The 57,671-nt window shown below is 41.5% G+C and carries 63 protein-coding genes (1 of these 63 cut by a window edge); 7 read left to right on the top strand and 56 right to left on the bottom strand.

Features of this window, described 5'->3' with window-relative positions:
• From C9J38_RS01200 to ccmA, 6 genes are all read right to left on the bottom strand, one after another.
• Positions 1-643: the 5' portion of a heme lyase CcmF/NrfE family subunit gene (locus C9J38_RS01200; RefSeq protein WP_107205518.1), read on the bottom strand. The gene continues 1,340 nt to the left of window position 1, outside the view; only the first 643 of its 1,983 coding nucleotides appear in the window; it begins with the start codon at positions 641-643; its stop codon lies off the left edge, out of view.
• A complete protein-coding gene (gene ccmE, locus C9J38_RS01195) occupies positions 640-1,125 on the bottom strand; it encodes a cytochrome c maturation protein CcmE (protein WP_107205517.1) in 486 nt (161 codons plus the stop codon). Before ccmE ends, C9J38_RS01200 begins: the two co-directional genes overlap by 4 nt.
• Positions 1,122-1,328 (bottom strand): heme exporter protein CcmD, encoded by a 207-nt coding sequence (gene ccmD / locus C9J38_RS01190; protein WP_045082746.1) that lies wholly within the window; start codon positions 1,326-1,328, stop codon positions 1,122-1,124. Before ccmD ends, ccmE begins: the two co-directional genes overlap by 4 nt.
• 7 nt (positions 1,329-1,335) lie before the next feature.
• Positions 1,336-2,067, bottom strand: coding sequence for a heme ABC transporter permease (locus tag C9J38_RS01185; RefSeq protein ID WP_107205516.1), 732 nt, complete (start codon positions 2,065-2,067; stop codon positions 1,336-1,338).
• A gap of 153 nt (positions 2,068-2,220) precedes the next feature.
• The gene (gene ccmB, locus C9J38_RS01180) at positions 2,221-2,889 is read right to left on the bottom strand and encodes a heme exporter protein CcmB (protein ID WP_107205921.1); all 669 of its coding nucleotides are present in this window, start codon (positions 2,887-2,889) and stop codon (positions 2,221-2,223) included.
• An 8-nt stretch (positions 2,890-2,897) separates the two neighbouring features.
• Positions 2,898-3,545 carry a cytochrome c biogenesis heme-transporting ATPase CcmA gene (gene ccmA, locus C9J38_RS01175; RefSeq protein ID WP_107205515.1) on the bottom strand — a complete coding sequence of 216 codons (648 nt, stop codon included), beginning with the start codon at positions 3,543-3,545 and terminating at the stop codon, positions 2,898-2,900.
• 115 nt (positions 3,546-3,660) lie between these two features.
• Here ccmA and C9J38_RS01170 point away from each other — a divergent pair, with 115 nt between their 5' ends.
• Positions 3,661-4,521: a hypothetical protein gene (locus tag C9J38_RS01170; RefSeq protein WP_107205514.1), complete on the top strand. Its 861-nt coding sequence runs from the start codon at positions 3,661-3,663 to the stop codon at positions 4,519-4,521.
• A gap of 3 nt (positions 4,522-4,524) precedes the next feature.
• Entirely contained in the window at positions 4,525-4,833 is a 309-nt protein-coding gene (locus C9J38_RS01165) for an EscU/YscU/HrcU family type III secretion system export apparatus switch protein (protein ID WP_107205513.1), read from the top strand.
• 3 nt (positions 4,834-4,836) lie between these two features.
• Here C9J38_RS01165 and C9J38_RS01160 read toward each other — a convergent pair whose 3' ends face one another.
• The 37 genes from C9J38_RS01160 to flgK all read right to left on the bottom strand — a co-directional run bounded on the left by C9J38_RS01160 (position 4,837) and on the right by flgK (position 43,333).
• Complete coding sequence (locus C9J38_RS01160) at positions 4,837-5,271, bottom strand: DUF2802 domain-containing protein (protein WP_107205512.1); 435 nt, start codon at positions 5,269-5,271, stop codon at positions 4,837-4,839.
• The gene (locus tag C9J38_RS01155) at positions 5,271-5,765 is read right to left on the bottom strand and encodes a chemotaxis protein CheW (protein WP_005370336.1); all 495 of its coding nucleotides are present in this window, start codon (positions 5,763-5,765) and stop codon (positions 5,271-5,273) included. The genes C9J38_RS01160 and C9J38_RS01155 overlap by 1 nt, the downstream gene beginning before the upstream one ends.
• A gap of 24 nt (positions 5,766-5,789) precedes the next feature.
• Complete coding sequence (locus C9J38_RS01150; protein ID WP_107205511.1) at positions 5,790-6,740, bottom strand: chemotaxis protein CheW; 951 nt, start codon at positions 6,738-6,740, stop codon at positions 5,790-5,792.
• On the bottom strand, positions 6,730-7,509 hold the full coding sequence (locus C9J38_RS01145; RefSeq protein WP_107205510.1) for a ParA family protein: 780 nt from the start codon (positions 7,507-7,509) through the stop codon (positions 6,730-6,732). Before C9J38_RS01145 ends, C9J38_RS01150 begins: the two co-directional genes overlap by 11 nt.
• 10 nt (positions 7,510-7,519) lie before the next feature.
• Positions 7,520-8,686, bottom strand: a complete 1,167-nt coding sequence (locus tag C9J38_RS01140; RefSeq protein ID WP_107205509.1) for a chemotaxis response regulator protein-glutamate methylesterase — start codon at positions 8,684-8,686, stop codon at positions 7,520-7,522.
• 76 nt (positions 8,687-8,762) lie between these two features.
• Entirely contained in the window at positions 8,763-10,991 is a 2,229-nt protein-coding gene (locus C9J38_RS01135) for a chemotaxis protein CheA (RefSeq protein WP_107205508.1), read from the bottom strand.
• Positions 10,992-11,000: 9 nt separating this feature from the next.
• On the bottom strand, positions 11,001-11,720 hold the full coding sequence (locus C9J38_RS01130) for a protein phosphatase CheZ (RefSeq protein ID WP_107205507.1): 720 nt from the start codon (positions 11,718-11,720) through the stop codon (positions 11,001-11,003).
• A 48-nt stretch (positions 11,721-11,768) separates the two neighbouring features.
• Entirely contained in the window at positions 11,769-12,140 is a 372-nt protein-coding gene (gene cheY, locus C9J38_RS01125; protein WP_199187030.1) for a chemotaxis response regulator CheY, read from the bottom strand.
• A 64-nt stretch (positions 12,141-12,204) separates the two neighbouring features.
• A complete protein-coding gene (locus C9J38_RS01120) occupies positions 12,205-12,927 on the bottom strand; it encodes an RNA polymerase sigma factor FliA (protein WP_045082753.1) in 723 nt (240 codons plus the stop codon).
• Complete coding sequence (locus tag C9J38_RS01115; protein ID WP_005370324.1) at positions 12,920-13,810, bottom strand: MinD/ParA family protein; 891 nt, start codon at positions 13,808-13,810, stop codon at positions 12,920-12,922. The genes C9J38_RS01120 and C9J38_RS01115 overlap by 8 nt, the downstream gene beginning before the upstream one ends.
• The gene (gene flhF / locus C9J38_RS01110) at positions 13,803-15,515 is read right to left on the bottom strand and encodes a flagellar biosynthesis protein FlhF (protein ID WP_107205505.1); all 1,713 of its coding nucleotides are present in this window, start codon (positions 15,513-15,515) and stop codon (positions 13,803-13,805) included. The genes C9J38_RS01115 and flhF overlap by 8 nt, the downstream gene beginning before the upstream one ends.
• Positions 15,516-15,565: 50 nt before the next feature.
• On the bottom strand, positions 15,566-17,662 hold the full coding sequence (gene flhA, locus C9J38_RS01105) for a flagellar biosynthesis protein FlhA (RefSeq protein ID WP_107205504.1): 2,097 nt from the start codon (positions 17,660-17,662) through the stop codon (positions 15,566-15,568).
• A gap of 362 nt (positions 17,663-18,024) precedes the next feature.
• Positions 18,025-19,155 carry a flagellar biosynthesis protein FlhB gene (gene flhB / locus C9J38_RS01100; protein ID WP_045148070.1) on the bottom strand — a complete coding sequence of 377 codons (1,131 nt, stop codon included), beginning with the start codon at positions 19,153-19,155 and terminating at the stop codon, positions 18,025-18,027.
• 23 nt (positions 19,156-19,178) lie between these two features.
• Positions 19,179-19,961, bottom strand: coding sequence for a flagellar biosynthetic protein FliR (gene fliR / locus C9J38_RS01095; protein ID WP_107205503.1), 783 nt, complete (start codon positions 19,959-19,961; stop codon positions 19,179-19,181).
• 20 nt (positions 19,962-19,981) lie between these two features.
• Entirely contained in the window at positions 19,982-20,251 is a 270-nt protein-coding gene (gene fliQ / locus C9J38_RS01090; RefSeq protein WP_005370314.1) for a flagellar biosynthesis protein FliQ, read from the bottom strand.
• Positions 20,252-20,284: 33 nt separating this feature from the next.
• Positions 20,285-21,133 carry a flagellar type III secretion system pore protein FliP gene (gene fliP / locus C9J38_RS01085; RefSeq protein WP_107205502.1) on the bottom strand — a complete coding sequence of 283 codons (849 nt, stop codon included), beginning with the start codon at positions 21,131-21,133 and terminating at the stop codon, positions 20,285-20,287.
• Positions 21,120-21,569: a flagellar biosynthetic protein FliO gene (gene fliO, locus C9J38_RS01080; protein ID WP_107205501.1), complete on the bottom strand. Its 450-nt coding sequence runs from the start codon at positions 21,567-21,569 to the stop codon at positions 21,120-21,122. The genes fliP and fliO overlap by 14 nt, the downstream gene beginning before the upstream one ends.
• Positions 21,570-21,577: 8 nt before the next feature.
• Positions 21,578-21,967: a flagellar motor switch protein FliN gene (gene fliN, locus C9J38_RS01075; RefSeq protein ID WP_107205500.1), complete on the bottom strand. Its 390-nt coding sequence runs from the start codon at positions 21,965-21,967 to the stop codon at positions 21,578-21,580.
• Positions 21,968-21,983: 16 nt separating this feature from the next.
• On the bottom strand, positions 21,984-23,033 hold the full coding sequence (gene fliM, locus C9J38_RS01070) for a flagellar motor switch protein FliM (RefSeq protein WP_107205499.1): 1,050 nt from the start codon (positions 23,031-23,033) through the stop codon (positions 21,984-21,986).
• A 7-nt stretch (positions 23,034-23,040) separates the two neighbouring features.
• The gene (gene fliL, locus C9J38_RS01065; protein ID WP_107205498.1) at positions 23,041-23,523 is read right to left on the bottom strand and encodes a flagellar basal body-associated protein FliL; all 483 of its coding nucleotides are present in this window, start codon (positions 23,521-23,523) and stop codon (positions 23,041-23,043) included.
• A gap of 53 nt (positions 23,524-23,576) precedes the next feature.
• Positions 23,577-25,004: a flagellar hook-length control protein FliK gene (locus C9J38_RS01060; protein ID WP_107205497.1), complete on the bottom strand. Its 1,428-nt coding sequence runs from the start codon at positions 25,002-25,004 to the stop codon at positions 23,577-23,579.
• A 120-nt stretch (positions 25,005-25,124) separates the two neighbouring features.
• Positions 25,125-25,565 (bottom strand): flagellar export protein FliJ, encoded by a 441-nt coding sequence (gene fliJ, locus C9J38_RS01055; RefSeq protein ID WP_045148062.1) that lies wholly within the window; start codon positions 25,563-25,565, stop codon positions 25,125-25,127.
• A 31-nt stretch (positions 25,566-25,596) separates the two neighbouring features.
• Positions 25,597-26,919: a flagellar protein export ATPase FliI gene (gene fliI, locus C9J38_RS01050; protein ID WP_005370306.1), complete on the bottom strand. Its 1,323-nt coding sequence runs from the start codon at positions 26,917-26,919 to the stop codon at positions 25,597-25,599.
• On the bottom strand, positions 26,916-27,719 hold the full coding sequence (gene fliH, locus C9J38_RS01045) for a flagellar assembly protein FliH (protein WP_107205496.1): 804 nt from the start codon (positions 27,717-27,719) through the stop codon (positions 26,916-26,918). Before fliH ends, fliI begins: the two co-directional genes overlap by 4 nt.
• Before the next feature lie 35 nt (positions 27,720-27,754).
• Positions 27,755-28,798, bottom strand: coding sequence for a flagellar motor switch protein FliG (gene fliG, locus C9J38_RS01040; RefSeq protein WP_107205920.1), 1,044 nt, complete (start codon positions 28,796-28,798; stop codon positions 27,755-27,757).
• Entirely contained in the window at positions 28,791-30,539 is a 1,749-nt protein-coding gene (gene fliF / locus C9J38_RS01035; protein WP_107205495.1) for a flagellar basal-body MS-ring/collar protein FliF, read from the bottom strand. The genes fliG and fliF overlap by 8 nt, the downstream gene beginning before the upstream one ends.
• Positions 30,540-30,600: 61 nt before the next feature.
• Complete coding sequence (gene fliE, locus C9J38_RS01030) at positions 30,601-30,912, bottom strand: flagellar hook-basal body complex protein FliE (RefSeq protein ID WP_107205494.1); 312 nt, start codon at positions 30,910-30,912, stop codon at positions 30,601-30,603.
• Positions 30,913-30,953: 41 nt separating this feature from the next.
• Positions 30,954-32,333, bottom strand: coding sequence for a sigma-54 dependent transcriptional regulator (locus C9J38_RS01025; protein WP_107205493.1), 1,380 nt, complete (start codon positions 32,331-32,333; stop codon positions 30,954-30,956).
• A gap of 37 nt (positions 32,334-32,370) precedes the next feature.
• On the bottom strand, positions 32,371-33,411 hold the full coding sequence (locus C9J38_RS01020) for a PAS domain-containing sensor histidine kinase (RefSeq protein WP_107205492.1): 1,041 nt from the start codon (positions 33,409-33,411) through the stop codon (positions 32,371-32,373).
• Between the two features lie 338 nt (positions 33,412-33,749).
• The gene (locus C9J38_RS01015; RefSeq protein WP_107205491.1) at positions 33,750-35,198 is read right to left on the bottom strand and encodes a sigma-54 dependent transcriptional regulator; all 1,449 of its coding nucleotides are present in this window, start codon (positions 35,196-35,198) and stop codon (positions 33,750-33,752) included.
• A gap of 274 nt (positions 35,199-35,472) precedes the next feature.
• On the bottom strand, positions 35,473-35,874 hold the full coding sequence (gene fliS, locus C9J38_RS01010; RefSeq protein ID WP_107205490.1) for a flagellar export chaperone FliS: 402 nt from the start codon (positions 35,872-35,874) through the stop codon (positions 35,473-35,475).
• Between the two features lie 52 nt (positions 35,875-35,926).
• Entirely contained in the window at positions 35,927-36,226 is a 300-nt protein-coding gene (locus C9J38_RS01005; protein ID WP_107205489.1) for a flagellar biosynthesis protein FliS, read from the bottom strand.
• A 12-nt stretch (positions 36,227-36,238) separates the two neighbouring features.
• Positions 36,239-37,624, bottom strand: coding sequence for a flagellar filament capping protein FliD (fliD, locus tag C9J38_RS01000; protein WP_107205488.1), 1,386 nt, complete (start codon positions 37,622-37,624; stop codon positions 36,239-36,241).
• A gap of 11 nt (positions 37,625-37,635) precedes the next feature.
• On the bottom strand, positions 37,636-38,061 hold the full coding sequence (locus C9J38_RS00995; protein ID WP_107205487.1) for a flagellar protein FlaG: 426 nt from the start codon (positions 38,059-38,061) through the stop codon (positions 37,636-37,638).
• 70 nt (positions 38,062-38,131) lie between these two features.
• Complete coding sequence (locus C9J38_RS00990) at positions 38,132-39,550, bottom strand: flagellin (RefSeq protein ID WP_107205486.1); 1,419 nt, start codon at positions 39,548-39,550, stop codon at positions 38,132-38,134.
• A 201-nt stretch (positions 39,551-39,751) separates the two neighbouring features.
• Positions 39,752-40,987: a flagellar hook-associated protein FlgL gene (gene flgL, locus C9J38_RS00985; RefSeq protein WP_107205485.1), complete on the bottom strand. Its 1,236-nt coding sequence runs from the start codon at positions 40,985-40,987 to the stop codon at positions 39,752-39,754.
• Positions 40,988-40,999: 12 nt separating this feature from the next.
• Entirely contained in the window at positions 41,000-43,333 is a 2,334-nt protein-coding gene (gene flgK / locus C9J38_RS00980) for a flagellar hook-associated protein FlgK (protein WP_107205484.1), read from the bottom strand.
• A gap of 234 nt (positions 43,334-43,567) precedes the next feature.
• Here flgK and C9J38_RS00975 point away from each other — a divergent pair, with 234 nt between their 5' ends.
• Complete coding sequence (locus C9J38_RS00975) at positions 43,568-43,756, top strand: flagellar hook protein (protein ID WP_107205483.1); 189 nt, start codon at positions 43,568-43,570, stop codon at positions 43,754-43,756.
• A 95-nt stretch (positions 43,757-43,851) separates the two neighbouring features.
• Here C9J38_RS00975 and flgJ read toward each other — a convergent pair whose 3' ends face one another.
• The 11 genes from flgJ to C9J38_RS00920 all read right to left on the bottom strand — a co-directional run bounded on the left by flgJ (position 43,852) and on the right by C9J38_RS00920 (position 53,515).
• Positions 43,852-44,838, bottom strand: a complete 987-nt coding sequence (gene flgJ, locus C9J38_RS00970; RefSeq protein WP_107205482.1) for a flagellar assembly peptidoglycan hydrolase FlgJ — start codon at positions 44,836-44,838, stop codon at positions 43,852-43,854.
• Positions 44,839-44,880: 42 nt separating this feature from the next.
• The gene (locus C9J38_RS00965) at positions 44,881-45,972 is read right to left on the bottom strand and encodes a flagellar basal body P-ring protein FlgI (RefSeq protein WP_006646763.1); all 1,092 of its coding nucleotides are present in this window, start codon (positions 45,970-45,972) and stop codon (positions 44,881-44,883) included.
• 46 nt (positions 45,973-46,018) lie between these two features.
• On the bottom strand, positions 46,019-46,789 hold the full coding sequence (gene flgH / locus C9J38_RS00960; protein WP_199187034.1) for a flagellar basal body L-ring protein FlgH: 771 nt from the start codon (positions 46,787-46,789) through the stop codon (positions 46,019-46,021).
• A gap of 55 nt (positions 46,790-46,844) precedes the next feature.
• Positions 46,845-47,633, bottom strand: coding sequence for a flagellar basal-body rod protein FlgG (flgG, locus tag C9J38_RS00955; RefSeq protein WP_107205480.1), 789 nt, complete (start codon positions 47,631-47,633; stop codon positions 46,845-46,847).
• A gap of 16 nt (positions 47,634-47,649) precedes the next feature.
• On the bottom strand, positions 47,650-48,399 hold the full coding sequence (flgF, locus tag C9J38_RS00950; RefSeq protein ID WP_107205479.1) for a flagellar basal-body rod protein FlgF: 750 nt from the start codon (positions 48,397-48,399) through the stop codon (positions 47,650-47,652).
• Positions 48,400-48,574: 175 nt separating this feature from the next.
• A complete protein-coding gene (flgE, locus tag C9J38_RS00945) occupies positions 48,575-49,969 on the bottom strand; it encodes a flagellar hook protein FlgE (protein WP_107205478.1) in 1,395 nt (464 codons plus the stop codon).
• A 6-nt stretch (positions 49,970-49,975) separates the two neighbouring features.
• Positions 49,976-50,701 (bottom strand): flagellar hook assembly protein FlgD, encoded by a 726-nt coding sequence (gene flgD / locus C9J38_RS00940; protein ID WP_107205477.1) that lies wholly within the window; start codon positions 50,699-50,701, stop codon positions 49,976-49,978.
• 17 nt (positions 50,702-50,718) lie between these two features.
• A complete protein-coding gene (gene flgC / locus C9J38_RS00935; protein ID WP_045082774.1) occupies positions 50,719-51,135 on the bottom strand; it encodes a flagellar basal body rod protein FlgC in 417 nt (138 codons plus the stop codon).
• A 2-nt stretch (positions 51,136-51,137) separates the two neighbouring features.
• Positions 51,138-51,533: a flagellar basal body rod protein FlgB gene (gene flgB / locus C9J38_RS00930; protein WP_005370239.1), complete on the bottom strand. Its 396-nt coding sequence runs from the start codon at positions 51,531-51,533 to the stop codon at positions 51,138-51,140.
• 152 nt (positions 51,534-51,685) lie between these two features.
• A complete protein-coding gene (locus tag C9J38_RS00925) occupies positions 51,686-52,513 on the bottom strand; it encodes a protein-glutamate O-methyltransferase CheR (protein ID WP_045148043.1) in 828 nt (275 codons plus the stop codon).
• 66 nt (positions 52,514-52,579) lie between these two features.
• A complete protein-coding gene (locus C9J38_RS00920; protein WP_107205476.1) occupies positions 52,580-53,515 on the bottom strand; it encodes a chemotaxis protein CheV in 936 nt (311 codons plus the stop codon).
• Positions 53,516-53,665: 150 nt separating this feature from the next.
• On the opposite strand from C9J38_RS00920, the gene flgA reads away from it, so the two are divergent.
• The 3 genes from flgA (at position 53,666) to C9J38_RS00905 (ending at position 55,269) form a co-directional block, all read left to right on the top strand.
• Positions 53,666-54,373, top strand: coding sequence for a flagellar basal body P-ring formation chaperone FlgA (gene flgA / locus C9J38_RS00915; protein ID WP_107205475.1), 708 nt, complete (start codon positions 53,666-53,668; stop codon positions 54,371-54,373).
• 120 nt (positions 54,374-54,493) lie between these two features.
• Positions 54,494-54,805, top strand: coding sequence for a flagellar biosynthesis anti-sigma factor FlgM (gene flgM, locus C9J38_RS00910; protein ID WP_105060722.1), 312 nt, complete (start codon positions 54,494-54,496; stop codon positions 54,803-54,805).
• Between the two features lie 35 nt (positions 54,806-54,840).
• Positions 54,841-55,269, top strand: a complete 429-nt coding sequence (locus C9J38_RS00905) for a flagella synthesis protein FlgN (RefSeq protein ID WP_107205474.1) — start codon at positions 54,841-54,843, stop codon at positions 55,267-55,269.
• A gap of 2 nt (positions 55,270-55,271) precedes the next feature.
• On the opposite strand, the gene C9J38_RS00900 is transcribed toward C9J38_RS00905, so the two are convergent.
• The gene (locus C9J38_RS00900) at positions 55,272-55,733 is read right to left on the bottom strand and encodes an LPP20 family lipoprotein (RefSeq protein ID WP_107205473.1); all 462 of its coding nucleotides are present in this window, start codon (positions 55,731-55,733) and stop codon (positions 55,272-55,274) included.
• Positions 55,734-55,743: 10 nt separating this feature from the next.
• Entirely contained in the window at positions 55,744-56,379 is a 636-nt protein-coding gene (locus C9J38_RS00895) for a FlgO family outer membrane protein (protein ID WP_005370226.1), read from the bottom strand.
• A gap of 144 nt (positions 56,380-56,523) precedes the next feature.
• On the opposite strand from C9J38_RS00895, the gene C9J38_RS00890 reads away from it, so the two are divergent.
• A complete protein-coding gene (locus C9J38_RS00890; protein ID WP_107205472.1) occupies positions 56,524-57,660 on the top strand; it encodes a flagella assembly protein FlgT in 1,137 nt (378 codons plus the stop codon).
• The last annotated feature ends 11 nt before the right edge of the window (positions 57,661-57,671 follow it).

Raw genomic sequence — 57,671 nt, 5'->3', positions numbered from 1 at the left:
CTGCGATTGTCCATGGACGAGACCAACGTGCCCAAGCGGTATCTAAACGTCCAGTCATCAAAGATGCAATAGCAAAAGAGAATGCAACAGAGAAGCCAACGTAGCCCATGTAAAGCATTGGCGGGTGAATAATTAGACCCGGATCTTGCAATAATGGGTTTAGATCACGACCTTCGACAGGGAATACCGGTAGCGTACGTAAAAATGGGTTAGAAGTAATGATAATAAACAGTAAGAAACCCACTGCAATCATCCCCATTACCGATAAAACACGAGAAACAGATTCAAGTGGCATATCACGGCTAAAACGCGCAACAGCAGCAGCCCAACCGGCTTGGATAAGCACCCAAAGCAGCAATGAACCTTCGTGCGCGCCCCATACCGCTGTAATACGGTAATACCACGGTAATAAACTTGTCGAATTACTGGCCACATACGCAACAGTAAAATCATTGTTATAGAATGACCAACATAAAATAACAAAAGATAACGATATAAAAGCAAAAATACCGTATGCCAATGGTCGTGCCATACGCATCATTGCTTGGTTACCGACTGCAGCACCATATAGCGGATAAATACTGGCCAGTACCGATAAGGCGAGGGCAGTAATAAGGGCAAAATGGCCTATTTCAGGGATCATTGAGCACTACCTTGTAGTTGTTCTTCAGTATATTGAAGTTTTGAGTGATTTTTCTTCATCGCATCAGCGACTTCAGGCGGCATGTAATTTTCATCATGCTTAGCCAGTACTTCGTGTGCTTTTATTGTTGTTGGGCCAACGAGTACACCTTGCGCGACAATACCCTGCCCTTCACGGAAGAGATCAGGCAAAATACCATCATACGTGACAGTCACTGAAGGGCCGACATCAGCAACTTTAAAACTCACTTCTAAAGATTGAGGATCACGCTTCACAGAGCCTTTCACCACCATGCCACCAATACGTAAACGTTGACCAACTTCTGGTTTGGTGCCATCAGGCTTACCATTAACCAGCTCTGTTGGTGTGTAGAATAAATCCATATTTTGGTTTAACGCATAGAGCACTAAACCAATGGTAGCACCCAGACCTAAAACGAGCGCTAAAACTAAGGCGAGACGCTTCTTACGTCTTGGGGTCATAGCGTATTCTCCATCTTTTTCGCATCTTTAATACGTTGTTCACGTGCGATTTTATTTTTAATGTCACCTAACACGCGACGATGGGTAGCCATGCTAGAAAAGAGGATCCATAGCATCGCTACAAATGAGATACCAAACGCACTCCAGACATAAGCAGCATAACCACCCATGGCAAAAAAGTCGCTCATAGAATCAAAATGCATACCAACCTCACTTCACTAGCTCACGCACCCAAGGGCGGTGACTTTCGCGGATAAGAATTTCATTACGTAGACGGATCATAGTCACCGTACCGAAGAAAAAAGCAAAACCAACAATACCAATCAGCAACGGCCATAACATATCTGTTGACATAGAAGGCTTGGCAAATTTAGTAATGGTTGCCCCTTGGTGAAGGGTATTCCACCACTCGACAGAGAAGTGAATAATAGGAATATTGATCACACCAACAATCGCTAAAATACCCGCCGCTTTGGCTGCTGTTTTTTGATCATCAAAAGCATTATACAATGCAATAACACCAAGATATAAAAATAGAAGAATGAGTTCAGATGTTAAACGTGCATCCCACACCCACCATGTGCCCCACATTGGTTTGCCCCAAATCGCACCAGTGATCAATGCCATAAAGGTAAACACTGCACCAACTGGCGCCATTGCAGCTGCGGCCATATCCGATAATCGAATCTGCCACACTAAACCAATGAATGCGGCAATAGCCATTGATACATAAGCACCCATCGACCAGATTGCAGCGGGAACATGCAAGTAAATAATTCTAAAGCTGTCACCCTGTTGATAATCCGCTGGCGCAAACATTAAGCCCCAAATAGAACTGACAACAATGGCAATTAAGCTAATCATGGCAAACCAAGGGAGTAACTGACCGCACAAGCGATAGGTATTCTCGGCTTTAGCGTAGGGATGTAACCACTTCCACATAATGCTCTCTACTCGTTATATAGTTATAAATACGTGATGAAAACCAAGTTCAGTCACAAAATAATAGGATTTTGTGTCATCCCTTAACCTTATAAATCTCTACTGGTTGGATAAATAAACAAAATGGAAGACATCATCGCTCCCACTCTTTATTTAATTCACACTGATCCTTAGCGATGCCGCAACCGCAAACGGTGCTAACGTTAAAGAGGCCACCAACATTGCCGCCATTAATGCTAATTGCCCGTTATATGCCATCCCTAGGCCTGCAGCTTCTATTGCTGAGGTTGCGAATATAAGCACAGGTATATATAACGGTAATATGAGCAAGCTCAATAAAACGCCACCTTTTCGTAATCCAACCGTTAAAGCGACACCAATTGCCCCTAAAAAGCTTAATGTTGGCGTACCTATTAGCAATGTGAGTACAACGGCTACCCATGTATCCCAATTTAGGGATAATAAAATCGCTAATAAAGGACTAATTAATATCAGCGGTAAACCTGTCAACAACCAATGCGCAAGCATTTTAGCAAAGGCAGATACCGCTAATGGTGTCGGCATTAATAACATTTGCTCCAGCGAGCCATCGGCGTAATCATCACGAAAGAGGCGTTCCATTGATAATAACGCTGCTAACAATGCCGCCACCCAAATGATCCCAGGAGCAATACGTGCAAGCAATTTAGGCTCAGGACCGATACTTAATGGAAATAAGGTGATCACAATAATAAAGAACCACAATGGGTTCATCACATCGGCACGTCGACGAAAAGCAATTAACAATTCACGACGAATAATTTGAATAATAGAATTAAACACCGTGAGCACTACCCTAACTTAATTTTTCGTAAATGATTACTATCGGTAAACATATCTTGGTGGGTGGTTAATAACACCATGCCACCACGTTCAACATGAGATAAAAACAAGTTTTCAAGCACCTTGACACCTTGCTTATCAATCGCCGTTAATGGCTCATCAAGCACCCATAATTTATGATTACTTAACCATAGACGCGCTAATGCAACACGGCGTTGCTGACCTGCTGAGAGTTGCCCGGCTGGTACATCTTCACGCCCCGCTAACCCAACATGTGCCAATGCTTGCCATAATGCGTCCTCACCCATAACTTGTGGTGAACCCTTGAGATCTGAGCCTTGATTGCATTTATGCATGGCTTGAAAAAAAGCCAAGTTCTCAAAGGCGGTAAGTTCGCGCTTTACGCCAGTTTGATGACCAAGAAACAACAGCTCTTGATGGTAATCTTCTCGTGCAACCTGAATATCTTCTTGATTCCAATAAACTTGCCCACTATCAGCCCGGCCTAACCCAGCAATAATACGTAACAGTGTAGTTTTACCAGCGCCATTATGGCCTTCAATTTGAACTAACTCGCCACTTGATATAGTGAAACTGAGTTCGTCAAACAATAAACGTTCATCACGAACGCAGCTTAAGTCTGCTACTGACAACATATAAATGATGTATCCTAGGTGTCACAAATCAGTCCGCATGATACCACAATGGCAAATAATTTAGCTAAACTACGGACATCTTCATCGTTAACTAACGTAAGTAAATGTGAAATATATGCGTATCAATTTAACGCCCTCTCACCCCCATAGCGCAGCAAAAACTGCTCAAATTGAAAAACCTTTATCGGATAATCGAAAGAGCCAAGCGGCATTATTTACTCGCTCAGGAGGAAAAGAGCAAAACCTCATTTCTCAATTACCGCAATTATTGTTATCCATAAACAGCTTGCAACGTTTAGTTACACTTTTATCTAACCCGTTAAACTCTGGTACAGCTAAATTAGCCACATCGCCCTCTAACAACCTAAATACTATTTTCCAGCAGCTCTTTGCACCACAAAATCAAACCAGCTTAATCACTTGGTTACAACAAGGTGGAGAACGAAAACCTTTAGCTCAGTTATTACAGCAACTATCTCAACCACAAAGCCAGTTAAACCAATGGTTAAAAACGTTAAGCCCTGAGCAACAGCAAGATATTCCCGCTCTATTAAGGCTTGCCGCTGAGCAACGAGGACCAGAAACACAACGTACACAAGATACCAGTAGCATTTATCTGCAATGGCCGATGAATAACAACCAATCTATTGATATTAAAATAAAAAATGAAAATGAGGATTCAGACTCAAATGCCGACAAGAGTATCAATTCCTGTTGGACGGTCAAATTGGCATTACCTATTGGTGCAATCGATATACTTAATGTTACAGCCCAATGGAAAAACAGCACATTAACAACGGTATTTGAAACCGTTAATCCATTGTTACTACATAAAATAGAGCAGGTCTCGCCGCTACTTTTTTCTCGTATGGCACAGTTAGGTATTAACTGTGAATCTCCTAAATTTCTGCAAGCTCAAGATAAAGAGTCTAATGACCCTCTAGCCTCTTCTAATGGCTTATTGATTAAGGTCTAAGTGATGACTACAGATAATAAAACAACCTCGCATGCAGTTGCACTTAAATATGATGGTGACAAGTCTCCTTATATTACAGCAAAAGGCCACCAGCAATTAGCTGAACATATTATTGAACAAGTGAAACTGCAAGGTGGCTTAATACATCAAGATCCCGTTCTGGCACAATATCTAAATAGCTTTGATGTCGGTGATGAAATCCCACAAGAGTTATACTTGATTATTGCCGAACTGATTGCCTTTTCATGGTACTTAAACGGAAAAACCCCGCCGGGATGGGAGGGGCTTGAAGATATTAATATATCAGTATAACGATTAACGTCGACGGTGTTTTTGCATCGTCTGCTGTAAGCGAAGCAGAAGTTCAGCTTCAGCTTTAGGTAAATCACACTCATTCATCAATTCATGTACATCTGCGCCCAACTCTACCATTTTACTGGCACGGCTATATAAACGTCCTTCGGGATCGTTCATCATGATCTCTGTTTGACGATCTTCAACCACTTCTAACTGATGTGACATATCCGCCAGTTTGTGACTCATACCCATTGTTCCTGCACGCAATTCATTGAACTCTTTATTCAAGCGTTCATTTTGTAAACGGGCATTTTTCAATACAGTTTCAATAGCGGCAAATTTTGTTTCTAAACTCCGTCGCGCTTTACGCTCGCGAAGCAATAACACAGTAAAGATTAAAACCGCCAATACACTAATAACAGTAGGTATCCACTGGAGCAGAATAGTATTCATTACAAGTACGCCATCTCATCCCACTCTTCATCAGATAGCAGCTTATTAAGATCAACTAAGATAAGTAATTGTCCTTCGCGGTTACTTACACCTTGAATAAACTTCGCACTCTCTTCGGTACCCACACTTGGCGTGCTATCAATTTCAGAACTACGGAGATAAACCACTTCAGCAACACTATCGACAAGAATACCAATCACTTGTTTTTCTGCTTCAATGATAACAATACGTGTATTGTCAGAAATCTCACCCGGAGCTAAGCCAAAACGAGAGCGAGTATCGATAACAGTAACGACATTACCGCGAAGATTAATAATACCGAGCACATAATCAGGCGCACCTGGCACTGGTGCAATTTCTGAATAGCGCAAAACCTCACGGACTTGCATAACATTTATACCGTAAGTCTCATCTTCTAGCTGAAATGTCACCCATTGCAGAACCTGATCATTCGCTCCGTCTTTTTGGATCTCAGCGATATTTACCTGTGACATGCTATTCCCTCTTAAGGTCCTGTATTACTCAATACTATTTACATCCAATCCATTGTTTAGCATTGCGATCAACGCATCGACATGGATAAGTGCACACATTTTATCTTTTACCATACCCGCAAGCCAAGGGCGTTTTCCAGCCTTCTCTCGCCAGCGAATATCATTGCCATTCAGCATTTTGGTGCCATGCAGTTTATCGCTAGCTAGCCCCCATTGGCTATCGCCAAGCATCACAATATAACGATAATTATCACGATACTCATCACCAACTAGCTTCTCTGGCATTACCCAACGTGCAGTATCAACTACATCTAACTTTTGCTCGCGTGTTGACTGTAGACCCAAATACCAATTAGGACGCCCAAGTAAACGGTTAAGCTCGCCAAGTTGATGAATACCACCCAATTGCGTGAGCGCAACAGCAAATGTCACACCATTAACTTCAAAAAATAGCGCTTGAAACGCTTGTTCCATCCCATGATGTGTCCACTGCTCTGGCGGAATTAACCCTGCATCTTCAGCAATTTCAGCGGTTTTGATAACCTCCGTTTCAACGGTATCTTCCGCTATATTTTCAGTACTCGTACACCTAGGTTCAGCTTCTTTAATAGAAGTTAGTTGCTCTGGTATGACGTATTCTGTTTCTGAAAAAATTTGTTGTGGATTTGCAGTTTGTATAACATTTTCTTGAATATCATCAACATAATTTTCATCAACTTGACTCAATAGTCGTGCTATATCTTGTCGATTTGACGGCTCTGCATAATCAACAGCAACATAAGGCTGTGGCTTTAATACATTTAACTTAGGTTGAAGTAACGTAGACGCGACTTCAACATTTTCAATACTTGGTTTATCGACATCTAAAATGGGATCTTTAATCTCCGCAGGTACAGCAACTTCATTTGATTCTTCTAATAAATCAAAAAAATAATCATCTAGGGCTTGATCACTTGAAAGTGGCTTACTTTGCATGATTGTCTAACCGTTCTACATATTTTAATAACGTTTTGTAAGCAAACACACCACGACAGTTTCGGGCATATAATGATGGTGGCATATGTTTAATACTGGCATCACGGAACTTTGTATCAATAGGTACCGCAGACGCCCAAACTTGTTCAGGGAAACGAGCCTTGAGTTCTTGCAACGTTTGGAGTGATGCGCGTGTTCGTTTATCGTACATAGTTGGAACAATCGTGACATTAAAACCAGACGGCTTAGAACGCTGCATAATTTGTAACGTCCTCATCATTCTTTCCAAGCCTTTCATGGCTAAAAACTCGGTTTGTACTGGTATAAGAATGCGATCGCTCGCCGCCAATGCATTGACCATCATCACCCCCAAAATCGGTGGGCAATCTATCAGTACGTAATCATAGTCATCAACTAAACTATGCAGCGCTTTTTTTAACACTAACCCCATACCACTGCGATTTCCCATTACACGATCAAGTGTTGCCAGTGACATATGGGCAGGAATAATATCAATATTATTAAATGCTGTTTTAAGAATAAGTGGTTTTACACTGACTTTATTCACTACGGGTAATTGAAACAAATCAAATAAACTCGCGGGTACTTGCTCTGAATCAAAGTTTAAATACGTTGTTAACGATGCGTGTGGGTCGGTATCAACTAATAAAACACGTTTATTTTGCTCACTCAGCAATCCGGCTAATGTAATTGTGGTTGTGGTTTTCCCCACCCCACCTTTTTGATTAGCAATACTCCAAACAATCACCCCTTGATCCTCACTGTAAACCTAGTTCTATTAACATACATTCAGCAATACGATCTAAAGGTAAGTCGTGGCTTGATATACCCGCTTTAGCAACGGCTTGAGGCATACCGTATACCACACAACTGTCTTCATCCTGCGCCCAAATAGTTGAACCACTATTTTTTAGCATTCTTGCGCCATCTCGACCATCAGCGCCCATACCGGTTAATACCATTGATAGGACTTTGTCTTGATAAACTTTAGCCGCAGAACCAAATGTTACATCAACACATGGTTTATAATTCATGCGCTCACCGCTATCAATAATACGTAATCTTGATGCGCCAGGTCGACCATCAAGCATCATTTGTTTACCGCCTGGAGCAAGATACGCCATACCCGCTTTCAACATATCCCCATTTTCCGCTTCTTTCACTCCAATTTTGCACAGCTGATCTAATCGTGCAGCAAAAGCGGCGGTAAATGTCGCAGGCATGTGCTGAATAAGCACTATCGGATAGGGAAAATTAGCAGGTAGCTGAGTCAATATTTTTTGTAATGCGACAGGGCCACCCGTGGATGTGCCAATTGCAACAATCTGGTATTTTTTTCCTGACGCTTTAAAACGTAATGCGGGTTTGACAACAGATGCACGCGCAGCTCTTGAAGATGAAACAGATGAAGGTTCAGCCTGCAAGCGTGACGTTAGCGTTGGTTTCGTCGTCGATGTATGAGTGCTTGTTAATGGCGAAGAAGGAAGAGATGTTGAACGCGTCGTCGCACTTCGGCGCATAAAAATACGTTTACGTGCAAGCTCTGCAACACGTTTTTGAAGCAGTTCAACGGCTTCATCACGATTACGCGCAATATCTTCAAATTTCTTTGGCAAGAAATCTAATGCACCAGCATCAAGGGCATCAAGCGTCGCCTTGGCACCATCATGAGTTAACGAAGAAAACATTAAGATCGGAGTTGGTGACACTTTCATGATCTCGCGAACGGCTGTAATACCATCCATTACGGGCATTTCGATGTCCATTGTGATCACGTCAGGTTGCAGTTTTTGGGTTAACTCTACCGCTTCTTTGCCATTAACGGCATTGCCAACAACTTCCAACCGACTATCAGCATTAATTATTTCACTTACTCTTCGACGGAAAAAACTTGAGTCATCAACTACTAATACTTTAACTGCCATGTTACTTTCATCCCGTTGAAACGCTTAAACAAAGGGGGTCATCGCCCCCCTCTTTTATTATTATTTGTCGTGCTAATTAATGACCAGCGTAGTGTTTTAATAAGCTTGGCACATCAAGAATTAATGCAATATGACCATCACTGGTAATAGTTGCACCTGCCATACCTGGCGTACCTTGAAGTAAGCTATCTAGTGGTTTTATCACGACTTCTTCTTGACCAATTAAGGTATCAACCACAAAACCAATTCGCTGATGGCCAATTTGAACAATAACGACATGACCATGGCCACGATCTTTATTCGTACCGCCAGTCATATTTGACAACCAATCTTGTAGATAAAACAGGGGTATCGCTTTATCACGAACAATAATTGTTAACTGACCATCAACAGTATTGGTTTTATTCAAATCAAGGTGGAATATTTCATTCACACTCGCTAATGGCAATGCAAATGGTTGTTCACCAACACCTACCATTAATGTCGGTAAAATAGCCAACGTTAACGGTACTTTAATGTCAATTCGAGTGCCTTTACCTAGCACTGAATCAATATGAATTGAACCATTAAGCTGATTAATCCCTGTTTTTACAACATCCATTCCTACACCACGACCAGAAATATCAGAGATTTCTTTTTTGGTCGAGAAGCCAGGGGCAAAAATGAGATTATACGCTTCATTGTCAGTGATACGAGAAGCGGCATCTGCATCCATCACACCGCGTTCAACAGCAATGCTGCGGAGCTTTTCTGCATCCATACCGCCACCATCATCTTCGATGGTAAGTAGAATATGATCGCCTTCTTGTGATGCTGATAATAAGACAGTTCCCGTACGAGGCTTACCTACCTGCTCACGAACATCCGGCATTTCAATACCATGATCTACAGAATTTCGTACTAAGTGAACCAGAGGATCAGCAAGAGCTTCCACTAAGTTTTTATCTAAATCTGTTTCCTCACCGCGCATTTCCAGTACGATTTCTTTCTTTAAGCTACGCGCTAAATCACGTACAACACGAGGAAAACGACCAAATACTTTCTTGATTGGTTGCATGCGAGTTTTCATCACAGCGCCTTGAAGATCTGCCGTTACAACATCAAGATTTGAGACCGCTTTCGACATTTCTTCATCATTGGTGTTTAAACCAAGACTAACTAAACGATTTCGTACTAAAACCAACTCTCCGACCATATTCATAATGGTATCAAGGGTTGAAGTATCAACACGCACTGTCGCATCCGCTTGTGGTTTTGACTTCTCTTTGACCGCAACAGGTTTCGCTGAGCGCTCTACTGGCGGTTGATGTGCCGCAGAAGCAGGTGGAGTGACCATTGCTGTTGATTGAGTCGAACTAACAGCAGCTTCAACTTCGGTTAAATCATTCGCTGTAGATTGTGCAGCAGACGCTTGTTCTTCTAAAGATGGGCTTTTACCTGCACCATGTAATTCATCAAGCAGACGTTCAAATTCATCATCTGTCATCAAGTCATCACTATCACCGGCACCAGTATCTTCTGGCACGGTAGATGATAGGGTTACTGACGATGATGGTGTTGTAACACTTGCCGCAGGCGTATCACTATTTCCCGGCCCTTTGCCAGAACCGTGTAGTTCGTCTAACAAACGTTCGAATTCATCATCAGTAATATCACCGCTATCAAAATTTAATTGTGCTTCTACATTATTTTGCGCAGTTGGCTCTGGTGCCGTTGGCTTGGATGGGCTTTGTCCAGTACCATGAAGTTCATCAAGTAAACGATCAAACTCATCTTGAGTCATGTCATCAACACTGTCACCAGTGGTAACATTCTCACTACTTGACGTACTCGCGGGTTCTGGTGTCACCTCTGCAATAACATCAACCGATGGCGCTTCAACGGGCTTAGAAATAGGAGCGAGTTCATCTGCTGTTGCAGGCTGGCTGTAATAATGTAAGGCATCTAATAAACGTTGATCAGCACGATCAAGAGGCTGATGTTCTTTCACTTGTTCAAACATCACATTAATACAGTCAAGCGCTTCTAAAATCACATCCATCAACTCAGATGTTACGCTACGCTTGCCTGTTCGCAGCAAGTCAAAAACGTTTTCTGCACCGTGACAAGCATCAACCAGTTCGGTTAAAGAAAGAAATCCTGCGCCACCTTTTACCGTATGAAAACCACGGAAAATAGCATTCAATAACTCAGAATCATCGGGGCTTCGTTCAAGCTCTACCAATTGTTCAGAAAGCAATTCAAGAATTTCGCCTGCTTCTATTAAAAAGTCCTGCAGGATATCTTCGTCTAAATCAAAGCTCATAAATTTCCCCTAAAATCCAAGACTCGAAAGTAAATCATCAACATCATCTTGTGATTCAACAACATCATTACGTTGCTCTGGATTGATGATTGGCCCTTCAGGCTTTAAGGCGTCTTTTTTATCATCAATCACAGTATTCGCGTCTTGTTCCATGCCAAAAGCTTTAAGAATTTCAACTAACCTATCTTCAACTTCATGAACTAACTCAATGACACGTCGAATGATTTGTCCAGTGAGATCTTGGTAGTCCTGAGCCATAAGGATATCGGTAAGGTGGGTACGCAGTGTGCTGCTATCACCTTCAATTTGAACAAGCAATAAATCAATATCGTGACACAATGTTTTAAATTCAGTAAGACCAATCTTACCTGCCATTAAACGCTGCCACTGAGGATGCACTTGCAATAACGTGTTATGCAGTTTATCCGCAATAGGTAGCGTGCTTTCAACTGCGTCCATCGTTTTATTTGCGGCTTGCTCCGTTTTATCGATAACATAAAGCAATCGTTCACGAGCATCAGGAATATCAGTTTTCGCTAAATCATTAACCCGAGGGTCAAGGCGAAAATTAATTAAAGAATCATGCAACTGGCGAGTAATTTTCCCCACCTCTGCAAACATTGGTTCATGGCTATCGGCAACTAATGTTTGTACAAGCGAATTGGCTTCAGCTTGTTGTCCATTTTCTAGCAAGCTGACAAGCTGTTTTGCCTGTTCAAGTGAAATCATGCTTCTTTATCGTCCTTATGCACTACTGATGGTTATTGTTAGTAATCGTTACTGCAAACGTTCGAAAATTTTATCCAATTTTTCTTTCAACGTTGCTGCGGTAAATGGTTTAACGATATAACCATTAACACCTGCTTGTGCCGCTTCAATGATCTGCTCACGCTTTGCTTCAGCAGTGATCATCAATACAGGCAAGTGCTTCAATTGTTCATCAGAACGAATATGACGAAGTAAATCAATACCTTGCATTCCTGGCATATTCCAATCCGTTACAACGAAGTCGAAATCACCCTTTTTAAGCATTGGTAAAGCGGTTAATCCATCATCTGCTTCTAAGGTGTTGTTAAAACCCAAATCACGAAGCAGGTTTTTAACAATACGGCGCATTGTTGAGAAGTCATCAACAATGAGAATTTTCATGTTTTTATTCAAGTTTGCCTCCACTGAGAGCCAGTGTTCTTCTAGTTCTAAAAATAAATAATTATTAAGCAGTCCATGCTGTTAATTTTGCACGTAATCGCTGCATTGCTTGGCTGTGTATCTGACAAATTCGTGATTCACTAACACCGATTACCGCACCAATTTCTTTTAAATTAAGCTCTTCGTCGTAATAAAGTGATAACACTAACGCCTCTCGTTCTGGGAGGGTTTTTATCGCTTCAGCCAATGACGCACGAAAGTTATCATCAACAACACCTTGAAAGGGTGTGTTTTCACCGATACTTTCTTCATTAGCGACGGTATCTTCTGCCACTCCAAGATCACTAATACCGACTAAGCGTCCACAATTAACATCATTTAGTGCTTGATGGTACTGTTCTAACGGCATATCGAGATATTGCGCAATTTCTTGGTCATTAGGATCGCGTCCTAATTCATTTTCAAGGTGAGATATTGCTTCACTTATCTTTCGGCTATTTTTATATACTGAACGGGGGACCCAATCACCACGACGAATATCATCAAGCATTGCCCCACGAATACGAATTCCAGCAAACGTTTCAAAGCTTGCCCCTTTCGTAGGATCATAATTTTGTTGCGCTTCAAGTAAACCTATCATGCCTGCTTGAATTAAATCTTCCACTAAGACACTCGGCGGTAAACGAACCATTAAGTGATGAGCAATGCGTTTAACTAACGATGAGTATCGTTCGATAAATGCTTGTGGACTCTGCTGATATTGACCATAAGCCATCGCTTTATTCACTGTATGGCACCTCCATGGCCTGAGAACGTTTGATCAATAAACGCTCAACAAAAAACTCAAGATGTCCACCTGGGTTATGCGGAATAGGCCAAGTCATTGCTTTGGTTGATAATGAATTCAACGCCAATGCAGCAGGGCTACGAGGGAAAGCTTCGACCACTATCTTCTGACGTTTAACGGCTTGGCGAACATTATCATCAAGCGGAATACATGCCACGAGCTCTAAATTAGCATCTAAGAATCGTTCCGTAACACGCGTCAATTTGGTAAACAGATCGCGTCCTTCACGGTAACTACGCACCATATTGGCAACAATTTTAAAGCGTTGAACATCATATTCACGACTTAAGATTTTAATCAATGCATAAGCATCTGTAATTGATGTTGGTTCATCACAGACAACAACCAGCACATCTTGCGCAGCGCGAGCAAAACTAAGCACCATGTCTGAAATACCTGCAGCGGTATCTACCAGTAGAAAATCAAGATCGTCTTGTAAATTACCAAAAGCGCGAATTAACCCAGCATGCTGCGCTGGTGTTAACTCTGCCATATTTTGAGTACCCGAGGCAGCAGGAATAATTTTTAACCCGTATGGACCTTCAATAATGATATCTTCCAGCTCACAGATACCCGCTAAAACGTGAGATAAGTTACGCCCCGCACGAAGTCCTAGCATCACATCAACGTTCGCAAGGCCTAGATCAGCATCCAATACCATGACCCGCTTACCTTGACGTGCCATCGACATCGCCATATTTAGCGTAACATTGGTTTTACCGACACCACCTTTACCACCGGTTACAGTAATCACTTTGGTTGAGGTTAACTGAGTCATTCGACGTAAACCGCTTGCTTGATCGTACATTCTGCTCTCAATCATAATAATCTGCCGCCTTATTATCTGAACTATCACTAGACCAGAAATGTGATTGCTGGCTTATCTCTATCTCCAATAATTCATTAGCACGTGACACTAGGTAGTTCCCCGATGCTATTTTGATATCTTCTGGTACACGCTGGCCATCCGCTAAATAAGCGATAGGTAATGCATTTTGAATCGCCACGCAGATGATCTCTCCTAAACTTAATGACTCATCAAGCTTTGTTAATACGCAACCAGAAAGTGGAATACGACGAAAATGTTCAATCGTTTCCTGCAGCACTCGACGCTGTGATGTCGCTGGCATCACTAAGTAGCTTCGAATATGCGCTCCGCTGTTTTTCATTAAAGTGTCTAGCTGTTCAGATAACCGAATATCACGCTGCCCCATCCCTGCGGTATCAAGCAATACCAATCGGCGATGTCGCAACTGATGTAAGATATCGGCAAGTTCTTCAGCATCTTTAGCAACTCTTACCGGACAGCCCATAATTCGACCATAAGTCGCTAATTGCTCATGAGCACCAATACGATATGTATCTGTCGTCACTAGAGCAATTTGATCTGGACCAAACTCCATTGCCGCGCGAGCAGCTAACTTGGCAATTGTCGTGGTTTTACCTACACCTGTTGGGCCTAATAAAGCCACCACACCGCCCGTATCTAAAATACAATCGTCGGTAGTAATAATTTGATCCGATAACAAATCAAGTAAAGCCGGCCATGCTTCATTGGGTTGAATATCTTCAGGGATATAACACGCTAATTGATCGGCTAATTGCTCTGATAATCCCATTTTTTCAAGACGTTTGATCATCATGGCGCGCATTGGTTCGCGGCGTTCAACTTCTTGCCACATTAAGCCAGATAGCTGATGTTCTAATAAGCGACGTATCGAGATCATTTCAGATCGCACTTGATCCAGTTCATCTTTACTCGGTTGGGCTTTAGATTCGTAACGAGAAGGATCTAATCGTGGCTTTTGCGGTGACTGTTCACGTCCATTCATACCATGATCATGCTGAGGGCTATCAAATAACCCGCGACCAACAGATAGATCGCGTTCATATTGCTTTGATGATGGACGACGGTAATCGCCGATATCTAAATCATGCTTATTGGTTTCAGGCTGACGACGCTGAAATAGTGGTGATGTTGATGATGAACGGTTATCACGTGATGAAGGAGTATCTGCATAATGTTGGTCAGAATAACGAGAGTAACCACTAGCCTTTTGTTGCGATGCGCGTTCATTTTGCGGACTGTATGCTGGCTTGTGGTCATGTCGAAATGCATTCGCTTCTGAATATAAGCTGTGACTATCCCCTTGCTCGCGCAATTTAGATTGGCGATCAAGTAATGCACTAAGTGAATCAACCTCGTTAGGTTGCTCATTTTGCTCTTGGGTTGAGGCATAGTTTTGTAATACGCTAGCAAATTTCTGCGCCGTGGATTGGTTCAACTGCACCTTGTCATCAGCAAGTTTACGTCTTGCTTGATTTAACCCTTGAGTAACTTCGTCACGAGAGCGAGGCTGAGTATTTGGAGCTGCTGGAGGCGTTGTATCGACATCCACCGCTGCCACAATCTCAACACCACCAGAAACTTTCTTATTCGACATAATGACGGCATCAGGCCCAAGCTCTTCTTTGACTTCGCTAAGTGCCGTTCTCATATCCTTGGCAAAAAATCGTTTAATTTTCAAAATATCGTCCTATATCAGAAAGGGCTTAGGCGCATCTACAACCACTAACATTAATTACCTACCGCATTCACAATTCGAATTTGTTTTTCATCAGGCACTTCCTGATATGACAATACCCGTAAACTTGGGATCGTATTTTTAACAAATTTAGCTAATGTTGAACGCAACACTCCTGAGGTCAATAATACCGCAGGCTCACCTTTCAATTCTTGCTGCTGAGTCGCTTCTGTTAATGAACGTTGTAAACGTTCCGCTAATCCAGGCTCAATACCTGAAGATTCACCACCAGCAGATTGCATAGTTTGATGCAATATTTGTTCCAATTCAGGGACTAGGGTAATCACTGGCAACTCAACTTCTATTCCATTGATTTCTTGACAAATTAATCGTTTCAGACCGATACGAACAGCGGCGGTTAATATGTCAGGATCTTGACTCTTACTGGAATACTCCGACAAAGTTTGGACAATGGTTCGAATATCACGCAGTGGAATAGCTTCATTTAATAAGTTCTGCATTACTTTCACCACAACCCCTAGAGGTAATTGATCAGGAACAAAACCATCAACCAATTTAGGTGTCGTTTGACCTAACATTTCTAATAGGTTTTGTACCTCTTCATGACCCAGTAACTGCGATGCATGATTTGTCAGTAATTGGCTTAAATGAGTCGCCAGTACTGTTGCTGAATCAACCACGGTATAACCTAATGCTTGCGCATGTTCACGTTGTGAGTCTTGTACCCAGACCGCTTCAAGACCAAACGCAGGATCGGTTGTCATTTCACCATCAATAGAACCGAAAACTTGGCCAGGGTTAATCGCCAGATCCATTTTGGGGTGAATATTTGCTTCGCCACAGGCGACGCCCATCAAACTAATGCGGTAACTATTCGGTGGCAGCTCTAAGTTATCGCGAATATGAACCGGTGGGATAAGAAAACCAAAGTCTTGTGATAACTTTTTACGAACACCTTTCACGCGCTCTAGCAACTCACCACCTTGATCTTTATCGACCATTGAAATTAAACGGTAACCCACTTCTAAACCAATGGTATCAACAGGCTGTACATCATCCCACGATAGTTCTTTTAGCGGTTGGGTCGGTGCTAACTCTGTCGGCGGCGCTTGCTTTTCAACAAGTGCTTCTGCTTTCTCTTTCTTTATTCGCCAATAAGCGACACCACCAATAATGGCGGCAAGCAATAAGAAAGGAATATGAGGCATACCAGGAACAATACCCATAACAAATAGAATCATACCGGTGATGATCAGCGCTTGAGGATTGTTAAACATCTGAAAATACATTTGCTGCCCCATGTCCTCGTCAGTATTTTGACGAGTTACCATCATTGCCGCACCGATGGATAACAGTAGCGATGGGATTTGAGCAACAAGACCATCACCAATGGTCAATAAACTGTAAATTTCGAGGGCTTCACCAAATGTCAGACCATGCTGACCCATACCAATGATTAAACCACCAATGATATTGATAAAGAGGATCAAGATACCGGCAATGGCATCACCTTTAACAAACTTAGACGCACCATCCATAGAACCATAGAAGTCGGCTTCTTTTGTTACTTCAAAACGACGAGTACGCGCTTGCTCTTGATCAATAAGCCCTGCGTTTAAATCAGCATCAATAGCCATTTGCTTACCCGGTAAGGCATCAAGGGTGAAGCGAGCACTAACTTCTGAAATACGACCTGCACCTTTGGTTACTACCATAAAGTTAATGATCATCAAAATAAGGAAGACCACTAAACCCACCGCATAGTTGCCACCAATAACAACCGAGCCAAATGCATCAATAACTTGTCCTGCCGCATCAGGCCCTTCATGACCGTGCAATAAAACAACACGAGTCGATGCAACGTTTAGTGCTAAACGTAATAGCGTGGCAATAAGTAGTACGGTAGGAAAAGCAGCAAAATCAAGCGGACGACGGGTATATACCGTCACCAATAACACCACCAGTGAAAGCGCGATATTAAAGGTAAACGTCATATCCAATAGCAACGGCGGCATTGGTAAAATGATCATTGCTAACATTGCCAATACCATTATAGGCGCACCTATTGATGGCATAGACTTGATACTGGCTAACGGCAATCTATCTGCAAAGGGAATTGAAAGCTTCATTCTGTCTAGTGATCTATTCTTTTATTATTGGTATCAATGTTCGTTTTATAAACAAAAGAAGATAATTAAATAGTCCGTTATTTAATAAAGACGATGAACCATGAATGCATAAAATAAGGTAAAGCAATTATCATGCCTTACACATTAGTCATTTTTTTGACAGTGCAAAAAGACTATCAAATTAATAACAGAAAGCTAAAGATAAACGCTATATTTGTGACTTCCTGTCTAATATAAACATTTAATTAAATAACGCCCCTAATAGACTTTATTCCAAAAAAGAATTAATGATTAATATATAAACAATAAATTTTTAGCCACAATATACTTAATTATCATTTCAATAATCATGTACCTAAACATTAATGGCGTAATTCTTCAGGTATATCCATTGCAGCTTTAGATAGTGTTGGTTTTTTGCCTTTACCTTTGCGGTATTCTTTTAACTGAAACACATAAGCTAATATTTGAGCAACGGCAACAAATAAACCATCTGGAATTTGCTGTTCTAATTCAGTCGTATAATAAATAGCACGAGCTAATGGCGCGGCAGGTACAATATCAATATTATGTTTATTGGCTATCTCCCTGATCTTAAGCGCTAAATGATCGCCTCCTTTCGCAATAACAACGGGCGCAGAGTCCAACTTAGGATCGTAGCGAAGTGCGACAGAGAAGTGCTCAGGGTTAGTAATTACCACGTCAGCTTGCGGCACATCTGCCATCATACGTCGCTGAGCCATTTCACGTTGCAGCATTCTAATACGCCCTTTTACTTCAGGCTTACCTTCCGAATCTTTATATTCATCTTTAATTTCTTGTTTGGTCATTTTTAATTGCTGATTAAAATTCCAAATTTGAAATGGCACATCAATGGCAACAACAATAAGCAGTGAGCAACAAATTAAAAGAACAAAGTTTAGTAATATATCGATAGCATGAAAGTAATTGGCAGGAAAAACCTCATTACTGAGTTGGAAAAAGTCTTCTAAACTCGAAAATATCAAGTAGCAAGCAATACTCCCCACCAGCCCAACTTTTAAAATAGACTTAATTAACTCAACCCAACTTTGCATACCAAACATCCGCTTTATTCCACTGAGCGGATTCATTTTTGATAACTTAGGCATTGCAGCTTGAGTGGAAAAGCGAACACCACCGACACCAGCAGCTCCAATAAAAGCGGCAACAAACAAAAAAATGAGTACTAAAAATAAAGGCGCGAGAATATAAACAATCGCATCTAAAATAATAACGAATAAACGATCAAGATCGAATATATCGTCGCGCGTTAAGCTAAACATTGCAGTCATGATATGACTCAGTGCTTTACTTAACCCTTCTCCAAACCACATTAACCCAACAGCACCAGACACTAATACCGCAACAGACGCTAATTCTCTTGAGCGCGGAACTTGACCTTTCTCTCGCGCCTGCTCAAGCCGTCTGGGCGTGGCGTCTTCGGTACGTTCTTGACCATCTGAATCAGACATACTGATTTACTCCCAGTCTTAACTTAACAATCAATTCGGATCAAACTACACACTTGATCTAAGCCAACTTGCCATATCGCTTCATATTGCGGCACGATACCGAGTACAATAAACCAGCTAATTGCCAGACCGAGTAATAACGCAAATGAGAAACCTAACGAGAAAATATTTAGCTGTGGTGCTGCTCGAGTCATTACGCCAAACGACAAATTCACCGTTAGCAAAGCAATCACCCCTGCTAACGCCATATTCACGCCCGCTTTAAACATATGCCCAAACCAACCTGCAAGCTGATAGTAATCTTTTTGCTGTAGCATAGCCTCACCTATCGGCAAGGTTTTAAAGCTCACAACAACAGCATTTAACATCTCTAAATGCCCATCTGTTGCTAAGAACAATAAAATGGCCAAAAACATATAAAACTGTCCCAATACGGGCGTATTCTGACCATTCGCAGGATCAACCATTGAAGCAAAACCTAAACTCGATTGCATACCTAATATTTGCCCAAGTAAGACAAATATTTGAGTAATAAACTGTGTCACTAATCCCATTGCTACACCAATGATTAGTTGCTGAGTAGTAACAATAAATCCAGCTAAAGAAAGTAACTCAATATCTTGTGGGACTTTAGGTAAAACAGGCAAGACCGCAAATGTGATCGCTAAGGCTAAATATAAGCGAATTTTAGGTGAAACAAAGCGCGCCCCAAAAAACGTCATCGCCATCATCATTGATGAGATACGTGTAAAAGGCCAAAAATAATTCGCTATCCAATCAAGTAAAAGATTTGCGGTGTAATGCATAATCGACGGCTGCTCGTTTGCTAATAAAGCAACTGTGGGATTTGATCAATAATGCGATAGAAATAATCCATCAGCATTTGCGTCATCATATGACCAAAAAACATCAACGCGAGTAACGTCACCACTAAACGGGGTAAGAAACTCAATGTTTGCTCATTGATTGAGGTGGCCGCTTGAAATACCGCAACAACTAAACCAATTAACAGCCCTGGAATGACAATCGCGCACACCATGATAAGTACCATGTATAGCGCTTCTTGAAATATCTCAACAAAAGCTTCTGGCGTCATAAAAGCATCCTTTTTATCCGATGTTTATTCACATTAGGTGCCAAAACTACCTGCCAGTGTGGATAAGATCAGGTTCCAACCATCAACTAAAACAAACAACATTAATTTAAACGGTAACGATACAATCATAGGTGAAAGCATCATCATACCCATCGCCATTAAGATCGATGCAACGACCAAATCAATAATCAAAAATGGTAAAAACAGCATAAAGCCGATTTGAAACGCCGTTTTTAGCTCTGAAGTAATAAACGCAGGGATCAATACCGTTAACGGCACCGTCTGCGGATCATCAGCCGTTGAGCCAGACATATTCACAAACGTTTCTAAATCTTTTACCCGGGTTTGTTTAAGCATAAATTGGCGCATCGGATCTTCCGCTTTTGCCAACGCTTCTTTCGCCGTGATTTGCTCATTAATATAAGGCTGAACGGCATCTGCATTGATCTTATCAATCACCGGAGACATCACAAAAAACGTTAAGAACAGCGCTATGCCGATAATCACTTGGTTAGAAGGTGTTTGCTGTAAACCCATCGCTTGACGCAGGATCGACATTACTACCACGATACGGGTGAAAGAGGTCATTAAAATAACCATCGCAGGCAAAAAGCCCAACGCGGTCATTAACGCTAAAATTTGCAGGGTGACAGAATAATCTTCACTACCATCAGGGTTTACTGTCACCGATAATGCCGGTATTCCCCCACCATTACGGGCTGCTTGCATGTGACCTGAGGTTGTTTCTGCACTCATTGCTGTCGCCGTCGTACTATTAGCCACGTTCGCTTCAACCGCATGCGCTATATTGATTGACGATAACAACACAGAGATAGCAAGAAAAGCCATCCAAGTGATAAGGGTGAATTTATTTTTTAACATTATTTTTCATTAGCTTGCTAAGCTGAGAAGCGAAATCTCTGCTTGGCGATTCGTCCATGTTTAAAGGCTTATCCAATTTACTCAGCAAAGAAATATTATGTTGAGTAATACCCACCAACATTTGCTCTTCACCGACTTGCAATAGCACGACTCTTTCTCGTTGCCCGACTGCCAGCTGTGTAATTACTTTTAAACCCGAATCATTACCACTGATCCCAGCCACCCGCATACGTTTTAATAACCAAGCTAAGAAAACAATAATCGCAATCACAAGCAGTAAAGAAGCCAGAGTAGTTGCGATATTTAAGTCAGGTGCTTGTCTTAATGGTGGCGGCGCTTTTTCAATCGTTTTCTCAACCGCTGTTTGTGCGAAACAGGACAGTGTGAAAAATAATAGCGATAATACTGTAACTATCTGGCCTATAATCCTTTTCATGGCCAGCCTTAACGTAACTTTTTAATACGCTCAGTTTGGCTGATCACATCAGTCAAACGAATACCAAATTTGTCATTGACCACAACCACTTCACCATGTGCAATAAGGGTCCCATTGACCATCACATCTAATGATTCACCCGCAATACGATCAAGCTCAACCACTGAACCTTGGTTTAATTGCAGTAGGTTACGAATACTGATTTGCGTACGTCCGACTTCCATCGAAATGGTAACCGGAATATCCATAATAGTATCAAGCTTACGACGTTCATCATCGGTGATCGGTACCGTTTCATCAGTCAGCTCTTCTAGTGGTGCTGGTTGCACATCATCAATTTGCTCTGCTAATGCTGCAGCCCAATCATCTGCCATTTGTTGGTCATTATTATTTGACATTGTCATCGTCCTTTTCTTATTCGTTACTATCGCGATTAATATTAAGTAATGCCGTGCCTAGCTCATCACGGTCGAGAAACGCCAAATCCGTTTTAACCATATCGGGACGTTGTAGTTTCTCACTAATTTTCAATGCTACATTGTCACCAGAGCGACCCATTTTGGCGTGATAAGTCGGTAAATCTTCCACAAAAATGGTCGCTTGCTCAGGCATATCAATAGGGATCACATCGCCAACTTGTAGCTCCATCAAATCACGTAACGATAAATCCACATCAAGTAATTTGGCGCGAAGATTAACGGGTACATCCATGATCTCATCACGCAATGCTTTACTCCAACGCACGTCGGTGTCCATCTTGTCACTTTGTACACCCGCATCGAGTAATTCACGGATTGGCTCAACCATCGAATATGGCATGACGACATGAAAATCACCGCCGCCACCATCAACTTCAATATGAAATGAGCTCACCACTATCACTTCTGTTGGGCTCACAATATTTGCCATGGTCGGGTTCACTTCTGAGTCTAAATATTCAAACTCAACCCCCATCACCGGAGACCATGCTTCGCGGTAATCTTCAAACACAAGTTTGAGTAGCATTTGAACAATACGGCGTTCGGTAGGAGTAAATTCACGACCTTCAATTTTGGCGTGAAAGCGACCATCGCCACCAAAAAAGTTTTCAACCAGAATAAAGACGAGACGCGCTTCCATCGTAATAAGCGCGGTACCTTTTAATGGACGAAAGCGCACCATATTTAAGCTTGTTGGTACATACAGTGTATTTTGGTACTCACCAAATTTAATCATCTGTACGCCATTAATAGACACTTCCGCCGTTTTACGCAGCATATTAAACAGGCTGATACGCATATGGCGCGCAAAACGCTCATTGATAAGCTCAAGTGTCGGCATTCGACCACGAACAATGCGGTCTTGTGATGAAAAATCAAAGGTAGCAACATCACTCGCGACCTCGTGATCATGAAGTTCATCTTCTGGCTCATCGACACCATGAAGTAGCGCATCAATTTCATCTTGGGTTAATAAATCACTCACTGTAAACCTACTGCATTACAAAACCAGTAAAAAGAACCCGCTCAACTGCAGGTGTTCCAGCCACTTTAACCATTGCCGCTTTCACAGCTTCAAGCGCTTGTTGGCGTAACTGATCACGGCCATTAGGGCTACGTAATTGCTCAACGGTTGCGACCCCGAATGCTTGAAGAAGAGTACTTTCAATTAACGGTATGTGCTGTTTCGCCAAGGCTTCATTTTTATCGCCACGTACCATTAATTGCACTTTAATTTGAACCACTCTATCTCGTGTATCACCCGTAACATTGAAAGTAAAAGGCTGAGGTAATACAACATAGTAAGCAGACATTACAGATGCTGGTGACGTTGTACTTTCTTGAACCGTTGCAGCCACTTGTGGCGACTCTTTAGCGTCATCGCCATTTAGCAACCAAAAGCCAATGCCTGCCGCCAATATTACAATGACGGCTACTGCACTTATTAACATCAGCTTTTTCTTGCCCATCGCCATTTTTATTCCTTTTTGTCTTTATTTTCATTAATTAAATTATTAGCAATTGTTAATTACGCATAGTAATCAACCCGATCTTTATTGTTTGTTACAAACATCTCAATCGCATCAAGATGTTTATCTGAATTAGTCTCATTAGTGCCTGCAAAAGATTCATCATGGGCAGTACCTGATGATTGCTCCCCTGAATGCTGCTGTGAGAACTGCTGCGCAAATTGATTTGAACTGTCTTGCTGCACAGAGCCTTGCGCTAACTGCAAGCCTTGTTGCTGCATCATCTCACGTAGCCTTGGCATTGCTTGTTCAACCATATCCCGTGTTTGGCTATTATTAACGGTAAATTGCACTGAAGCTTGATCTTGATTCAAGGCTAATTTGATTTGAATTTTGCCAAGCTCTGGCGGATCTAATCGGATATCAATTTGCTTTAAATTCTTAGCCATCATCATATTAATCCGCTCAGAAACTTGCTCTCCCGCCTGCTCTTTTGTCAGCAGTAATGGCGACTGAACCTGTGTATTTGCATGTTGTAAGTCCATTTTCATCGCATTGGTTTGCTGGTTACTCATTAGTGCCGATAATGGTTGTGAAGAGATAGTGTCTTGCTCTTGTTCCTGACCATCAACCAATGTTTTTCTAACCGCTTCCATCATTCCATTGGTTGCGATCAGTTCAGAATTTTTTTCACCAGAAAGAAACGCATTCACGATACCATGTTCAGCTTTTACACCAGATAGTGTTGATTTTAATTCAGAATCGATTGTGGGTTGAGAAAGCAGTGTCGCTTCATCACTTTTTTCCGCTTTCACTGCAGCAGTTGCAGCGTGCCAGCCCAGTTTTAACTCACTCGGTTTGACATCCGCTTGTAGTACTTTCTCTTTTTCAGTTAGCTCATTTTGCTTGATTGAAGTGATTTCAGAGCTATCTAATACAAATTTGTCACTAGAGAGCTCTGGTTTCACATCTAAAGACGCATCTGATGATGGCATTTGCTCTGACTGTGGCGGCAAAGCTTTGCCCCCACCTGAAGATTGTTGACTAAGCTGCTGATTTGATTGGTTCAAACGTTGAAGGAAATCCGCACCTTCAAACATCATTTTTTCGACATCAGCAATACTTTCGCCATCATCAACATTATCAACACTGGTGATATCCTCACTATCAACAACAGATACCATCTCATCTGAAACAACCTCATCAGAGACTACCTCAGCGTTAGATTCAGTATCGATAACTAAATCATCAGAGACAATAACAGCATTATTGTTCGCTTCTTCACCAGCTTCAACATCTGTCGATTTTTGTGTTTTTTGTTCTATTTTTAAATCGCTTACCGATGTTTTCTCTGTTGATGCTGCTTGTAACTGAGAATCAAACGAAGCATCTTTGTCACCTTCATTTGTTTCTACCGTTTTAGTATTTGAAGATCCCGCAGGTGTGGCTTTTACGTGCGGTGTTGATAAGGGATTTAATAGATTCATAGCCAATTCAAACCTAGTACTGGGCGTGGAGAAAACAAAACGTAACCATTTGATCTTCCGACGACAAAAAGAGATAAGCTGGAGTAATGCAAAAACTAAACCAGTTACTCATCAATAAGGTTATTGTTGTAACCTTCGCGCAAATTGCAATGTAACAAATTCATCCATCATTTTTTGCTCTTGCTTATCAAGCCACTGTTTATGCTCACGTTCGCGTTTTTCCACCAGCCATTCAACCGAACGTCTTTTTTGTTGCATTTCTTGCCAGTGCTGGGAGCACTTTTGAATTTGTTCTTCAAAGTACCCTCCCGCTTGCTTTTGCTTTTCTAATGTTTGATCCAGTTGCGTTAAGAATTTCTGTAAATGACTATATTGACTTGCGGTTAAACCTTGTTGGCCCCTAACAGATAACTGATTGAGATAATCCAATCGATATTTTTCAATCTGCGCTAATTGCTGTAAGTAATTTTGTTGCTCAATACGGGCTTGGTTTAACGCTAAACTGGCTTGATGCTCTTGCTCTTTCGCTTGCTCGATGATTAATCCTAGCGCGTTAGACATACTTAATTTCCTTATCCATGATCACCTGCAATTAACCACCTAATGTTGAGCGCAACATATTGACGCACATCTCATAGGGCACTGACTCTTTCATTTCTTGTTGCAGATAAGCGTCTAATTTCGGTTTAAAACTAAAAGCTTGATCAATCGTATTATCCGTTCCGGGTTTATAAGCACCAATGGAGACTAAATCTTGATTTTTACGGCATATAGAAAGAATTTGACGTACCGCTTTTGACATCAACATATGCTCTTCGCTCACAATCGCAGGCATAACACGACTCACCGAACGTTCGACATCGATCGCAGGATAATGTCCAGCGTCTGCCATCTCACGAGATAACACAATGTGACCATCTAAAATCGCACGAGAGGCATCTGCAATAGGATCTTGCAAGTCATCACCTTCACTAAGAACGGTAAAGAAAGCCGTTATAGAACCTTGATTTTCATTACCATTACCCGCACGTTCCACCAACGCAGGTAACTTTGCAAATACCGAAGGTGGATAACCTTTGGTTGCTGGCGGCTCACCAACAGACAATGCGATTTCACGTTGTGCTTGTGCAAAACGGGTCAGAGAATCCATCAGCAGTAATACATCAAAGCCCTGATCGCGGAAATACTCAGCAATCGTCAATGAGGTTTGACAACCTTTTAAGCGCATTAATGGTGATGCATCAGCAGGTGCCGCCACCACCACAGATCGCGCACGGCCTTCAGGCCCTAAGCTTTCTTCAATAAACTCTTTAACTTCACGACCACGCTCACCAATAAGGCCAACCACAACAATCTGGGCACTGGTGCCACGAGTCATCATGCCTAAAGTCACAGACTTACCAACACCCGAGCCTGCAAACAGACCAATACGCTGGCCTTTGCCTACCGTCAAACAGCCATTGATCGCTTTAATGCCCACATCAAGCGGCTCTTTGATTGGTTTACGGGCGAGAGGATTGATAGGAGTGGCATTAAATGAAGCTCGATGCTCGGTAAAAATAGGCCCTAAGCCATCGAGCGGATTACCCACCCCATCAATAACCCGACCTAATAATTCAGGACCAACGGGTAGACCACTATTGTGCAGAATTGGCGTGACTTTAGCGCCTGGCATCACCCCAAGCAGCTGTTCACTCGGCATGAGAAACAAGGTTTCACCTGAAAAGCCAACCACTTCAGCTTCAAGTTCACCATTTAATGTTTCTACTTTACATAAGCTACCAACAGGAGCACGGCAACCTATTGCTTCAAGTGTTAAACCAACAACTCGCACTAAACGTCCAGAAGCAACAGGCTTACATCCCGTCCCTTCCGTTTTATACTGACTTAACCGTTCGGCTAGTGAGGCTGTCATTTAGATTGATCTCGAATACTACTATTAACCGCTTCAAAGCTACTTAAAGAGTGACGAATACGATCTTCGATAAAATAATCAACCGAAGTATCATGGCTATTTAATTGCAAATCACCTCGATTTAAACTTGGCTCAGCAATAAGTTTCCATTTACGCTCTAACAAGTCATCGTCACTAAAATTTTGTTTTATTAGGGCTACATCTTCAGGATGAAGATTCATCGTAATATCACGATTGGCAACCGGTAACGTCGCCACCACTTCACGAATCGTGTTTAAAATCACTTGTGGATTCGTTTTCACTTCCACTCGGATCAACTCTTTCGCTAAACCTAAAGCAAGTTGCATCACCTGCTCTTCAACGTCACGATCAACTTGTGCAATTGGCGCTAATAACTTTTCAGCCACTGACGCCAAATGATTCACTTGTTCTGTTATTTGTTGTTGGGCTTGCTCTAACCCCTGTTGTAACCCTTGCTCTTTGCCTTCAACAAGGCCAGATTCAAGCCCTTCAGCGTGACCGGTTTTAAACCCTTCACTGTGTCCAGCTTGTCGTCCTTGCTCTATTCCTTCGTCATACGCCGATTGCTGCATCGCTTCTAAATCAGCAGCCGTTAATGGCGGAGGCCCCGCTTCTTCTTCAGGCTCGAATTCTTCAATAACAGGGCGCGGCTGATAATTAAAAGCGTTGTCACTTTGTTCTTGACGCTGTTCTGAATAATCAGGGTATGCCCAACGTTCTAATTCTTGTGCTTGGTGGTCTGAAACTCGAAAAAAGCCGCGACGACGTTCATCACTCATGACGACCACCTGCTAATTCAACAATAGGGATAATTTTATAGGTACTCATCTGCACCGCCACCGCCGCCGCCCAGCATAATTTCACCTGCATCAGAAAGACGACGAGCAATGGTTAGAATTTCTTTTTGCGCCGCTTCTACATCAGCAACACGAATCGGCCCCATCGCTTCTAATTCTTCACGTAGCATCTCAGAAGCACGCTTGGACATATTGGCGAAGAATTTATCACGCAGCATATCATCCGCACCTTTTAGTGCTTTTTGTAAGAGATCTTGTGGTATATCACGGAGCAAGGTCTGAATACCGCGATCATCGACTTCTGTTAGGTTATCAAATACAAACATTAAGTCTTGGATCTGGGTCGCCGTATCTTCATCCGTTTCACGGATCTGATCCATCAACAAGCCTTCAACATTATTATCGAGGTAGTTCATGATCTCAGCCGCAGCTTTCAAGCCGCCAATTTTAGCCGCTTGCGCACCAGCTTGACCTGCAAACTGTTTCTCCATGATATCGTTCAATTCATGCAGTGCCGCTGGTTGTACTTCTTCTAAGTTCGCAATACGCATCATCAGATCTAAACGTACACGCTCAGGAAATTGCGCTAAGATTTCCGCAGATTGTTCCGGCTCTAAGTATGATAAAACAATGGTTTGGATCTGCGGGTGCTCATTGAGAATAATGCTCGCTACTTGACGAGGATCCATCCATTTCAGCGAATCCAAGCCACGAGAGCCACTGCCCATCAGGATTTGATCAACAAGGTTATTCGCTTTATCTTCACCTAACGCAGCAACTAATGTGTTACGTACGAAATCTTCGCTACCCATGCCAATGCTAGTGTATTTTTGAATATCTTCGAGAAACAATCGGTGTACACCGGAGACTTTCTCTTGGCTAAGATCTGTCATACTCGCCATCGCACCACCCACACGTTGCACCTGCTTAGGTTCAAGGTGACGAATAATACTGGCAGCATCTTGCTCACTAAGGCTAAGCAGTAAAATGGCGGCTTTTTCTGTCCCACTTAGCGTATTTGGATCAAATTTATTTTCACTTATAGCAACATCATTAGCCATCTTCATTCACCCAACTTTTAACCACTTGTGCTGCGAGATCAGGTTCATTATCCACCAATGCTCGAACGGCTTTCAGTAAATCTTCATCTTTATGTAAATTTGGTAAATCTAAGCTACTAGAGCTCAATTCAAACCCTTCACCGCCATCCAATTCTGCGCCAATAAGCCCAACAGCATCCGCTGAGTTTGCCATAACTGGCATACCATTTTCGTCTAATGGCGTACCATCTGGTGCTTGGTTTGGATACAACAGCTTACGCATTGCTGGACGTACTAATACCATAATCACCACAATAATAACGAGCGCCGCTGCAATCCAACGTACCCAGCTACTAAAGTTCGGATTTTCCCAGATAGGGAGATCGGCAGCTAATTGAGATTCTGGTAACGCAAAAGGAACGGAAAGCACTTCAAGTAAATCCCCTCGCGCTTCTGAAAAACCAATCCCCCCCATTAGCAGGCGGCGAATTTTAGCAATTTCTGCTTCTGAAACAGGTACGCGAGTCACATCCCCCGTTTTAGGATCTGTGATGGTCTTATAATCCACCGCAACAGATACCGTTTGACGGTCAATAACCCCCGTTTGTGCACGCTTATGGCTAATCGTGGTATCTAATTCATAGTTACGGGTAGATTCTCTATGTACCGAGCCATCACTGCCGTTTGTACCCGACTGCATGTCTTTCACATTTTGAGGGATTGCCGATTCAACCGGCGGCTGATTACTTAATGCACCAGGAATACCTGCAACTTGGTTACCACCATTAATATCTTCCAGCGTAAATTCACTGCGCGTTGCCGCTGTTGATGGATCATAGCGCTTACGCGTTTCTTCTAATGCCGAGAAATCCATAGCAACGTCAACTTGCGAAGTATAATTACCCAGACCTAAAACAGGCATTAAGATAGCATCAATTTTTTCGCGTAATGCTTGTTCCTGTTTTCGCTCTAATTCGTATTCTTTACGTTTCGCTGTTGTACTAGGATCTTCAGTACCAGAGCTCAATAAACGACCATGTTGATCGGTTACCGTGACTCGTGTTGGACGAAGCCCAGGTACCGCTGTTGCCACCATATCAACAATGGAATCTACTTCTTGTTGGCCTAATGAACCACCAGAAGATAAGGTTAAAAAGACTGTTGCCGTCGCTTCTTGATTATGACGAACAAACACACTTTGTTTTGGTGTCGCCAATAAAACCTGCGCTTTACGTACTTGGCTAATTTGTTCGATAGCACGGGCTAATTGACGTTCACGACTGAGCTTTAAACGCTCACTTTCCATTCGTTGTGATACACCAAATCCCATGTCTTGCAATAAAATATCATCGCCTTCTGCCGTTTGGGCATTTAGTCCAGTACGGGTTAAATCTAACTTGATCGCACTGTATTCATCAGCAGGAACGCGGATCGTATTGCCATCTAATTGATATTCAATTTTCTTTTGATCAAAGTGATCGAGGATTGGAATTAATTCTTCGGTATCATAAGTGCCTAATGGGCGCATCTCAGGCTCTTTGATCCACATTGTTACCAACACGATTAGCGCGACACAAATTGCCACCGATAGCACTAGAATAACTTGACGTAATAAATCCAAGTTACCCAAAATACTATCAGTCGAAGAGGCTTTCTTCTCTGAAATATCAGCACCTTGATCTGCGCCCATATCATCATGTAATACAGGAGCGGCGCCATTGCCCGATACCGCCAAAGGTTGATTAATGTTTTCTTCTGCCACGACTTTTACCCATAAACTGCAAGAATAACGGTGTTACTTTCCATACTTTAAAAAGTCAGGCTTATACCGGCATATTCATTAATTCTTTGTACGCTTGTACCATTTTATTGCGAACTTGTACGGTTGCTTCAAACGCCACACTAGACTTATTTCTTGCAATCATGACATCTGCTAATGAAACGCTACGATCACCTTGATCAAAACGCGTTGCTAACTCACTGGATTGCCCTTGTATCTGATTCACAGATTGCAATGCATCACTCAAAAGATTGCCAAAATCAGAGCTCACTTGTTGGGCTGTTGCAGGGGAAGTGGTATTTTGAGCATCCAGTCTCATTGCTTGCATTTCTGCTTGTAATCCGTTTACTTTCATTCCGTGATTCTCTCTATAAATGTATTTATTTTAACCGCTCACTACGCAGGAATTTCAATACCTGCATCACGCATTTTCGCCAATTTATAGCGCAAAGTTCGAGGACTGATCCCTAACTGCTCTGCCACATCTTTACGGCTGCCTTCACAGGCGATTAAAGTATCTAAAATAATACTAAACTCTTGTTCACGTAACTCACTACCCAGCCCTTCTCCCGTTGCCGCCGGTTTAGGACGAGCAGCCACAACGCAAGGTTCAGGCTCTGGCACACTTTGAGGCATTTCCGTATCTAGCCAATCAAAATGTTCTAATAAAATATCTTGCTGTTGAATGTGGTTGTTATCGCAAAGAATTAACGCGCGTTGAATAACGTTATCTAATTCTCGCACATTCCCAGGCCACGGGTATTGCACTAATTTATCTTGTGCAGCTTGGCTTATACTTGGTACCACATTTCCTTGTTTGATACTGTGTCGCTCTGCAAATAATGCTGCTAAAGGCAGAATATCGCCCTGACGTTCAGCTAAAGCAGGCCAAGCAATTGGGAAGACATTAAGTCGGTAGTACAAATCTTCACGAAAATGCCCTTCTGCCACATAAGTTTTAAGTTCACGGTTACTGGTCGCAAGAATACGTACATCTAACTTAATGCTTTTGCGGCCACCTAGACGTTCAACTTCACGTTCTTGCAATACACGCAATAATTTTGCCTGTAAGCCTAAATCCATTTCACTGATTTCATCAAGCAATAAGGTACCACCTTGCGCTTGCTCAAATTTACCCGGACAGGCTTGAATCGCCCCCGTAAATGCACCTTTTTCATAGCCAAATAAGGTCGCTTCAAGCATATTTTCAGGAATGGCAGCGCAGTTAATGGCAATAAAGGGCCCATCTTTACGCTCGGAGTTATCATGGATATAACGAGACAGTACTTCCTTTCCTGAGCCACTCGGCCCTAGCACCATCACATTCGCCTCCGTTTTTGCGACCTTATCAGCAAGTGCTAATAACTTGATACTTTTCGGATCAGCAACAACGGTTTTACTGCTTTGTTTTTTTATCGGCGCATAACGCCCGACCATGTTTAACAGCACTTCAGGGGCAAAGGGTTTTGCCATATAATCAATCGCACCTTCACGCATTGCCGCGACTGCATCTTCAATATTGGCGTAAGCCGTCATTAATAGTACTGGGATTTTAGGCCAATTTAATTTAATACTGCGAAGTAATGCTAATCCATCCATCCCTGCCATTTGTACATCAGAGACAACGATATCAACCGCTTCCGACTTCATGATCACTAAAGCATGCTCTGCGCTTTCCGCTTCAATCCATTGATAGCCAGCTAACGCTAACGTATCAACCAATGCTTCACGTAATCCTTCATCATCTTCGACTACTAAGACTCTCGTTTGATTCATCTCTTCTCTCCATGAGTAAGCTCTGGCACTTTAATGCTCACGATGCGGCTAACTGTGATTGCATATTCTGCTGTGAGGCAATGGGAAGGGTTAAAGTAAAGCATGCCCCTTTACCTAACTCTGATATTAAAGACAACTTGCCACGATGCGCGAGTGCCACCATTTGAACAACGGCTAATCCCAACCCTGTACCTTGTTTTCGAGTGGTAAAGAAAGGCTCTAAGACCTTGCTTTGGAGCTCTGTCGCAATACCGGGGCCATTATCAGTGACTGATAACAAAATTTCGTCACCTACGGCATAACAAGACACAGCAACAGTACAGCCTTTACCTGACATTTGGATAGCGTTTGTAATTAGGTTACTGATAGCGCTCGCCAGTGCATTTTCATTGCCTAAAATAGCCAGTGATTCATCATCACAGTCAATACTAAAATCAACATTTTGGCTCATCACCAAGGCTTCAACCATGTTTTCCATACTATTAAGTAAACTTTCTAATGAAAAACAATTAACCACTTTATTATCACCACCTTTGGCGAACAGCAGCATATCATTAACTTGTTTTTCAAGATCTTGAAGACGATCGACAAGTTTACTTTGGAAGCGTTCACGGGTTGTTACTGGCAAGTTAGGGGCAGATAAATTAGCGGCGTATAACATCGCACTCGATAATGGTGTTCTGACTTGATGCGCCAAGGATGCCACCATTTTTCCTAAGGACGACAGTCGCTGCATTTCACTTAATCGTGATTGTAATCGGCGCGTTTCTGTCATGTCTGTAATGACAATTAACTGTCCAGCCGAAGAGGCTGAAATAGCTAATTTTACCTTAGCGCCAGAGCGCAGTGAAATTTCGTGTCCATCATCTTCCTGAGGCTGAAAACAGCGCTGGATAATATCTACCCAACGTTCACCTTCAAGGGGCTCGCCGAGCAAACGTAATGCTTCATTATTGGTTTCACAAATAATGCCTTTAGGATCGAGTAAAATGACACCAACAGGCATCACTTCCAGCACTTGTTGATAACGTTCAACTTGTTGTTCTAATGCCCCAATCACAACCGCTTTATCATCCATGCATGAAACCTAATAACAAAAAATCCAATCTAATTCATAAAAAAGCAATTTACATGCCATGTATTATTCTTTTAAATCATGCAATTACAAAATAGTCATGACAAAAAAACAATGTCAAAAAAATGACAATATATTAGAGTTTTATGGAATTGGCTAAAAAAATACAGATTGGCAGCAGTTTTTTGAGAGGTTATTGCTAAAAATAAATTAAAAGAAAGTGATTGTTAGCCCGCTCTGTTGAAAGTGATGTATTAACAACCTGCTATTTCGATTGCTATGAGGAATAAAAAAGCCGATGTCAAATTAATGGCATCGGCTTTGTATAAATTCATGACGCTCTATAAGCCTTCTTTATTCAGACCATATTTACGCATTTTTTCTACTAACGTAGTGCGTCGCATACCAAGCATATCAGCCGCCCTTGCAACAACACCTGACTGAGCATCTAACGCTTGCTTGATCATATCAACTTCAAGATCAGCTAACATTTCTTTTAAATTTAGCCCTTCAGGAGGAAGCTCGCTATTTACACCTGTTTGCTCATCTTCATATGATGAAAACATACTTGCTAATGCTTCTTGCTCTAATTCCTCAACACTTGGTTGAGAACTTTCTGGCGTAAAGTCAGGAAGTTGGCCGTAGCGATACTTAATCGGCAAATGATTAGTATCGACCATTTCACCGGGGTACAGAATACATAAACGCTCAACAAGGTTTGCAAGTTCACGTACGTTACCCGGCCAGTTATGCTCCATTAATGAATTAATCGCACGCGGTGTGAAGTGAATGCGTTTCGCACCTTCAGCTTCCATTCGAGTAAGCAACTCTTGAAGTAATAAAGGCAAATCCTCAATACGTTCACGCAATGCGGGCATATCAATAGGAAAAACATTAAGGCGATAGTACAAATCTTCACGGAATAAATTCTCATGGATCATTTTGTCTAAATCGCGGTGTGTTGCTGCAACAATACGTACGTTGGTTTTAATGGTTTGACTACCACCAACACGTTCAAAGCTTCGTTCTTGCAAAACGCGTAGGAGCTTAACTTGCATCGACATCGGCATATCACCGATTTCATCAAGAAATAACGTACCACCTTCAGCTAATTCAAAACGGCCTTTACGTGCAGAAATCGCACCAGTAAATGCCCCTTTTTCATGACCAAACAATTCACTTTCCAGTAAATCTGGCGGAATAGCACCACAGTTAACAGGAACAAACGGACCTTTACCACGCGCAGAGTGATAATGAACGTTACGTGCCACGACTTCTTTGCCTGTACCAGATTCACCTAAAATCAGCACACTGGCATCACAAGCAGCCACTTGCTCCATAAGGTGACGGATCTGACTAATTGTAGAGCTACTACCAACCATGCTACGGAATAAGGTATTTTTACGCCCTAGCTGAGGAACTTGGTAAGCACGTTTACCCATGTATTCTTGGCAATGACGGAAAGCATCAACGAGTTGGTTATAATGCAAAGGTAACTCTAGATCGCCAACATAATTCGCTAAACCAGAAAGATGAGCACGGTGATTTCCAAGCGATACAACAGGAATATGGGCATGAATTTTTAATGCATCTACGATATGAGATAAATGTTTATTTACTTCAATATTGCCCAGTAAACATGCGCCCCATGACTGCTGCCATAATGATGCATCAATACTCTGTGACGAGATAATTTCACACTGCTCACCAACAAACCCCAGAATTACACTGAGATCATGACGTTGCTGTTGATCGTCCTCAATAACGAGTGTCTTTGCTAAACCTTGCATAGAATGGATATAGCCTGCCTTCATAAAATGATGTAATTATTGGCCTATTTAATAGAAATGCGAACCACTGCCAATATTATTGGTATCTATTGTAATTAAACCATAGGAGAAGGCAATATTTGATAACGGAAAGGTGTGATACCAATACAAGGATAGATAAAACAATAGGACGAATATTGCGCATTTACAGCTATTCATCCTATATTTGAAGAGTTATTACCATTTTTTATAGTGTTATCCTGCCTATATGCATTTTAACACTTAACTTTATTAATTAACTCGCTTCACTTAAATGATGATACTCAGTTGGGATTTGATCCCACGCTGATTTGATCTCACGTAGCATACCAATCACATCATCAATGGGCTTAGTTTGGTTTTCGGCATTTGCTCGGCTGATCTCTGCAGCCATAAACTCATATAGGGCATCAAGGTTCTTGGAAATATCACCACCGTCTTCCATTGATAAGCAATCACGCAGACTTAGTACAATATCTAATGCTTTGCTTAAACGCTCGCATTTAACCGCAACATTGCCTTGCTCCATTGCCGCTTTTCCTTGAATTAAACGCTCAATCGCCCCTGCATACAGCATTTGAATAATACGGTGAGGAGAAGCACTGGCTAATTGTGCGTTTACTGAAACTTTTTTATATGCCTGAAGAGAACCACGCATGATGTAATCCCTTATTTAATAAGTGAAATCAAAATCAACAAAACCAAGAAGGCTATAAACCGTTTTGTTGAATATTGCTATACAGTGATAACGATTGTTTGCTCTTTTTAGAACGCACTAATCGCTCGCCAATAATGTCTTTGTGTTTTTGAATTAAGCTTTTTAATGCTTTCGTTCGTGCAACCACATCATCAAACACGACACGCGTTAAATCAGGTTGCCCTAAGATGTTTTCTACTTCTTGATGACGCAGAGCAACCAAATTTTCCAATTGTTGAGGAAAATCATCAGGATAATCTTGCTGCTGCAAAAGCTGTTCAATCTGCTGTTCGAGTTGAGTTAATTTTTCCATTTTTCATTCACTTTAAAATGTCATTAGGCTCATCATGGTATTCAGCTGATTATTCATTTTTCCAATAGCTGCATCCATCGCGGTAAACTGTTGATAGGTTCGTTCTTCATAAGCTTTCATTCGCTCATTTAAATCATCCATATCATCGTTTAATCTGTCTTGCTGCTCTTTTAAACTTTTCTCTTTATTGGTTAGAGAGCCGTCCGTTGAACTGGTGTAACCTTTAAAAATAGCTTCAGCCTTATCAAGAAAGCCTTTTTCATCGGTATGGAAGAAAGAATTAAATGCATTAAAATTATCTTTTAAAGACTCATCTAACTTTTCATCATCAATCTCGATTTTTCCATAACGGTCAGTGGTAATACCAAAGTCACTTAAGCTATAAGTTCTACCATCAACTTCGATACCCGCATTCATCATATTTCGCATTTGACTGATAATTGAACGGGTTAAACTATCACCGTTTAATGGCCCACTAGATTTAGACTCTGTATCGTATTTACTTAAACTATCAGCGGTATCGATAAACTCATTGTACTTTTCAACAAAGTCTTCAATTGAAGACTTTGCCGTTGAAGTGTCGTTGGTGATATCAATCGTTGCGAACTTAACATCGTCAGTATTTGTGAGTTTTTTAATATCAAGCGTCACACCTTCAATGGCATCTTCGATTTTATTACTACTACTAGTGATCTCGGTGAAGTTATCAATTTTTATTTTGGCATCAACACCGTTTTGCATCTCAACCATATCGGCATTGGCTGTTGGATTGGCAGGATCAAAGCTTAATTTGGCTAGCTCGCCCGTCATCCCTGAAGCATCAATAGAAATTTCATTGGCAACACCGGTATCAGTGCTTGAAAAAACAATTTTCGAACCATTGGCATCATTAATAACTGTTGCCGTTACACCAGGGTTATCTGCAGAATTGTTAATTGCATTCAGTACATCTTTTAAGCTGCTTTTATCTTGATCAATGGTGACAGACATGGTTTTACCATCAACGGTAATTTCCAAATCGCCCGATCCCAGTTGTGCTTTAGGATCGGCATCAAAAGCACTGTTAGTGACCACTTTATGAGATTTGGCAATTTCTAACACTTCAACGGTATAACTACCATTTTTTGCTTTATCTGATGCTTCAACAGAGACAAAATCTTTCTCAGATGATTTAGCTGATTGACCTGCAAATACTTTATCTTCAGCAAATTTTTTCACCATATCTTCTAAACCAGATACCGCCGATTTAATTTGCCCGTAGCCACTTAACTGTACTTCCAGTTTTTGTTGCTGCTCTTTAATGCGTTGCTCTTTTGGCGTACGCTCGGCGGCAACCAATTGTTGCGTCATGCCCGCCACATCTAAGCCAGAAGCTAAACCACCTGCACTTAACCCCATGAGTTTTCCTTTTACACTTTATGACTTAACGAGCCTAAACCGTACTTGGCCAAATTTTTGTTTAAATCTAGCAATTCTTGTGCCGGAACTTGGCGAATAACTTCACCCGTTTTGTTATCAACTATGGTGGCAATTGGTTTACCTGACTCATCATCTTGATGGAAACGTAACGAACGATTGGCAGATTGTAATGCCATTTCAATCTGCTTAATTCTCTCTTGTTCCGACTTTTGCTCTAGCAAAGATGAATTAAGGGGATCGTCAATGTCACTGGAATCAATAGGATTAACAGCCTTTATCGATGATAGGGAAGATTCAGAGCTAACAGTTTGTTGCTCTACACCTTGAGGGGAAGTGTGACGAACTTTCTTATCGCCTTCCATATCCTGATTAGAGGTTAAAGACGATGAAAAGATAGTTATCGGATTGATCGCCATAGCCAGTCCTTAGCGATATCGCTGTAAGTAAAAAGCCCTGTATTGAATATACAGGGCTTCATTTGAATGATTAACCCAGTAGGCTAAGTGCCGCTTGTGGGATCTGCTTAGCTTGCGCAAGAATTGAAGTACTTGCTTGTTGCAGAATTTGGTTCTTCGTCATGTTAGTGGTTTCAGCTGCGAAATCGACATCTTTAATACGGCTGTTTGATGCATTTACGTTTTCATTGATGTTCGCAAGGTTATTTAACGTGTGGTTAAAACGGTTTTGTACCGCACCCAAATCTGCTCGTTGTGAGTCAATCCCAGCAATAGCTGCGTCAATAACGTCTAGTGCGCCTTGAGCACCACTCTGACTTGTAATATCGATATCTTTAACAGTACTTAAAGATGAGTTACCAGCTGCAGTAGTAATGGCTGTAGCAGTACCAGTTACCGTAAACTTATCACTAGAACTAAAAGTTAATTCAGAATTAACTACAGCACCACCAACATTAACAGTAGCAGCTGTACCAGCAACTCCCGTTGAAGGATCAACTGCCGCCATAGTTAATGTACCGCCTGCAGGACCTACAGCTTTAATACCTGCAACATCTTCAGCTTCGATCTGCAATTTACCTGTAGACTTATCATAAGTAGCATTATAACCATCTTTACCGATATCACTTGCAAGCTCAGACATATCACCATTATAAGAGCTTAAGTCATAACTTGTTGTACCAATCTCCAGTGTACCAGTATCGGAAGCAGTCAAATTATCCAACTCAACACGAGCCGTAGCCTTAGCTTCAACACCAGTACCCAATGCACTCAAGGCATCAGCTGCTGCTTTAGCATCCATTGTTGAAATATCAGTAGTAGCTGAAACACCATTTGGACCTGATAAAACTATATCACTTGCGCCTGTTGCTAAACCGTATGCTGTGCCTGCTGCTGCTGCTGCGCCAAATACAGTACCAGCACCTGATTTCTGGTGTTGACCAATATCGCCAGAAGCAACACTTGATAATGAAACATCAATAGTCTCATTCGCATTTGAGCCAACTTGGAAGGATTTCGTACCGAAAGTACCATCTAATAACTGTTGACCACCAAACGTTGTAGTATCTGCAATACGGGTCATTTCTGTTTGTAAGGCACTTACTTCTTTTTGAAGTGCTTCACGGTCTTCAGCTGAGTTTGAGCCATTCGCTGCTTGAAGAGACAAATCACGCATACGTTGAAGCATGTTTGTTGTTTCTGACATCGCGCCTTCAGCGGTTTGCGCCATTGAGATACCGTCGTTGGCATTACGCATTGCTACGTTTAGACCGTTTGTTTGGCTGGTTAAACGGTTTGAGATTTGAAGACCTGCAGCATCATCTTTTGCAGAGTTAATGCGAAGACCAGAAGAAAGTTTTTCCATGCTATTAGCAACGCCGTTGCTTGCACCGTTTAGGTAACGCTGGGCGGTCATTGCAGAGACGTTAGTATTAACTGTAACAGCCATAATTGTAGCTCCTTGATTTGATACCCAGCGATTCCCGGGCTAACTAAGTATTTCCTGTTGTGATTTCTTTAACGGCACGGCGAGAAAATGCTTTAATGTTTTTTTTTATTTTTTTCTTATCAAGGGTTAACTTTATTTTTTTACAGTAAGTTAGACAAAAAAAAGCGGCAACTTATTGCCGCTTAATTCTATGACAGATAGCTATAAATAATTAAATAATGTGAGTTCTTTTGTCTTATTAAACGCAGCCTGTGATGCTTGCAGTGCCATCGATTGTTCATTCATATCAATGATCGCTTTGCTGTAATCAAGATCTTCTAAGCCGCTTTGTGCTTTATTCAAGGTTAATTCAAAATCTTTGTGTTGTTCGCCCTGTCTATCAAGGGTTTGTAACACACTACCAACCTGCGAGCGCTGCTGGTTCATGTGAATGAATGCGCCATTTAAATCATCAATAACACGTTGTAAATTGGCATTACCTTCTGCTGATGACGTTGGCTGCTCTGCGTTGTTAATCGCATCTTTAAGAGAATCTAAAACGTTAAAGGTTTTACTCGGGGTTAACGCGACACTATCACCCATTTTGATTTCACCATCAAATTGAAAGTCTAACGTCCCCGCACCACCAGCAGCTGCGAGATCAAAGTTTACCCCCACTGTAGGATCATAAGTATTTTGATCTAATAGTACCCCCGTTGTTGGGTCCCCTTGATAAAGTTGATATTCCATTACACCAGCATTATCGACAAACTTAACACTGTAATTGTTGCTGTCATTAGGATTGCTATTTGTTGCCGTTAAAACATGTAGCTGCGAGTCTGATTGTAAACCAGAAAAGTCAGGCCGGTAATCACCGTAAGGGTTGGGTATCGCCATGAAGACATCATTACCCGTTAAGCTGGTCTTCACCTCTAAGTTTTTATCTATTTGGCTATGACGTGCTTGATCATCCCCTTGATAAACAATGGTTGGTGGCGTTTGTCCATTTTGCATAAACGGTTTGGTGGCTGATTGTGTACCTGCAAAAATATAGTTACCCGATTCATCTTGTGTATTTGCCAGCCCCAATAACTCATCATAAAGGCTCTGCAATTCATCTTTAAAGGCACTGCGATCTTCTGCAGCCATAGCACCATTGATCATGTGAATGACTTTTTGTTTCGTCACATCAAGATTGTTCTCTACACCCGTTAACGTTGATTCCGTCACATTCATGCGGTTGGTCGCTAATGTTATCGCATCTTGATATTGCGTGATGAGTGTCTGCTCTTGACGATAATTCTGAATCATTACTGATGAAACAGGATCATCACCGGCGGTTAATACGCGTCGACCCGTCGCTAAATGTTCATTACTGGTATTTAGTTCACCCTGCTTACGCATTAAATTCGAGGTTAAACTTTGATACTGGCTAGCAGTAGAAACTCGGTTAATCATGATTTACTCCTACTACACGGTACGCATTAAGGTATCAAAGGTTTCTTTAGCCACTGACATGATCCGAGATGATGCCATGTAAGATTGCTGGAACTTCATAAGATTAGCGGCTTCTTCATCAAGATTAACACCCGATAAGTTCGATACTCGCTCGGACGCGGCATCAAAATCCAATTGATTGACTTCTGCAGTTTTATCCGCATTATTCTTTAACATACCAATGTCTGTTGCTAACCCTTCAAACAAATCAATCACACTCGATTTGCCCTCATTCATGGTTTTGCCATGCTGAATTTGCTGCATTGCTAAGAAGTTACTGTTGCCACCTACCGCATTAGTCCGGCCTAAAGTCACCGTGAAGTTATCTCCAACTTGACCATTATCCGTCAGTGACAATGTCGGGGCTGTTTGGCCTGCAAAGGTAATTTCTTTACTCACGTTAGTTAATGGATAAGCCAGTGATTGGACGGTATTACCCGCATCATCTTTTAAATCCATTAGGGTGTTCGTTTGAGTATTCGTTACTGTTAACTTGTCAGAAGCGGTGATGGCTAACGTAAACGTATCACCAATCGCTGCACCTGAAGTTAAACTTGCTACGCTGATTTGATCACCATTGCTAGCAACCATGGTTAATACATTGCCCGTTGTTGTCAGTGGATAGTCTAGCTCGTTAACAACAGTACCCGTAGCATCCACTAAATTAATCGGATTATTTGCAGCATCTACCATGCTAAGTTTATCGCCCGCACCATTTAAGCTAAGGGTATACGTGCCTTGTGCCACTGTGGCACCAGCAGCTTGAATAGCCGTCAGCGTCGCTGTACCAGTGTTACTTGCATTATTGGTCGCTGTTAAATCAGCGCTGTTAATAATGTCGACTCTGTAGGTGCCCGCTAATTGGTCAGGCACTAACCCGCCGGCTTTATTGAGCTCTGCTGTTCCAACGTTATTTGGGTTAGCTTCAATACTGGATATTTTATTCCCTGCTAGGCCACGAGGATCTGACATCTCCACGCTAATGTTTGCCGCACCACGACGCATCGGCTGAATGATGACGGTCTCACTTTGTCCTGCCGCAGGGGGATTGCCCATCACAGTATTCATGGTTAACGTTAAACCATCGACACTGACTGATAAAGGCATTGTCGCCGTTGGAGATATAAGTGGATTGCCGTTTGACTGTTTCATCTCATTGCCAGCGGGATCGATTAAGCGAAAACTATAATCAGTACCATCAAATTCAGTTGTAAGCTGGTATTCTCCCGTTTTTAACGCATTTACATCATCAATTTTGACATCAATGTCAGTTTGGCTACCTAATGGCTTTAATACTCGCTCTTTCATTAAGTTAGGGTTGTTAACATCATAAAAAATAGCACCTCCAACCGCACCTGAGAGATCGGTACCCGATTGCTGCAAATCGTTTATTTGCTTTGAAAAGCCAATCGCCATTCGCCCCATTTCATCGAGGCTTTTATCTATTACATCATCACGGATCGACAACATGGCACCTAATCCTCCGCCAATGTGATCACTTTTAATGGCTTTGGCTTGATTCCCGTTAATTAATGCCATCTGTTTGTCTTCCAAATCAGGATCACCATTAACCATTTTTAATTGTGATGATTCAACGCCAGAAACCAAGGTATCACCGCTACCAATAATGACTTTATCGGCAAGGCTGCCTTTATCCGCCAATACTGTCACTTTGGTATATTTGGCTAATTCATTAATTAAGCCTCGTTGTTTATCCAGCAAGTCATGGTTTTTATCGCCATCAGGCATGCCTTGTAAACTGGTATTAATAGCGGCAAGTTCTTGCCCTAATGCATTCACACGCTCAAGTGTTACATCCAGTTGCTCATTCACATCTCGACGAATATTGGTTAACGTTTCATAAGAATTATTAAAACTTCTTGCCGCTTGTTCGGCATGCTCTAACACGGTTTGACGAGAGCCAAGATCGTTAGGGTGATCTGACAATGAACGTACCGAGTTATAAAAATTATTCATGCTATTAACTGTGTTAACAGCACTTTTTGAGGTGAAATCATCCAGCATCATCATGTGCTGTTGACGAACATTTGAAGCTTCAAGCTGGGTGGTAGAGAGGGTTAATTCACGGGCAGCAAACTGATCATAAGCACGATTAACGCTATCAATGTACGCACCACTGCCGTAATAGTTACCGCCGCTCCATTGTGCATCGGCCGCTTTTTGATCGACCACCTGACGGCTATAACCTGCGGTATGCACGTTACTAATATTATGGCTGGTTACATCAAGTTGCTTTTGCGATGTACGCAAACCACTGATACCAAGCTGCATTAAATCCGACGCCATATTAATTCCCTAACTCATTAACAACGTGATGTTTTATATCAATCTTAATGACGCTTCTTCATATAAGGCGTGCATTACGATAGCTTCTTTGCAAAAATCGAACCAATTAAAAATAATAAAAGTTTTTTTAATTAAACGATTATTTTTGAGTATTTAAAGATGGTAATAAATCGCTATTTGTTTATAATTTAAAAGCTCAACCCAAATTAAAATAAAACATAAAGGATAATGATTATGAACTTATTAGTATCAGGATTAATTGGTTACGCATTAAAAGAAGTTGTTGTGCCACTCGTTAATGATCATTTTGACGACAAAAAAACAGAAGAAAAGCAAGTACCTGAAAAAGAAGTAGAAAATGCTTTATTTGAAAGTAACGATCTAATTAAAATGGTGTCGAACATTATTGATATTGTTGTATAACCCTATATTCAGATACTAAAAAACTTCCATCAAATATTATTTGATAGAATATAAATGTTTTATTTTAATTCGCTTTTTTTATATATCTCTTCTTTTTACATTAATGTTTTCACCTTTTTCATTACTGCTAATACTTTATTACTGTAATTAGGATCGGTGGCATACCCTGCTTTATGTATTTCTCGAATAAATTGATTCGGCTCACCACTATGTTTTAACGCAGTTGAATAACGTGGGTTCTGTTGTAAGAACTTCACAAAATCTTGAAAGCTATCTTGATAAGAGCCATAAGAGCGAAACGCCGCATTTTCTTGTACAGCAACACCGTTATGATATTCCAATGTACGCGTGGCAACCTTTTGCCCACTCCAACGTGGATCGGCTTTAATATTAAATAAGTTGTTACTCGTTCCTGCCGCATTTTTGATCACTTTTTTACCCCAACCGGTTTCTAACGCCGCTTGCGCTATCAACATTGCAGGATCGGTGCCCAACGCACGTGCCGCTTTCGTTGCATACGGTGCCATATGATCAACAAATGCTTGTGGCGTTTCAAAACGATCAGGTTCTGGTTGTCGTAATGGCGGCTGAACATCAGCGGTTTGTAATCGCTGCTTATATTTTTCTAATACCTGTTGTGCCGCAACACTGTTTTGATCTTCTCGTTGCGGTAGTGTTAATGGCTGGGATTTATTATCGATTGGGCGAATCTGCAATGGATCCGTATTGTCTTTTTTCGGGAATAAATCTGTCGTTGGAGTATGCGGCTTTTGTTCGTTATCTTCGCCACCCAATTGCTTAACAATCATATCAGCCAAGCCTAAACTTCCAGTGGTGCTTAGCTGAGATGACATCTGCTCATCATGCATTTGCTGATAAAACTTACTGTTATTGCTACTCATTAAATCAGATTCAAACGCTTCGTTCGCTTCGCGCATTGACTTAAATAGCATCTGAGTAAAGATAGACTCAAACTGATTAGCCGCCTGACGCAATGATCCCTTTGAATCTTCACCAATACCCGCACGTAGACGGTCTAGGTTACTAATATCATGGACAAAACCGGGATCAATTTGCTTCATATTATAATCCTTGTTGATTACTTTTTAGTTAAATCATCAGGGTTAAATGATGATTAACTGCCCTTCAATGGCACCCGCTTGTTTCAGCGCTTGTAAAATTGCCATTAGATCTGATGGTGCGGCGCCCACTTGATTCACCGCTCGAACAAGCTCATCTAACGACACACCGGGCTCAAACTTAAACATGCGTGCATCAGATTGCTGTACGTTGATATTACTGTTCTCCACCACGGTTGTTTCACCACCGGCAAAGGCATTGGGTTGACTCACCTGTGGATTTTCTTTAATGGAAACTGTCATACCACCATGGGTGATTGCCGCAGGTTTTAACTTCACATGCTGGCCAATAACAATGGTACCAGTACGTGAGTTTACGATAATTTTCGCGGAGCCTTCTGCCGGATCAAACTCTAAGTTTTCAACTGTTGATAGGAACGCAACTCGCTGGCTAACATCGCGTGGTGCTCGCACTTTTATTGATGTTGCATCAACAGCTGATGCCATTTGAGGCCCTAAAAACTGATTAATAGAATCTGCCATACGCTGCGCCGTGGTAAAATCTGAATCATGCAGGTTAAAGGTTAAGTAATCACCACGTCCAAATGGGTTCGGTACTTCTTGTTCAACCATTGCACCGTTAGAGATTCGACCTACCGTTGGCGTATTACCGATCACTTTAGAGCCATCTGCCCCTTCTGCACTAAAGCCACCAACCACCAATGTACCTTGAGCTATTGCATAAACCTTGCCATCTAAACCTTTTAAGAAAGTTTGCAATAACGTCCCCCCCCGTAAACTCTTGGCGGAACCAATTGAAGAGACGGTAACATCAATGCTTTGACCTTGTTTGGTAAAAGGAGGCAAAGTGGCATTAACGGCAACAGCGGCAACGTTTTTGATCTTTGGCTTTGTACCTACCGGCAATTGAATGCCGAAATTTTGCAACATGGCATTAAAGCTTTGATCGGTGAAAGGCGTTGTCTCGCCAGTACCAGGCAAACCAACGACTAAACCATAACCGACAAGTTGGTTACTACGAACGCCTGCAACGGAAGCGACATCTTTAATACGTGCCGCATCCACAGTGCCAGATAATAAAATTAATCCAGTAATAATAATTGCGCGAAAATTCAATGGATTCTCCTGTCCCTAACGCTATGTTTTGACAAAAATTGGCTGATTAGAAAGCAACGTTAAAGAAACGTGATAACCAATTTTGCTCTTGAATATCTTGGCGATCACCGGTACCTGAGTATTGGATCCGCGCATTAGAAATACGTGTTGATGCAATGGTGTTATCTTGGCTAATATCGTCAGGTCTAATATGTCCGCTAACCCGAATATATTCTTCGCCAGTGTTAAGCATTAGCCATTTTTCACCACGTACAACCAAGTTACCGTTATTTAAAACCTCAACCACTTCAACTGAAATAGAACCTTTAATACTGTTACTTTGATCGGCAGAAGTAGAGCCTGCAAATGTGTTGTTGTTCGACATACCATAAGACAAGCTGTAATCACGAATGGTGACGGGTTTCCCCCCTAGCTCTATTGGCTTCATATTTAAATCGGTAGATTTATCTAAATCTGAACTTGCACTCTTTTTCGCTGCGGTTTTTTCTTCGAGTAAAATTGTGACGATATCACCAATACCACGGGGCTTAGTGTCGTCATACAGATCTTGCACTTGTGATTGATTAAATAAAGAGCCTGTTGCGGTTGCGTAATGCTCAGGTTTATCTTGTGGACGAACAGGATTCCAAGCGGGATCGCCCGCTTCTGGATCTTCGCGTTTACGGATCCGATCAATCAGCCCTTTCGACTCTTTCTCTTTACCTTCTACCGCATCAACATTGGTGGTGGCTTTTTCAATATCACTGCCAGCAACATCAGGTGGTGTAGATACACAGCCTGTTAATGCCAAACTTAATAGAAGTAATGATTTTTTCATCCACTGACGATTCATTTTATTTACCTGAGCGCAATTCATTCATTACCACCAATCATTACAACTGCTGGTTAACGTAACTCAACATCTGATCGACAGTTGAAATCACCTTCGAGTTCATCTCATAAACACGTTGTGCTTCAATCATATTCACAAGCTCTTCCGTCACGTTTACGTTGGACGTTTCAAGCATAGATTGGCGAATAGAACCATATCCTTCTAAGCCTGGCGTTCCTTCTTGAGGATCACCACTCGCGCCTGTTGGTAAGAATAAGTTCTGACCGATAGGCTCCATACCACCTGGGTTAATAAAGTCAACAGTCGTAATTTGCCCCAAGGCTTGGTTTTCTTGCTCTCCACGAATACGGGCAGAAACTTCACCATCAGTACCGACGGTGATGCCTACCGCATCTTCAGGTACCACAATCTCAGGCTGGACAGGATAGCCACTACCACTGGTAACCAATTGACCTTCAGAGTTAATCGTGAACTGACCATTACGGGTATAGCCTATATTGCCATCAGGTAATAGCACTTGGAAAAAGCCATCACCTTCGATCATCATGTCCATGGCGTTATTGGTGGTTTGAGTATTACCTTGAGTAAAGACTTTTTGTGTCGCAACCACTTTTGAACCCGCCCCCAACATTAAACCTGTTGGTAATGTGGTATCTTGAGTTGACTGACCGCCCGGTTGGTTAATATTTTGATAAAAGAGATCTTCAAAAACCGCGCGACCTTTTTTAAAACCAACGGTTGATGCGTTAGCCAAGTTGTTAGAAATAGTCGAGATATTTGTCTGCTGCGCGTCAAGACCGGTTTTACTTACCCATAGTGCTGGATGCATTGTTCTGTCCTTTTAATTAGCCAATACGCATAAGAGAAGAAGAGGCTTTATCCATTTCTTCTGCGGTTTTCATCAGTTTTACTTGCATTTCAAAGTGGCGCTGAAGATCTATCATGCTGGTCATTTCAGAAACCGCATTCACGTTACTGCCTTCAAGCATACCTTTCGCCAGTGTTACACTGGCATCTGCATCAAGCGGAATACGCTCGCCGATGGACTTAAATAAACCATCAGTATCTTTAAATAACGCTTGATTATCAGGTTTAACCAATTTGATGCGATCAACGACTGCGATTGCATCAGGCGGCGCACCTTGTGGTAAAACCGACACCGTACCGTCTTTACCAATTTCAATTTTACTGATCGGAAGTGGGATAAAAATAGGACTGTCGTTTTGGCCTAATACCAATTGACCATTACTGTTTTGTAGCATGCCTGTTTGATCAATTTTCAAATGCCCAGCACGGGTGTAAGCTTCTTGGCCTTTGACATCCATTACAGCAAGCCAACCATCACCTTCAATAGCAACGTCTAAATCACGCCCTGTATTGATCACTGAACCTTGTGCAAAATCATTACCCGGGCGCTCAGTCATTGAAAACACTCGGCTAGGTAGACCTTCACCATAGGCTTGCATACTGCGCGCCTGTTGTAAGTCGGCACGAAAACCTGTTGTACTGACATTTGCCAAGTTATTGGCATGAACTTGCATACCATACATATCTTGTTTTGCGCCACTCATGGCAAGATACAGAGCACGATCCATTTTTTTGACACTCCTATTATCTAACAGCATCAATAAAGCAAAAACTAAGCCAATTATATTTATTGTTTAATAACAGTGAATTGAGAGCAAAAGAGCAAGAAGGTAAAGCTGGAGGGAAAAAAATTGCCGCTTCAACGAAAAGGTAAAACGGCAATAGGACTGGAAAGGATAAAGCTTAACGAATTTGTAGAATATTCTGTTGTAGCTGATTATTCACATCTAGTGCACGAGAGCTGGCTTGGAAGTTACGTTGCGCGGTGATCAAATCCACCAGCTCTTGAGTCATATCGATATTTGATTGTTCAAGCGTTCCGCTTTTAACAGAGCCAAATGAACCTTGTGATGCATCGCCCCAAATCGCCTGACCTGATTCTTGGGTGGTATTCCAAAGCGTGCCACCTAACTGTGCTAACCCTTGTTCATTAGAAACACGGGCTAAGGCAACACGTCCTACAACGATATCTTTACCATTTGAATAAGACGCCAAAATATTGCCTTCAGGATCAATATCAACTTTCGATAAATAACCTGTTGTCGCGCCGTCTACATCTTGAAATTTGCGCACTTCAAACGCTGAAGCATATTGCGTCGGATCATCATAATTCATAGTTAACGATTGCGTAGGATCAGCACCACCGACATCAATACCAGCAGAAGCGAATGTCTCCATTTGGATATTTAATGGCATTGGTGGAGTTGCTGGAACGGCAGGTGGATTACCAGGGTCTCCAGGATATGGCTGACCATTTTGATCAAATCGCATCCGATAGCCTGTCACTACAGGGGCTGCAGGGTTTGTATTATCAATAACTTGATAAGCTGCAGGGATGCTTGCTGGATCTGGCTTTAATAACCGCTCTTGACCACTGTTATTGGTAACAGTTTGATGTACTTCCCATGTATTAGCATTGGTTGGAACGGCATTAGGATCATATTTAGCGACATAATAAGTCGTCATTTTATACGGTTTACCTAATGAATCATAAATCGTTGATGACGTTGATTTATTGAAAGAATCAGGATCTTTAAAGTCAAATGGACTATTTTTAGGCGTTGTTTCTTTATTAGGTAAATTTAAAGACACTTTGATCGTGCCTGATTTTGTTGGCTGACCAAATACATCATCAATTTTCATCGATTTTGCTTCATAAGAAGCCACGGTATTTGAATCTTTATTGACAGGGTAACCCAGTAGAAACTTACCTTCAGAGTTCACTAACTCATTTTCGTTATTTAGATGAAATGCACCATTGCGAGTAAGATTATTATTCGAAGGTTCATTCTTATTATCTGCCACAGCAAAAAAACCCGAACCAGATACACGTAAATCTAATGGGTTATTGGTATAAATACTAGAACCTTCATGGAACTGTTGTGCAACCGTTGAGGTTTGTACGCCCCCACCCGTTGTCGTTTTACCATTAGAGAAAATCGAATTAGAATAGACATCACCAAATTCAGCACGTGATTCTTTAAAACCAAAGGTGTTGGCATTGGCTATGTTATTACTGGTGGTATTTAGATCTTTTTGAGCTGCACCTAGACCGCTCAACGCAATGTTCATACTCATATTCGATTATCCTTTTTGTGTTGCTTTGCCAATTTGTAGAACATCAGCCAACTGAACTGGCTTATCGAAACCAGCAAGGTTTAACATCACCTGACCGTCGTTATTCCCTAATAAAACGCTATTCACGTTTGCGTGTGTAAGCACTTCAAAATTCTGGCTTTCGCCTTTTACATTGCCTGACACAGAAAACTTATACATACCTTGCGGCATAATATTGCCATCATCATCTTTACCATCCCATGTAAAGGGATGTTCACCGGCTGATTTAGCACCAAGACTCATGGTTTTAACCAATTCACCTTGTTCATTTTCAACGCGCAACATTGCGTTATCAATGCTTTGCGTTAAACGCGTCATGCCAGACATTTCGCCTTCGCTACTGCGCATTGCGGTTGAATTAGGAATAAGTACATCTTGTCCAACAAGAGAAGAAGCTTGTAGTGCTTGATTTGACGTCATCGCACTATTTAATGAGCCAAACTGCTCATTCATTTTGTTAATGCCATCAACGGTAGCGAATGATGCCATTTGCGCGATCATTTGATCATTACTCACAGGTTTAAACGGATCTTGCTGTGCTAACTGCTTGGTTAGTAATGACAAGAAATCATCTTGCTTTAGCTGATTTTTTCCTGTGACTTCTTGCTCTTGTTCGACTTTCTTATCTTGCATGCTTTTTAGCTGGTCAAGGTAAGAAAGATTGCTGGTTCCTGCACCATTAACTGTGCTCATAATGACAACTCCTTACCTTATTTGCCCATCTGCAAGGTTTTCATTAGCATCTGCTTACTTGCATCGGCTACCTGAACATTATTTTGATATGAACGAGATGCTGAAATCATATTCGCCATCTCTTCCATCACATTAACGTTGGGCTTATAAATAAAACCTTCAGCATTTGCCATCGGGTGCTCTGGATTGTATTCAGCTGATAGCGGCTTATCACTTTCAACAATACCTTTAACTTGCACAGGTACGCTGCTGCTTTGATGATAAGACGCAGAATTTAATGCGGCGGCAAAAATAGGATGACGGGCTTTATAAGTTTCTTCTGCTGAGCTACTGACACTGTTGGCGTTAGCAAGGTTACTTGATGTGGTATTTAAACGTACAGATTCAGCACTCATTGCCGATCCCGTTACATTAAAAACATTAAATAAACTCATTATTATTCCCCTTTCAATGCCTTGCTCAGGTTCTTAAATTTAGAACCTAAAAAATCCAACGATGCTTGATATTCAATACTATTTTGCATAAACAAGTTTTGCTCTAGTTGGGCATCCACCGTGTTGCCATCCCCTGTATCCGGCTGTGTTGGCACGCGATATTTTTGCTCGCCACTGACTTGTGTAGAGGCATTAATGTGCCGCCCATTTGTTCGGCTTAGGCCAATATCTGCCCCAGATGTTGCCGCTTTAAGCGCACGACTGAAGTCTAAATCTTTTGCTTTATAGCCAGGAGTGTTGGCATTAGAGATATTACTCGCTAGGGTTTCGGCACGTTTTTCACGTACGCCAACAGTATACTGATGAACCCCTAATGCTTTATCGAACGAAATGGACATATCTTGCCTCCACAATTACTTAGCAGTAATAAAGCAAAGACAGTGCCAATTTTAAGAATTGAGAAATTAAGAAGATGGTTGGTAACTAGAGAGGAGAATAATTAACTAAAAAGCGCTACACGCAATATTAACAAGCGGCAGCGCTTCTTCAATTAACGGAGTTTATAAATGATGCCAGGGTTACAACGGATCATTTCAAATTTTTCTGTTAACCCTGTTAGTGACTCTGATGCACCTAAGAACAAATAGCCACCAGGATTTAAGCTGGCCGCTAATTGATTTAAAACTTTCGATTTCATCTCTGGAGAAAAATAAATCAAAACATTTCGACAGAAAATAATGTCAAACTTCCCCAGCAATGCATAGCTATCTTTAAGGTTCTGCGGCCTAAAATTAACCATTTGTTTAACTTTATTGTTAACCCGCATACGGCCATCACCATTGTCTTCAAAAAACATACGGCGACGCTCCGGCGATAACCCTCGGCTTAAAGCAAGATTGTCATACACACCCGCTCGGCATGTTTCCAGCATCGTCTGTGAGATGTCAGTGGCAGTAATTTGAATAGATGGCAGTAAACCAGGACGCTTAGCTTGGGTTTCCAAAACCGTCATCGCCATAGAATACGGTTCTTGGCCTGATGAACTCGCCGCAGACCAAATTTTGATCGGTTTTTTATTTGCTGCAAGTTCAGGCAAAATTTTGTCTGATAATACGGTAAAAGGATAACCATCACGAAACCATAATGTTTCATTGGTTGTCATCGCATCAACGGCGGCAATACGTAATTCACGATTACGACCTGATAATACATTCTGCAACAAGTCTGAAAGCGACGATAAAGAAAAACGATTCACTAACGGGCTTAAACGACTGCGCACTAAATATTGCTTGCTATCGCCTAATACGATGCCACATTGAGACTCAAGAAATCGGCAAAATTCACGATATTCTTGGTCATTTACAGTTACTGCTGTCATTTACAACTCTTCTTTGTCAGTACATTCGGCATTAAATGATCAATAATTTTTAATAATTTCAAACTGTTACGCCGATTCAATTGAGCTATCAGGCATTGCCCCTTTTACAGCTCGACCCAATTCGTCTGGGTTAAATTTAGGAATAAAAGCATTTGCTCCTACACGTTCAACCATGGCTTGGTTAAACACACCACTTAATGATGTATGTAAAATAACATGTAAGTCTTTTAATTTAGGATCATTTCGTATCTCAGCAGTTAATGTGTACCCATCCATTTCAGGCATTTCAATATCTGAAATAATCAATGCTAGTTGATCATAAATAGAGCCTTGAGCGGCCATTTCACGCAATTTAATAATGGCTTCTTTACCATCTTTTACGAGTACGCATTCACAACCAATCGCTTCTATCGCTCGTTGTACCTGCTTACGTGCAACGGTTGAATCATCAGCAACAAGAACCCGACGCACGGCAGGGCCATTTTCAACCAACTCTTCAAGCACGGTTCCTGTAATGTTGGTATTAACCGGTGAGATCTCATCGAGAATTTTTTCAACATCTAAAATTTCGACCAGTTCACCGTCTATTTCTGTCACAGCAGTCAGATAGTTACTTCGACCAGCCCCTTGAGGAGGTGGAAGAATCGATTCCCAATTCATATTAATAATGCGTTCAACAGAAGACACAAGGAAACCTTGAATAGAACGATTAAATTCCGAAATGATAATAAAGCAATTCGTTAAATCGGTGATTGGGCGTCCACCAGTCGCTAAACTCATATCAATAACAGAAATGGTTTGTCCTCGAATATGAGCAACACCTTTAATCAATGGATGTAAATTCGGCATTGATGTTAATTGGGGACACTGCAGAACTTCTTTAACTTTAAATACGTTAATGCCATAACGTTGACGTCGATTAAGACGAAATGTCAGCAGCTCTAATCGGTTTTGCCCAACTAATTGTGTCCGCTGGTTAACTGAATCTAAAATACCTGTCATTGGATAAACTCCCTGTCGTGTTATAAATCGCGCTCGCGAACACACTTTATCCACTCACGATCACATCTGATAAATAATCAAGATATTAGAATATCTAGCTATAACTGCGAATGTTATAGTAATTCTAACCATGACCAAAGAGCATTTACCGTGACAAGCCACAGAGATCAAAAACTCTTGCCAATTTTTATCGGCCTTTTGCTATTTTTCTTTAGTACAAATATCTTTGCTTCTGATTATAACGTGCTAGATTCCGTGGAAAAATCCGCTGAAAACTTAATAAAACAGCAAGTTACCTTACCAGAAAAAGGGAAATTAAAAGTTACAGCAGCAGAGCTTGATAACCGTCTTCGTTTTTCTACTTGTTCAGCGCCACTTGAAGCCAGTCTACCCGGCAAACAAAACTTAAGTGGTAATGTTACTGTGCTTGTTAAATGTCCTACCGAAAACTGGCAGCTTTATGTCCCTGTAAATGTACAATTAACACTGCCTAAAGTTGTCGCCAGCGTCGCTCTTGGTCGAGGCATGGTTATTACTCGAGATAAACTTTCCGTTCAAATGGTTGAAAGTCGCTTCCAACGAGGCAATAGCTTTGAAGACCCTAATGAAATCATAGGATCAAAAGTTAAACGCTCAGTAAAATTAGGAGAAATGATCCAAGCCCGTGATATTTGTTTAGTATGCCGTAACGACACTGTCATTATCCGTGCCGGAACAGGCGGACTAAATATAGTAACAGAAGGCAAGGCACTGTCTGATGGAGCTATCGGTGAAGAGATCCGAGTTCAGAATAAAACATCAAGACGCATGATTGATGCTATTATTACCGCAGTTGGTGAAGTAACCGTAAAGTATTAGTCAGAAAAGTTGATTGCGCATGACGATAAATAAATCATTTTATCTTCATAATATTTACTAAAGTCTGTTCACACTTTGCCGATAGCTAGGTATCACAGTTAATTATCAAGGTAAAACATTATGGCAAGTATTGATCACCTACGTGGTGGACAACCTGTAAATACCACACGTGTTGGCCAACAAAAAACAACCACAACGGAAGAGCAAACTACCACCTCAAACATTGCTAAAGAACAGCATGACGAAGTATCTTTAAGCTCTCAAGGTAAAGCTGTGGGCCAAATTCATCAACAATTAGCAACAGAGCCAAGCTTTGATGCAGGAAAAGTGGCAGAGATCAAACAAGCAATTGCAAATGGCTCATATACTATTGATGCCGATAAACTTGCATCAAATATGTTAAAGTTCGAAGACGAGCTTAATGGGCTTTAAGATAACATTTGCATATTAAAATTGAGATCAGCGTAATGAAACAGACACTTGGTCAACTGCTTGAAGTTCAACAAACCACCTTATTGTCTTTAATCGATCTTCTCAAACAAGAAAGAGTGGCAATTACTCGCCGCAAGGCATTAGAAATTGAACAGATTGCCAAAGAGAAGTTAGATCTGATCTACAAAGTCCAACAGCACGATTATTTATTGTCTTCCCATGAAGAGCGCGACCAGTTAACACAGATCAACGATTACCAAACACAAGTGAATACGATTCAAGATCTAGTTAAAGAATGCCAACAATATAATGATATCAATGGCGAAGTATTACAGCGCGCTCACCTCAGCTTTCATAAGCTAAATAACTTATTCCAGCAAAGTCGTGGTCGGCACCAAATGACCTACAATTGTGATGGTGTCGCACAAAATGTTCGTTCATTAGGTACCAACCTAAAAGCGTAAAGTTAAAACATGACTTCTTGTTTATTCGGCACATGAAACACTTCACCGTGTTGCTTCATTCGTTCCATCAAACCAATATTTAACTCCATTTCCGTGACATAACTGTCACCGACAGGATAACTGCGAATAATTTTTGCCCCACGAATAACACCATCTACTGCACCATCTGTACTTTCATACCCTAACTGCTGATCATCAAGCGATGTGGTTGCACTAATGCGTAGTCCATAAATTTGCTCTGATAATTCGCGGTAAGCATCTAACTTAGAAGCGCGCATTGCACGAATACTTTTTTCTTCTTTGGTTCGCCCTTTTTGCTCACTAATTGAAGCATACCCTACCGCTTGGATCACATCTTTACTTTGGGTTAAGTCAGGACCTGGAACCGTTGCACTGCCTGATGTTGTATTAGTACAACCTGACAGTAATAACATCGCAGCAGCTAAAGCCACATAATATTTCATTGTTACTTCCTTACGGCTTTAAAATTACATTATTATCAGGACGGTTACGCACATCTGTACGCATAATTACCCCATTTCGTAACTGAATCTTATTCATAAAATCCAAATCTCGACCAATACGCTCTGCCGGAAGAAAACCTTGTGCTGTTGCAATTACGACATTTGAGCGCATACCGATAATTCGTGCATTAATGAGCACCCCACCACTTTGACGCAGCATTGTACCTGTTAGCACGTAATCAACAGGTTGCTGTGACGCTAATTCTTTCCAGTTGCGACTAATACTAAAATCGCCACTACGGGTCACTTTAATTACCCCTGTTGACTTGTAATCAACCACAGTAAAACCACGCTGCTGCATTTGGTACATGAAGTTTTCACTCACCACATTACCGAGCCAGTTGGTTTCCGTCATATCTTGTAAATCAACAAACGAGGTGACGGCTAATGGCGTACTTGCCGTTAAATATTGGTTCGACGTTACCAATTGATTCGCTAATCCTTCAATAAAATAATCAACGGTATGTCTTGGCGTGTCTGATAAAGAATAGGCGCCTGATGAGTATTTCTCTTTACCGTTATAAACCGGAGGTGCGGCACAAGCAGTCATCGCTAACGACAACACAATTACAATCCACTTATTCATTACTTCCCCGCCCTCAAATATTGTTTTCTTTATATCGTATGAACATTTAAATTCTTTAATACAAGCGCCCAATTGGGAACACTCTTTGCATTCACTTTTTCATCGAACTATTAAAAAGCAAAAAACATACCTAAATGGGCTTTTATGAATAAATTTTTTTTACGCAGCTTAAGTGCACTTTGTTTGTTTTTTTCATGTTATAGCTCAGCCCAATGGGTTGAAGTAACAGGTGAAGCTGTCATTTTAGAAAGTGAAGAAACAGCACGTGTTAATGCACTAGAAGATGCGGTATATCAAGCGATGAGGCATGCGGGCGGTGAAATAGCGACACTTCCGTCATTAAAACCTTATTTCGCAGAGTCTAAACAACAATACCGTTTTAGTGGTAATGAGATCCGTAATGTAACGGTTCTTGAACAAAAGAAAGCAGGCGGCAAAATGTATGTCACCAGCCGTATCGACATTTACCCATCGGCAAAAAGTTGCCACAAGACCCAATATAAAAAAGGCATTCTATTAGGCAGTTTTTCAATTACTGAGCCACAACAAGCAGCCATGGGTAGCGTTTATAAAATAGGCACTGATTTCGCTTCAATGCTCGGAAAGCAAATTCAAAAACGTTCCCAAAGCTTTATTGTTACTGGTAAAACAACCGTCCCTTTCAGTGCAACCCAAGCATCTGCAATGACAATGCTGGCTGAAGACCACGATGCGCAATATTTAATTGGTGGTGAAATAACAGATTTGACCGCCACCCTTGATGAAAAATTAGTTAAGAAAGATCAAGTTAATCGCCAGTTTGCTGTTTCATTGGAAATAATGGACGGTAATACAGGCGAGATCATCTACCAAAATAGCTACCGTGAAATTGGGTTATGGCCGTTTTCTCGCTCAAGCCATGTAGATACCAAATCAGCACGTTTTTGGGTTTCACCTTATGGACAGAGCATTCAACGTATCAGCCAAAATATGATGCTAGATATTGAAAGTGCGCTCTCTTGCCGAGCCAGCCTCCCAGAAATCATCAACATCCATAATAATGTCGCACAAATGAACGTTGGTCGTATTCATGGTGTAAAACAAGGTGATAAATTAAAACTTTGGCATAGCGCAGGATTTATTGATCAAAAAGGTATACCGCGGAATCGAATGGTTGATACAAAAATTAGCTTAACCGTTGATCGCGTTTATGAAAAGTCAGCGGAACTTATTGTTAATCAACCAGAATTAGCAGCAAGCATCCAACCTGGTGATTTACTAACCAAGCAAACGCGACGTTAAGAGTATTCCCT

Source organism: Photobacterium sp. GB-210, from assembly GCF_003026075.1.
Taxonomy (GTDB): domain Bacteria; phylum Pseudomonadota; class Gammaproteobacteria; order Enterobacterales; family Vibrionaceae; genus Photobacterium.
Note: the sequence above shows the minus strand (reverse complement) of the source record. Positions and strands in the feature narration are given on the sequence as shown.

What these genes read in the sequence shown, in the direction of transcription:
- flgM (WP_105060722.1), top strand. Translation starts at nt 54,494, where the DNA reads ATGGCAAGTATTGATCACCTACGTGGTGGACAACCTGTAAATACCACA.
- C9J38_RS01020 (WP_107205492.1), bottom strand. Translation starts at nt 33,411, where the DNA reads ATGGATGATAAAGCGGTTGTGATTGGGGCATTAGAACAACAAGTTGAA.
- fliE (WP_107205494.1), bottom strand. Translation starts at nt 30,912, where the DNA reads ATGAAAGTAAACGGATTACAAGCAGAAATGCAAGCAATGAGACTGGAT.
- flgH (WP_199187034.1), bottom strand. Translation starts at nt 46,789, where the DNA reads ATGAAAAAATCATTACTTCTATTAAGTTTGGCATTAACAGGCTGTGTA.
- C9J38_RS01005 (WP_107205489.1), bottom strand. Translation starts at nt 36,226, where the DNA reads ATGGAAAAATTAACTCAACTCGAACAGCAGATTGAACAGCTTTTGCAG.
- ccmA (WP_107205515.1), bottom strand. Translation starts at nt 3,545, where the DNA reads ATGTTGTCAGTAGCAGACTTAAGCTGCGTTCGTGATGAACGTTTATTG.
- fliQ (WP_005370314.1), bottom strand. Translation starts at nt 20,251, where the DNA reads ATGACGCCAGAAGCTTTTGTTGAGATATTTCAAGAAGCGCTATACATG.
- C9J38_RS00995 (WP_107205487.1), bottom strand. Translation starts at nt 38,061, where the DNA reads ATGGCGATCAATCCGATAACTATCTTTTCATCGTCTTTAACCTCTAAT.
- C9J38_RS01185 (WP_107205516.1), bottom strand. Translation starts at nt 2,067, where the DNA reads ATGTGGAAGTGGTTACATCCCTACGCTAAAGCCGAGAATACCTATCGC.
- flgE (WP_107205478.1), bottom strand. Translation starts at nt 49,969, where the DNA reads ATGAGTATGAACATTGCGTTGAGCGGTCTAGGTGCAGCTCAAAAAGAT.
- flhB (WP_045148070.1), bottom strand. Translation starts at nt 19,155, where the DNA reads ATGTCTGATTCAGATGGTCAAGAACGTACCGAAGACGCCACGCCCAGA.
- ccmD (WP_045082746.1), bottom strand. Translation starts at nt 1,328, where the DNA reads ATGCATTTTGATTCTATGAGCGACTTTTTTGCCATGGGTGGTTATGCT.
- C9J38_RS01015 (WP_107205491.1), bottom strand. Translation starts at nt 35,198, where the DNA reads ATGCAAGGTTTAGCAAAGACACTCGTTATTGAGGACGATCAACAGCAA.
- flgF (WP_107205479.1), bottom strand. Translation starts at nt 48,399, where the DNA reads ATGGATCGTGCTCTGTATCTTGCCATGAGTGGCGCAAAACAAGATATG.
- fliD (WP_107205488.1), bottom strand. Translation starts at nt 37,624, where the DNA reads ATGGGGTTAAGTGCAGGTGGTTTAGCTTCTGGCTTAGATGTGGCGGGC.
- flgG (WP_107205480.1), bottom strand. Translation starts at nt 47,633, where the DNA reads ATGCATCCAGCACTATGGGTAAGTAAAACCGGTCTTGACGCGCAGCAG.
- C9J38_RS00975 (WP_107205483.1), top strand. Translation starts at nt 43,568, where the DNA reads ATGAACTTATTAGTATCAGGATTAATTGGTTACGCATTAAAAGAAGTT.
- fliO (WP_107205501.1), bottom strand. Translation starts at nt 21,569, where the DNA reads ATGAAAAGGATTATAGGCCAGATAGTTACAGTATTATCGCTATTATTT.
- fliS (WP_107205490.1), bottom strand. Translation starts at nt 35,874, where the DNA reads ATGCGTGGTTCTCTTCAGGCATATAAAAAAGTTTCAGTAAACGCACAA.
- C9J38_RS00925 (WP_045148043.1), bottom strand. Translation starts at nt 52,513, where the DNA reads ATGACAGCAGTAACTGTAAATGACCAAGAATATCGTGAATTTTGCCGA.
- fliL (WP_107205498.1), bottom strand. Translation starts at nt 23,523, where the DNA reads ATGGCGATGGGCAAGAAAAAGCTGATGTTAATAAGTGCAGTAGCCGTC.
- C9J38_RS01115 (WP_005370324.1), bottom strand. Translation starts at nt 13,810, where the DNA reads ATGATTGAGAGCAGAATGTACGATCAAGCAAGCGGTTTACGTCGAATG.
- C9J38_RS00895 (WP_005370226.1), bottom strand. Translation starts at nt 56,379, where the DNA reads ATGAATAAGTGGATTGTAATTGTGTTGTCGTTAGCGATGACTGCTTGT.
- C9J38_RS01160 (WP_107205512.1), bottom strand. Translation starts at nt 5,271, where the DNA reads ATGAATACTATTCTGCTCCAGTGGATACCTACTGTTATTAGTGTATTG.
- C9J38_RS01130 (WP_107205507.1), bottom strand. Translation starts at nt 11,720, where the DNA reads ATGATTTCACTTGAACAGGCAAAACAGCTTGTCAGCTTGCTAGAAAAT.
- flgJ (WP_107205482.1), bottom strand. Translation starts at nt 44,838, where the DNA reads ATGAAGCAAATTGATCCCGGTTTTGTCCATGATATTAGTAACCTAGAC.
- flhA (WP_107205504.1), bottom strand. Translation starts at nt 17,662, where the DNA reads ATGAAGCTTTCAATTCCCTTTGCAGATAGATTGCCGTTAGCCAGTATC.
- flgB (WP_005370239.1), bottom strand. Translation starts at nt 51,533, where the DNA reads ATGTCCATTTCGTTCGATAAAGCATTAGGGGTTCATCAGTATACTGTT.
- C9J38_RS01170 (WP_107205514.1), top strand. Translation starts at nt 3,661, where the DNA reads ATGCGTATCAATTTAACGCCCTCTCACCCCCATAGCGCAGCAAAAACT.
- C9J38_RS00905 (WP_107205474.1), top strand. Translation starts at nt 54,841, where the DNA reads ATGAAACAGACACTTGGTCAACTGCTTGAAGTTCAACAAACCACCTTA.
- C9J38_RS00900 (WP_107205473.1), bottom strand. Translation starts at nt 55,733, where the DNA reads ATGAAATATTATGTGGCTTTAGCTGCTGCGATGTTATTACTGTCAGGT.
- C9J38_RS00890 (WP_107205472.1), top strand. Translation starts at nt 56,524, where the DNA reads ATGAATAAATTTTTTTTACGCAGCTTAAGTGCACTTTGTTTGTTTTTT.
- ccmE (WP_107205517.1), bottom strand. Translation starts at nt 1,125, where the DNA reads ATGACCCCAAGACGTAAGAAGCGTCTCGCCTTAGTTTTAGCGCTCGTT.
- fliP (WP_107205502.1), bottom strand. Translation starts at nt 21,133, where the DNA reads ATGTTAAAAAATAAATTCACCCTTATCACTTGGATGGCTTTTCTTGCT.
- fliG (WP_107205920.1), bottom strand. Translation starts at nt 28,798, where the DNA reads ATGGCTAATGATGTTGCTATAAGTGAAAATAAATTTGATCCAAATACG.
- fliN (WP_107205500.1), bottom strand. Translation starts at nt 21,967, where the DNA reads ATGTCAAATAATAATGACCAACAAATGGCAGATGATTGGGCTGCAGCA.
- C9J38_RS01150 (WP_107205511.1), bottom strand. Translation starts at nt 6,740, where the DNA reads ATGCAAAGTAAGCCACTTTCAAGTGATCAAGCCCTAGATGATTATTTT.
- flgL (WP_107205485.1), bottom strand. Translation starts at nt 40,987, where the DNA reads ATGATTAACCGAGTTTCTACTGCTAGCCAGTATCAAAGTTTAACCTCG.
- C9J38_RS00920 (WP_107205476.1), bottom strand. Translation starts at nt 53,515, where the DNA reads ATGACAGGTATTTTAGATTCAGTTAACCAGCGGACACAATTAGTTGGG.
- flgK (WP_107205484.1), bottom strand. Translation starts at nt 43,333, where the DNA reads ATGGCGTCGGATTTAATGCAGCTTGGTATCAGTGGTTTGCGTACATCG.
- C9J38_RS01025 (WP_107205493.1), bottom strand. Translation starts at nt 32,333, where the DNA reads ATGAATCAAACGAGAGTCTTAGTAGTCGAAGATGATGAAGGATTACGT.
- C9J38_RS01165 (WP_107205513.1), top strand. Translation starts at nt 4,525, where the DNA reads ATGACTACAGATAATAAAACAACCTCGCATGCAGTTGCACTTAAATAT.
- fliR (WP_107205503.1), bottom strand. Translation starts at nt 19,961, where the DNA reads ATGCATTACACCGCAAATCTTTTACTTGATTGGATAGCGAATTATTTT.
- flgD (WP_107205477.1), bottom strand. Translation starts at nt 50,701, where the DNA reads ATGAGCACAGTTAATGGTGCAGGAACCAGCAATCTTTCTTACCTTGAC.
- C9J38_RS01135 (WP_107205508.1), bottom strand. Translation starts at nt 10,991, where the DNA reads ATGAGCTTTGATTTAGACGAAGATATCCTGCAGGACTTTTTAATAGAA.
- flgC (WP_045082774.1), bottom strand. Translation starts at nt 51,135, where the DNA reads ATGAGTTTATTTAATGTTTTTAATGTAACGGGATCGGCAATGAGTGCT.
- C9J38_RS01155 (WP_005370336.1), bottom strand. Translation starts at nt 5,765, where the DNA reads ATGTCACAGGTAAATATCGCTGAGATCCAAAAAGACGGAGCGAATGAT.
- fliJ (WP_045148062.1), bottom strand. Translation starts at nt 25,565, where the DNA reads ATGTCTAACGCGCTAGGATTAATCATCGAGCAAGCGAAAGAGCAAGAG.
- fliI (WP_005370306.1), bottom strand. Translation starts at nt 26,919, where the DNA reads ATGACAGCCTCACTAGCCGAACGGTTAAGTCAGTATAAAACGGAAGGG.
- C9J38_RS01140 (WP_107205509.1), bottom strand. Translation starts at nt 8,686, where the DNA reads ATGGCAGTTAAAGTATTAGTAGTTGATGACTCAAGTTTTTTCCGTCGA.
- fliH (WP_107205496.1), bottom strand. Translation starts at nt 27,719, where the DNA reads ATGAGTGATGAACGTCGTCGCGGCTTTTTTCGAGTTTCAGACCACCAA.
- C9J38_RS01060 (WP_107205497.1), bottom strand. Translation starts at nt 25,004, where the DNA reads ATGAATCTATTAAATCCCTTATCAACACCGCACGTAAAAGCCACACCT.
- C9J38_RS00990 (WP_107205486.1), bottom strand. Translation starts at nt 39,550, where the DNA reads ATGGCTGTTACAGTTAATACTAACGTCTCTGCAATGACCGCCCAGCGT.
- cheY (WP_199187030.1), bottom strand. Translation starts at nt 12,140, where the DNA reads ATGAAAATTCTCATTGTTGATGACTTCTCAACAATGCGCCGTATTGTT.